Below are 57,671 nucleotides of genomic sequence, written 5' to 3'. Positions count from 1 at the left end.
CTTTCCACAATTGTTGTTAGAAGTTCAGTAGTATAATATTGAAGCCTCGATGAAATTCCGAAACGGGCTCGCATTGGTGCTGTTAGCAATCCTGATCGTGTTGTGGCTCCTATTAAAGTAAAAGGATTCAGATTGATTTGAACTGTTCTAGCATTTGGGCCAGATTCTATCATAATATCAATTTTGAAATCTTCCATAGCTGAATAAAGATATTCTTCTACTATAGGACTTAAACGGTGAATTTCATCAATAAACAAAACATCTCTTTCATCAAGATTGGTTAGCAAACCTGCAAGATCACCTGGTTTATCTAAAACTGGTCCTGATGTGATTTTGATTCCGACCTCAAGTTCATTTGCTAAGATATTAGCCAAAGTCGTTTTTCCCAGTCCCGGAGGTCCGTGAAATAAAGTATGGTCAAGTGCTTCTCCACGTTGATTAGCAGCTGCAACAAAAACTTTTAAATTCTCCAATACCTGATCCTGTCCTGCAAAATCATCAAATGATAATGGACGTAATTTTTTTTCGAGATCTAATTCTTCCGGGTTGTATCCTTTTGTAGTAGGATCTAGGTTTTCATTCATCCTACAAAGATATAGAAACTAATTAGTTTGCAAAACAAGATTTTATATGGAACTGAACTAAACAAAAAAAGACTGTCGTTTCTGACAGTCTTTTTAAATATTTTTTAGTGATGTAAAATTTCTTCACCTTCTTTCATTGGTACATTTTGCGGAACAAAATCTACGTCATGATTTGGATTACTATAGTCATATGGCCAACGGTATACGTGAGGGATTTCACCTGGCCAGTTACCGTGTATATGTTCTATCGGAGCTGTCCATTCTAATGTTGTTGATTTCCATGGATTTTGAACTGCTTTTTTACCGTAGAAAATACTACTAAAGAAATTGTACAGGAATACCAATTGGAAAGCTCCACCAACAAGAGCAAATGTTGTAATTAAAACATTCACATTTTGTAAGTCATCAAATAATGGAAAGTTTGTATTTGTATAATAACGTCTTGGTAAACCTGCTAGTCCGATGAAATGCATTGGGAAGAATACTCCATAAGCACAAACAGCAGTTACCCAAAAGTGAATATATCCTAAGTTTTTATTCAACATTCTTCCGTACATTCTAGGGAACCAGTGATAAATACCAGCAAACATTCCGTAAAGTGCTGAGATACCCATTACTAAGTGAAAGTGAGCAATTACAAAGTAAGTATCATGAACGTTAATATCTAAAGTACTGTCTCCTAAAATGATTCCGGTTAAACCTCCGGTGATGAAAGTAGAAACCATTCCTATAGAGAATAACATTGCCGGGTTAAATTGTAAGTTACCTTTCCATAGAGTTGTAATCCAGTTAAAAGCTTTTACAGCAGATGGAATTGCAATCAATAAAGTTGTAAAGGTAAATACAGATCCTAAGAAAGGATTCATACCTGAAATAAACATATGGTGCCCCCAAACAATTGTAGATAAAAATGCAATTGCAAGAACTGACATGATCATCGCTCTGTATCCGAAGATTGGTTTACGAGAATTCGTAGCCATGATCTCAGAGACAAGACCCATTGCCGGTAAGATTACAATATAAACTTCAGGGTGACCCAAGAACCAGAATAAGTGCTCAAACAATACTGGAGAACCACCTTGATAATGTAAAACCTCTCCTGCAATATAAATATCAGACAAGAAGAATGAAGTACCAAAACTTCTATCAAAAATCAATAATAAAGCAGCAGATAATAATACTGGAAACGAAATAACACCAATAATAGCCGTTACGAAAAATGTCCAGATTGTAAGAGGAAGTCTGGTCATAGACATTCCCTTTGTTCTTAAATTGATTACAGTTACAATGTAATTTAAAGATCCCATTAAAGAAGATGCAATAAAGATAGCCATCGAAACTAACCATAAAGTCATACCTGCTCCTGAACCTGGAATTGCTTGTGGCAATGCACTTAATGGCGGGTAAATTGTCCAACCTGCAGATGCTGGTCCGGCTTCAACAAATAATGAAGATAACATTATTACAGCTGATAAGAAAAACAACCAGTATGAAATCATATTCATAAAACCGGAAGCCATATCTCTGGCTCCAATTTGGAGTGGAATAAGCAAATTACTAAAAGTTCCGCTCAAACCTGCCGTTAGTACAAAGAATACCATTATGGTACCATGAATTGTAACTAAAGCTAAATAAATATCATTTGCCATTACACCGTCTGGTGCAAATTTATCTCCTAATAAAACATTAAAGATTTTGAAAGACTCTTCAGGCCACGCCAATTGCATTCTGAAAAGCAAGGACATTGCAACACCAATTACTCCCATTATAATACCTGTAATCAAGTATTGCTTAGCAATCATTTTGTGATCAATACTAAATATATATTTAGTAATGAAAGTGTCTTTATGGTGATGTTCGTGCTCGTGATCGTGATCGTGTCCGTGATCGTGTTCTGCTGACATATATGTATACTTTAAATTTCTTAATAAATATTATTTCATTGCAACTTTAGCTACAACTGCTTTAACAGTATCTATAACTGCTTTAACAGTGTCTTTAGCTGTGCTGTCTGTAGTAGAAGCTTTAACTTCTTCAGCTGGTTTCTCAGCAGCAGCTGCAGCTTTAATATCCTGAGCTAAAGTAGTTTTTTCGCTTAACCATTTTTTGTAATCAGCCGGTGAATCAACAACCACTTTCATTTGCATATTGTAATGAGATGCTCCACAAATTTTATTACATAATAATAAATAATCAAATGTATAAGGATCCAAAGCTGTACCGCCTTTAGCAACTAATTCAGCACTTTTAACAGCTCTGATTTTATTGATATTTGATACTTTTTCAACCATAAAAGGCAACTCTCTATATTCAGCAGTTGTATAAGTTGGAATAAAAGCAAATTCAGTAACCATACCGGGAACACAGTTCATTTGTGCTCTAAAGTGAGGCATATAAGCTGAGTGAAGTACATCCTGAGAACGCATCTTGAAATGTATTTTTTTACCTTTAGGAATATGTAATTCTGTAACTACAATATCATCTTGAGCATTAGGGTCAGACATATCAACACCTAAAGTATTTACTCCTTCAATTAAACGTACATTAGCTTTTCCTAAAGTATTATCCTGACCTGCATATCTAGCAGTCCATTTAAATTGTTGTGCGTATAATTCGATTTCAATAACGTCTTCATCTTTATCAACAAACATGATATTGTTCCATGCATACAATCCATAAAGAATTAAAACTGCCAAAACAACAGATGGAATAATACTCCAGATTGCCTCTAATTTATTACTATCTGCAAAGAATAATGCTTTTCTATCTTTATTTCCTCTATTTTTAAAAGAAAACCAGTATAATAATCCTTGTGTAATAACCTGAACTGCAAAAATTAAAACCCAAGTAATATTCATCAAACTATCTACTAAAATTCCGTGCTCGGAAGCAGGTGTATGAAGTGCTAAATGACCCCATTTTAGTAAACCATAAATAGTAAATATATAAATGAAAGCCAAAAAGCCAAACATAATATATCCCTGAATATTATTATCATTATCTGATGCAACTTGCGAATCGTCCGAAGAAGATCCTACTTGAGTAAGATCAAAAATCTTGGTCAATTGCCACAATGCAACTGCTAATAAAACTAAAACTATAATTACCAACAAACTTGTCATCTGTTTATTTCTTTAAATATTAATAATGAAAATGTTTACTTTCTTCAATGAAAGGATTTCTTTTTGCCAATAAAGGAGCTTTAGTCAATGCAGTAAATACTACAAAAATGAATAATCCTAGGAAGAAAAGAATAGATGCAATTTCAGGAACTCCAATAAACCATTTATCTCCTACCGTACCTGGCATAATCATATTAAAGAAGTCAACATAATGCCCTAATAAAATTACTATACCAGCCATTACAATAACCCAGCTAAGACGTTTAAAATCTGTATTGATTAATATCAATAATGGGAAAACAAAATTCATAACTACGGCACCAAAGAAAGGCAAGTTGTATAATTGAATTCTTGTTATAAAATAAGTTACCTCTTCAGGAATATTAGCATACCAAATCAACATGAATTGAGAGAACCATAAATAGGTCCAAAAAATACTGATACCGAACATGAATTTAGCTAAATCATGAATATGACTTGTATTTACATATTCTAAATATCCTTTAGATTTTAAGTATACTGTAATCAATGCTATAGTAGTAATACCACTTACAAAGAAAGAAGCAAATACATACCAGCCAAACAATGTACTAAACCAGTGTGGATCAAATGACATAATCCAATCCCAAGACATAATAGATTCAGATACAATAAAGAACACTAAAAATCCGGCAGATTGTTTAAAATTCTTTTTGTAATTTAAATCATCATTAGCTTCATCTTGAGCCAAACAGTTTTTTCTGGAATAATAACGATATAAATTCCAACCTAATAAAAAGATTCCAGCTCTGGCAATCCAGAAAGGAAAGTTTAAATAACCAGCTTTACCGGCAATAATTTCATCATAATTAGGATTACCTTCAATTGTAACGCCTTTTTCCAACCAAACAAAAATATGGTTAAAATGTAATCCGCAAAGAACCAATATAATAAAGAAAATTACAGAAGCAACGGGCAAATATGCTGTTATTCCCTGCATAACTCTAAACAAAACAGGAGACCAACCTGCCTGAGCAACTTGTTGTATAGCATAAAATGCTAAAACTCCCATAGAAAGCAGTAAAAAGAAAATACAAGCAACATATAATGCAGACCAAGGCTTGTTTTGTAATTGGTGCAATACATGGTTTAAATGTTTTTCATGCTCATTAGAAGCACCAACTTTTTCATGCTCTCCACCATTATGTGATTCATGTGAAGCTTCAGCAGCTTCATGGTGTCCAGCTTCTTTGTGAGAAGCCTCAGTAGTAGCTTCATGTTCCGCACCATGAGAACCATGTGCATCTGCAGCTAGTATTTTTTCAACTTCTTGAATATCTTTAGGAGCACTTAAAAAACCATACCCAATACCTAATATACCAATGGCCATTAGGATGATAGAAAAAGTTTTTAATTTACTTGAAAATGTATACATATCTATTACGATCAGTTTGTTCAACAATTATAATTGGCTTTTTAGTTTCAGAACATAGTCAGCAACCAACCAACGTTCATGGGCACTTAATTGATTTGCATGTGAACCCATTGCATTTAAACCATAAGTCTCTACGTGAAAGATACTTCCTTCAGTAATTACTCTGTCTTTATAGCTAGGTACTCCAAGAAATTTTTCTCTTTCAACCAATTTACCTTTACCGTTACCAGCTGCACCATGGCAACTAATACAATAAATTTCGAAAAGTTCTTTTCCTTTACCAGAATTTCTTTCGATAGAATCCAAAGGAGATTTTAAATTAGCTTTAGCCAATTCATAACCTGCAGTCGAATTTTCATATTCATAAGGTTCAAAACCTCTGTTAATAGTTCCTTTTACAGGAAGCTGTCCTTCTTTTCCTCCTTTAAATACAGAAGCTTCGGAATATGTTTCATATCCTACAGATTCATACATATTAGGGAAATACTGATAGTTTGGTGCCGAATTATTGTGGCAAGATGAAACTAAAATAGTTATACCAACTAAAAGTGTTATTTTATATATCCTTTTCATAGCTACAATTAATTCTTTTCAATTACTTTAACTTCAACTGCTCCCGTACCTTCGAAAAAAGAAACTAGTTCTGCTTCGTTATTGTTTACAGCAACCTCCATTAAAAAATGGTCATCTGTTGTTCTTACATCAGGATTTTCAGCATCTTTAAATGGCCATAATCTACTTCTCATATAAAAAGTAATTACCATTAAGTGAGCAGCAAAAAATACGGTCATCTCAAACATAATTGGCACGAAAGCCGGCATATTCTGAATGAAACTAAAACTTGGTTTTCCACCAATATCCTGTGGCCAGTCATGAATCATAATATAACTCATCATTGTTGTTGCAACAGAAATACCAACACATCCATATAAAAAAGAACAAATTGCTAATCTTGTTGGCGCTAAACCCATAGCTTTATCCAATCCGTGAACTGGGAATGGAGTAAAAACTTCTTCAATATGATGATGTGCAGCTCTGGTTTTCTTTACTGCATCCATCAAAATATCATCGTCATTATAAATGGCGTATATTACTTTATTACTCATGATGTGAATCTTTATTTGCTCTTTCTCTAATGTAATTATCTCCTGTTCCTTTCAAAATTGTTTTTACCTCTGCCTGAGCAATAACAGGGAATGTTCTGGAGTACAATAAAAACAATACAAAAAAGAAACCTATCGTTCCGATGAAAATTCCAATATCAACAAATGTTGGCGAAAACATTGTCCAAGAAGATGGAAGGTAATCTCTATGTAAAGAAGTAACAATAATTACGAATCTTTCAAACCACATTCCGATGTTTACTACAATCGAAATAATAAATGAAAACATGATACTTGTTCTTAATTTTTTGAACCACATAAATTGCGGAGAGAAAACGTTACAAGTCATCATTGACCAATATGCCCACCAGTAAGGTCCGGTAGCTCTGTTTAAGAATGCATATTGCTCATATTCTACACCTGAATACCAAGCTACAAATAACTCAGTGATGTAAGCTACACCAACAATAGAACCTGTAATCATGATAATGATATTCATTAATTCAATATGCTGTACTGTAATATAAGCTTCAAGGTTAGAAACCTTTCTCATAATAATCAACAATGTGTTTACCATTGCAAATCCTGAGAATACCGCTCCCGCAACGAAGTACGGAGGGAAAATTGTTGTATGCCATCCCGGAATTACAGAAGTAGCAAAGTCCATCGATACAATTGTGTGTACAGAAAGTACAAGAGGAGTTGCTAAACCTGCAAGTACTAAAGAGACTTCTTCAAAACGCTGCCAGTCTTTAGCTCTACCACTCCATCCAAAACTTAAAATAGAATAAACTCTTTTTGTAAAAGGAGTTACCGCTCTATCACGCAGCATTGCAAAGTCAGGCAATAAACCAGTCCACCAGAAAACTAATGATACCGAAAGATATGTTGAAATTGCGAACACATCCCAAAGCAATGGTGAGTTAAAGTTTACCCATAAAGATCCAAATTGATTTGGAATAGGTAAAACCCAGTATGCTAACCATGGACGTCCCATGTGAATAATCGGAAATAAACCTGCCTGAACTACTGAGAAGATAGTCATTGCTTCTGCAGAACGGTTAATAGCCATTCTCCAACGTTGACGGAAAAGTAATAATACCGCAGAAATTAATGTTCCAGCGTGACCAATACCAACCCACCAAACGAAGTTTGTGATATCCCAAGCCCAACCAACTGTTTTATTTAATCCCCATGTTCCGATACCGGTAGATACGGTGTAAATTATACAGCCTAATCCCCAAAGGAAAGCTGTTAATGCGATTGAAAATACAATCCACCAATGTTTATTTGCTGGACCTTCAACAGGTGCAGCTACATCTACTGTTACATCGTGATAAGATTTATCACCTATAACTAAAGGTTTTCTAATGGGTGCTTCGTAATGAGACGACATAATCCTTTATATTGTTTCTTAATTAATAATTTTTTGTACTACGTATTTCTAACTTTAACATGGTAAACCACATTAGGTTTTGTTCCAACATGCTCTAATAAGTGATATGATCTTTCATCAGCTGCTAATTTAGCAACTTTACTTTCAGTATCATTAACATCACCAAATATCATTGCTCCAGAAGAACAAGCGTTAGAACAAGCTGTTTGAAATTCGCCATCAGCAACTGGACGACCTTCGTTTTTAGCTTTTAATTTAGTAGCTTGTGTCATTTGAATACACATCGAACATTTTTCCATAACACCACGAGAACGAACGTTTACGTCTGGATTTAATACCATACGTCCTAAATCGTCATTCATATGATAATCGAATTCACTGTTTTTGTTATACAAGAACCAGTTAAAACGACGTACTTTATATGGACAGTTGTTAGCACAATAACGAGTACCAACACATCTGTTGTATGCCATGTGATTTTGACCTTCACGACCATGAGATGTTGCAGCAACCGGACAAACTGTCTCACATGGTGCATGATTACAGTGCTGACACATAACTGGCTGGAATGAAACTTGTGGATTATCTCCAGCTTTTTCCATTTCATTAAATGTAGATAATGAACTGGACAAACCTGCAATATTTTCTTTTCTTTCGTTATCACCTTCAAAAGTACTTTCAGAAGAATAATATCTGTCAATACGCAACCAGTGCATATCACGACTTCTTCTTACCTCTGCTTTACCTACAACCGGAACGTTGTTCTCAGCATGACAAGCAATAACACATGCTCCACATCCTGTACAAGCATTTAAGTCGATAGAAAGGTTAAAGTGATGTCCTGTAGAACGATCAAATGACTCCCATAAATCAACTGTTGTAGCTTCAACTTCCTGGTGATCCAAAGATACCATTGGTTTTTCATTCCAATGTTCTGCATCTCTAGTATTAAATATTTCAAGAGTAGTTTCTTTAATAATATCTCCTCTACCCATTAATGTTTTCTGTCCCTGAACACAAGCAAACTCATGAACTCCATTTGCTTTTGCAATAGAAACAGATTGAACACTATTAAAGTTTTTATATAAAGTGTAAGCATTTAAACCTACAACCATTTCTTCTTTCAAAGCCGCTTTACGACCATAACCAACAGCTAAACCAACTGTTCCAACAGCTTGTCCAGGCTGAACAATAACCGGTACATTATCTAGTTTTAACCCATCAGCAGTAGTAATTGTAGCATAACTTCCGTTTAAACCTCCGTTAGCAACAATTTCATTTGTCAAGCCTAATTTTTTAGCATCTGCATTCGAAACAGTAACATAGTTATCCCAGGAAACTCTTGTAATTGGATCCGGAAACTCTTGCAACCAAGGATTGTTTGCTTGTTGTCCGTCACCCAAACCTGTTTTAGTATACAATACTAATTCAAATCCACCAGCAGCTTTCGATTTTGAAACCGCATTTGCAGCAGCAGCATAATCAACAGAACCACCAGATAATGCAGCAGAACCAATTACAAAAACACCATCATGTAAAACTTTATTCCAGGAAGAACCTGCAATAATCCCAGCTGAATTAGCTTTAAGATAATCGTAGAAAGTTCCAGCAACCCCGCTTAATGACAATAAAATATCTTGAAATTGTTTTGTATTAAATATAGGACGAATAGTTGGTTGAGTTAAACTATAAGTTCCTTTTGTAATCATAACATCTCCCCAAGATTCTAAGTAATGAGGTGCCGGAGCAGCGATTGTAGTAATTGAAGCAGTTTCGTCTTCTTTTAAAGAAAAAGCAACTGAAGTTTTTACTTTTTTCAATCCAGATACAAAAGAAGCTGAATCAGCTAATGTATAAACCGGATTAATACCACTCATGATTAAAGTATGAACACTACCTGCATTCATATCTTTTATTAATTGAGATACAATTGCATTAGAACCTTTTCTAATTTGTCTTGTACCAGCTGTATTAAAAGCTTCACTAACCAATACCTGATTGATAGCCAATACTAATAATTGAGCATTTTTATCTTCAATTCCAGACACTAAAACTCCTTTAGAACCAGCAGCTTTCAACTGTTGAGCAGCTTTAGTAACTTCTGTCTTAAATTTAGCATCTAAAGAAACCGGAACAGAAGCACCTGCAATAATATTATAAACTAAAACTAAAGCTTGTTTTTGATCAGCCGGAGTCATCGGAACACGTTTGTCAGCAGCAGCTCCAGATAATGTCATATTTGATTCAAACTGAAAATGACGAGACATTTTACCGTTTTGAGGAATACGTCCTTTAGCATATCCGGCATCATAACTACCCCCTTGCCAATCTCCTAAGAAATCAGCTCCAACAGAAACAATTAAAGAAGCTTTTGAAAAATCGTAATCAACAAGAGCTCTTTCTCCGTAAACTGTTTCAAATGCATCTAAAGCTTCAGAAGAAGAAACAGCGTCATAAACAACATGTTTTACATTTGGGTTTTTAGCAATAAACTCACCTATTAATTTCTCAGTAGATGGACTCGCTAAAGTATTTGTCAACAATACCACTTGCCCGCCTTTTGCTTTTGCATCAGCCAAGCTTGATTTAATTTTTAAATCAACAGCAGACCAGCTACTATTTTTTCCTTCCAATTTAGGTTCTTTCAAACGCATGCTATCATATAAAGATAAGATAGATGCATGAATTCTAGCATTGGCTGAAAACTTAGCTCCAGAAATAGTATTGTTATCAATTTTAATTGGACGACCTTCACGAGTTTTCACTAAAAGGTTAGCAAAATCAAAACCATCAAAAACAGTTGTTGCATAGTAATCAGCAACACCAGGAATGATTTGTTCCGGTTGTAACACATAAGGGATAGACTTGTGAACAGGACCTTCGCAAGCAGCAAGCGTAACCGCTGCAGTACTAAACCCTACGTACTTTAAAAAGTCACGACGTGAAGTTCCAGATGACGCTAAAGCATCTGCATTTCCTAAGAATTCATCTGTAGGAATTTCTTCAACAAATTCGTTATTTCTAAGCGCCTCAACAATAGAACTATTTTCTAGTTCTTCAACACTTTTCCAGTATTTTTTGTTTGATGACATTGTATATAAATATTAAAATCTTAATAATTCGATTAATAGTGGCATTTACCGCATTCTAAACCTCCCATTTGCGCTGCAGTTAATTTATCTACACCGTATTTTTTAGAAAGTTCAGCATGAATTTTATCATAGTAAGCATTACCTTCCATCTTAACATCAGTTTTTCTATGGCAATCAACACACCATCCCATTGTTAACTTAGAATATTGCTTCATGATTTCAAATTCCTGCACTGGCCCGTGACAAGTTTGACATTCAACCCCTGCAACAGTAACGTGTTGTGAGTGATTAAAATAAACAAAATCAGGCAAATTATGAATACGAACCCACTTTACAGGTTGTGTTTTTCCTGTATAAGCCTGCTTAGTTTTATCCCAACCTACAGCATCATATAATTTTTGAATTTGAGCATCGTAAAAAGCTTTACTGTACTCTGGAGTAGCAGTAGTCTCAGCAACTTCAGAAATATTCTTATGACAGTTCATACAAACATTCAAAGAAGGGATACCCGCATTTTTACTCACACGAGCAGCAGAGTGACAATATTTACAATTGATCTCGTTATCTCCAGCGTGAATTTTATGAGAATAATGAATTGGTTGAATTGGCTCATAATTCTGATCAACACCAACTTGCATTAAAAAGCCATATACAAAATAACTACTTGCCAAAAGCAAGAATATAGAAGTTACCAATACTAAAAATTGATTTTTAGCAAAAGCTTTCCAGATTGGAATTCTAGTCTCTTTTGGCGCAACCTCGATTCCATTGTTTTTTGCAACTTTAGCCAATACCTTGTTTACCATAAACAACATAACAACCAAAATAACCATTACAAGGGCAAGGGCAGTTAAAATAATATTATTAGAAACACCACCATCTTCAACTTTAGTTCCCGGAGGAGTCGCAGAACCAGGTGTACCAGCAGCAGGCTCAGCTTTTACTTCAGAAGTATAAGCGATAATATTATCAATATCCGCTTCTGCTAATTGAGGAAAAGCAGTCATTACAGACTTGTTGTTTTCTTCAAAAAGTTTAACTGCAACAGCATCACCTGACTTAATAACTTCAGAGCTATTATGAACCCATTTATAGATCCAAGCCATTTCATGCTTAGCAGCAACTCCTCTTAAGGCAGGACCTGTTGACTTAGCATCTAATTTGTGACATGCAGCACAATTTGCATTAAAAAGTTCTTTCCCTTTTACCGGATCACCACCTTGAGTTACAGCAGGCGCAGCAGCTTCAGGTGCAGCCGGAGCAGCAGGATCTTGAGCAAATGAAGTTAGGGAGAAAATTAACGTTAGCGATAAGCTAAATAATAATTTTCTTGAGATCGAATTATGGTTACCCACCTTTTTCATATAGTATAAAATTATCTACTAATTTTTGGTATGATTTTTTCTGTAATTAATTAGTCAAAATCGAACACCTTTTTTTAAAACTTGCACAAAAATACAATTTAAGTACTATTCTCAAAACCTTAAAATAGTCTTAAATATCAATTTATATCAATTCTAAATAATAACAACATTTCACATATAAAGTTTAAATACTACTTTTGCATAAAAACCATCACATTATGAGAATTTTAACCCCGTCAAAAACAATTTTACTGTCACTATCAATGTTTGCTTTAACATGCAATATTAATGCTCAAGAACAAAACATTAGTTTAAATCAAGACCCAAAATTTGAACAATTATTGAACGACAAGCGTAAAATTAACACGTCAATTAGTACCAACGACACTTACAAAATTCAAATCTTTAGCGGAAAAAGCGATGAAGCAAAAAAAACTTTATCGGGCTTTAAAAGAGAATTTAACACAATCGACGGCACTATAATTTTCAACACTCCTAATTATAAAGTTATCGTTGGAAATTTTAAAACGAGAATAGAAGCTGAAAGAAATCTAGAAGAAATTAAAAAAAAATATAAAAGTGTTTTCCTTGTTAAACCGAGCAAATAAAAGCATCTGTTTTCAATCAAAAGGACCACTTCTAAGTGGCCCTTTTGATAACTTATTCACTCTTTAAATAACTTTATAAATAATATTTTATTTGCTCCTTAGCTATCTTTAATTACCTTTTTCAGATCCTAATTAAAAAACTCTCTTTTGATTGTCAGGTTTCATCCAAAAAATAATAGTTTCAGTATATCATTTTACTACTGAAAATTAAATAAACAGGCTAAACTATTTTCTTTTATTATAAAATATTTTTCACATTCCGATTGATTCTTTAAAAGACAAAATGACATATATATAATTAATTTCATAGAGTTTTTCCAGATATATTCATACAATTCAACTTTATAAAATACTGAATTAATATATTACATTATTTTCAAATACTTAAAATAGTTTTTAACTCTTTACACTATAAAACTCACAAAATAAAACTGCTTTTCAATCTCCTTATTATAAATAAAAAAGTCCCAATTTTCATTGGGACTTTTTTATATTGTATTGAATTTTATTTCAATTTCTTTTTGATAGCAACTTCATGGTACGCTTCAATAACATCTCTCTCTTCAATGTCATTATATCCTTTAATCTGAATACCGCAATCATAACCTTTAGAGACTTCCTTAACATCATCTTTAAAACGTTTAAGGGCTACAAGCTCGCCTGTATGAACCACTACTCCATCTCTGATAACTCTAATTTTAGAAGTTCTCATGATTTTACCATCCATAACCATACATCCTGCAATAGAACCTACTTTAGAGATTTTGAAAATCTCACGAATCTCAGCAGTTCCAAGAATTTCCTCTTTCATCTCAGGAGCTAACATTCCTTCCATTGCATCTTTTAAGTCATCGATAGCTGCGTAGATAATAGAGTAGTAACGGATATCGATTTCTTCTTTATCAGCAAGCTGTCTCGCATTTCCGGCAGGACGAACATTAAATCCGATAATAATCGCATCAGAAGCAGAAGCCAACATAACGTCAGTTTCTGTAATTGCTCCAACACCTTTATGTATAATATTAATTTGAATTTCTTCTGTCGAAAGTTTAGAGAACGAATCTGATAATGCTTCAACAGATCCATCAACGTCTCCTTTAAGGATTACGTTTAATTCTTTAAACTGACCAAGAGCAATACGACGGCCAATTTCGTCAAGCGTAATATGTCTTTGTGTACGTACTGATTGTTCACGCATTAATTGAGAACGTTTAGATGCAATTTGTTTTGCTTCTTTTTCGTCTTCAAAAACATTAAACTTATCACCTGCCGTTGCTGCTCCATCTAAACCTAAAACTGAAACCGGTGTCGAAGGGCCTGCCTGTAAAACAATATGTCCTCTTTCATCATGCATGGCTTTAATTTTTCCATGATGCTTTCCAGCTAACATATAATCTCCAACTTTTAAAGTTCCATGTTGAACCAGGATTGTAGAAACATATCCTTTTCCTTTATCCAGAAAAGCTTCAACAACTGTTCCCTGAGCTGCTTTATTTGGATTAGACTTTAAATCTAATATTTCTGCTTCCAATAAAACTTTTTCCAATAATTCTTTTACACCTGTTCCAACTTTTGCAGAAATATCATGTGATTGAATTTTTCCACCCCAATCTTCAACAAGTAAATTCATACTAGCCAAACGCTCTTTAATTTTCTCAACATTAGCATTTGGTTTATCAATTTTATTGATTGCAAATATAATTGGTACTCCTGCAGCTTGTGCATGAGAAATTGCTTCTTTTGTTTGTGGCATGATATCATCATCCGCAGCCACAACAATAATTGCAATATCCGTTACCTGAGCTCCACGTGCACGCATTGCAGTAAACGCCTCGTGACCTGGCGTATCTAAAAATGCGATTTTTTGACCGTTATCTAAAGTTACTCCGTAAGCTCCAATATGTTGTGTAATACCTCCCGACTCACCAGCAATAACATTTTCTTTACGAATATAATCCAGTAAAGATGTCTTACCGTGATCGACGTGACCCATTACAGTAACAATCGGTGCTCTGGTAACTAAATCTTCTTCTTTATCCTCAACAACTTCAATAGCTTCTTCAATATCAACTGTGATAAACTCAACTTCGTAACCAAATTCATCAGCAACGATAGTTAAAGTTTCAGCATCTAAACGCTGGTTCATGGTTACCATGATTCCAAGTGACATACAGGTTCCAATTACTTTCGTAATCGGCACATCCATCATGATTGCAATTTCACCAACTGTAACAAATTCAGTAACCTTAATAGTTTTACTTCCTTCGTCAATTGCTCTTTGTTCTTCATCAGATTTCTGACGGTGTGTATCCCTTTTGTCTCTTCTATATTTAGCTGCTTTTGATTTACCTCCTTTACCTTGAAGTTTTTCAAGAGTCTCTCTAATTTGGTTTTTTACTTCCTCTTCCGTAGGCTCAACTTTAGCAACAATAGCTGGACGGTTTCCTTTTACGAAACCAGGTCTTGCACTTCTGTTAGCATTAAAACCTCCACCACCACCAGTATTTGGTGTAATTTTATTCGGATTTGGTGTTCCTGGCGCATTGCTTGTTGCAGGTTTTGGCGCACCCGGAGCTCCTGGCTTAGGAGCAATTCTTTTACGCTTATTTTTGTTAGCGTTATTTCCAGCGCCTGGGGCTCCCGGCTTATTAGGTGTTATCTTTGGATCCTCTTTCTTTTTCTTAGGCTTGTTAAATTGAGATAAATCAATTGTTTGACCAGTAAGAGTTGTTCCTGATAATTTTTGATATTGTGTAGTGATTGTCTCTTCAGCAGTTTCAGGATCAGTTGCTACAACTGGTTCTTGTGCTACTTTAGTAGTCTTTTCAGCTTTTACTTCTTTTTTCTCAGCAACAATAGGTTTTTCAACTTTTTCTTCAGAAGCTTTTGGCTCTACCGCCTTTGGAGTTTCTTTTTGAATAGGTTTTTCTGATTGAGTAATAACAACTTTAGGTTCATCAGCTTTAACTGGCTCCTCTGAAGGTGTCGAAACAACTGTAGGTTTCTTAGGATTCAAGTCAATTTTACCAACCTGAACAGGTCCGGTCACAACAGCTTTCGCTTTGATAATCTCTTGTTGCTTTTGACGTTCTTCGTCTTGCCTGCGTTTATCTTCTACTTCTTTTTCACGTTCTACACGCAAAGCTTCTTTCTCTTTTCTCTTCTCTTCTCCTACCTCTTTAGAAGCTTCCTTATTCCCCTTATCGCCCGCAAATTGGCTTTGTAGGATATTAAATTCGCTATCAGAAATTTTTGCATTCGGATTTGCGTCAATAGCAATTCCCTTATCTTTTAGATAATCAACAGCTCTTTCTAACGAAATATTTAATTCCCTTAAAACCTTGTTTATTCTTATTACTCTCTCTTCAGACATATAACCTTTTTATTATTACCTTTTTCGTTGTGTTGTTAGAGCAGATAACTAGCTATCAAACTCTTCTTTTAGTATTCTCATAACATCAAGAATTGTTTCCTCTTCTAAATCTGTTCTTCTTACTAAATCTTCTACTTCTTGTTTTAAAATACTTTTTGCAGTATCTAAACCTATTTTAGCAAATTCTTCAATTACCCAGTCTTCAATTTCATCTGAAAATTCTGTTAATTCAACATCATCTTCATCTGCAGTTGCACCAGCAACATCCCCTTCACGAATAACATCTAATTCGTAACCTGTTAACTGACCGGCCAATTTAATATTGTGACCTCCTCTACCAATTGCTTTAGAAACTTCTTCTAATTTCAAGAAAACTTCAGCTCTTTTGTTTTCTTCGTCAATTTTGATAGAAGAAACTTTCGCAGGGCTTAATGCTCTTGTAATAAACAATTGAATATTACTTGTATAATTAATCACATCGATATTTTCGTTTCCTAACTCACGAACAATTCCGTGAATACGAGATCCTTTCATACCAACACAAGCTCCAACAGGGTCAATTCTATCATCATAAGAATCTACTGCTACTTTTGCTTTTTCACCAGGAATACGAACTACATTTTTAACTGTAATTAAACCATCAAATACTTCTGGAATCTCCTGTTCAAATAATTTTTCCAAAAACTTCTCTGAAGTTCTCGACATAATAATTTGAGGTTTATTTCCTTTTAATTCAACGCTTTCAATAATTCCACGAACATTATCTCCTTTACGGAAAAAGTCAGATGGAATTTGTTTTTCCTTTGGAAGTACAATCTCATTTCCTTCATCATCAACCAGGATAACAACTCTTGGACGTACGTGATGTACTTCTGCGGTGTAAATATCGCCAATAATATCCTTAAATTGTTTATAAAGATTTGTATTATCGTGTTCGTGAATTTTAGATATTAAGTTTTGACGTAAAGCCAAAATAGCTCTTCTTCCTAAATCAATCAATTTAACTTCTTCAGAAACTTCTTCACCAATTTCAAAATCCGCTTCAATCATTCTAGCTTCAGTCAAGGTAATTTCTTCGTTCTCAAAATCAAGATCTTCATCAGCAACGATTACTCTTCTTCTCCAAATCTCCATATCTCCTTTATCAGGATTAATGATAATATCGAAGTTATCATCAGAACCGTATTTTTTCTTCAATGCATTTCTAAACACGTCCTCTAAAATTGCCATAAGCGTTACACGATCAATAAGTTTATTATCTTTAAACTCTGAGAATGAATCGATTAATGCTAAATTTTCCATGCGAATTCTTTAATTAAAATGTTACTGTAACAATTGCCTCTTTAATTTCTGTATAAGGTATTTGTTGCTCTTTTTGAACTGTTTCTTTTCCTTTTCCTACTTTTTTTGGTTCTCTTGCTTTCCAAGACAAAATTATAAAAACATCGTTAGCTTCTAACAATTCTGCTTCAATTTTTTCAGTATTTGTAGTAACAATCAACGTTCTACCAATATTTTTTATGTATTGTCTTGTAAATTTCAATGGCGAACCTACTCCAACCGACGCTACTTCAAGAGAAAAATCCTGCTCTTCACGATCCAGATTATTTTCGATTGCACGACTGATATCAATACAATCCTGAAGTGCCACTCCATTATCCCCATCTAAACCTACACTAATTTTAAAAGAGTCAGAAATACTCAAATCAATCAAAAAGATTGAAGGCTTTTCTAAAAGGGCCTCTGTAATTAATGCGTTTACTTTTTCTTTAAATGTCATAATTTTATAAAAAGAGGGGACACTTAGTCCCCTCATTATTTAGATTTTAATAAATAACGGTGCAAATATAGTGTTTTTTTTATAAATCAAAATAATTAGATTGCTGTAATAATATTTCTTATCTTTATTGAAGCATTAAAATAACGAATTATTCATTTTTTAACCAAAAAAATTATGAAACGAATTTTAGTACCCACCGACTTCTCTGAACATGCGGAAGACGCCTTAAAAGTCGCCGCACAAATTGCCAAAAAAACCGATTCTGAAATTATTATTTTACACATGCTCGAATTACCTCACCAGACAAACGATGCAATATTTGGAGGAGCAAGTATTCCGGAAACGATGCTCTTCATGAAAAAAGCCAATGAAATGCTGGACAAAATTTCAGAAAAGCCTTATCTTGACAACATTCCGGTTACAGAAATTGTAAAAATGGATAAACCAATACATGGAATTACTCAAATCAGTAAAGACCAGGAGATTGATTTAATCATAATGGGATCACATGGATCTTCAGGAATTGAAGAACTATTAATTGGATCTAATACTGAAAAAGTGGTAAGACATTCCGAAATTCCGGTTCTTATTATCAAAAAAGACATTTCAAATTTCAATATAGAAAATATTGTTTTTGCATCAGACTTTACAGAAGAAGCTAAAAAACCATTTGAAAAACTTTTAAACTTCACCAAATTATTTGATGCAAAAATTCATTTGGTTAGAATTTGCACTCCCAATAGCTTCAAACCAAGTCATATTGCTGAGAAAGCAATGAACGATTTTGTAACCGAATTTAATCTGACAAATTATTCAACACATATTTACAACGACGCCAATATCGAAAAAGGAATTATTAATTTCTCAAACAGTATCAATGCTGATATTATCGGAATGTGTACGCATGGAAGAACCGGATTCGCACACTTTTTTAATGGCAGCATTAGCGAAGGTCTGGTAAACCATGCCGTAAGACCCGTTATAACATTCAAAATTTAAACACACATTCTAATAATACTAAAAAACCACCAGTATCACTGATGGTTTTTTTTTAATTTATACTTTTCTAGTCGACTCTTGTTCTTATATTTCCGTTTTTACCAATCATTTAACCTCTTCATTAACAAGAAAACATTTTTAAAACAGCCTTCTTTTTGAATGTTAATTTTAGGAGTTGAAAAAAAACAACCGAAAGGGACATTAATAAGATTTAATTTTTATCTTTAGCCATGTAAATACCATAAATACAATGCCCCTTGGAGACTTTAAAAACCATATTGTATTTCTCCATTTTCCGACATCCTTTAAAATTGGAGGAAATACACAGTTATACAAACTACAATAATGTGGCAGATACAGCCAAAGAATTAAATGATTTAATTGAAAAAGGAATCCTGTTCAAGGTAGACGAATTCTTTGTTTATGGAAACGATTTGGATAGTGTAACCAAAAGATTAAGAGGAAATCTACAGGCTCCAAATGCAATGATAAAAGCCAAAAAAAGAGCTGATTTAATTTCGAAATTTCCATATGTGGAAGCTGTGGCCATCTCTGGTTCTCTTTCAAAAGGATATCATGATCAAGACAGTGATATTGATTTTTTTGTAATCACAAAACCAGGTAGATTGTGGATTTGCCGAACACTATTGATGTTATTTAAAAAAATATTTTTGCTAAACTCACGAAAATATTTCTGCATTAATTACTTCATTTCAACTTCAAACCTTGAAATCGAAGAAAAAAACAGATTTACAGCCACCGAGTTAAAAACCTTGATTCCAGTTATGGGTAAAGAAATTTTTGAAAAGTTTTATGCAACAAATATTTGGGTCAATAATTACTTTCCAAAATTTGAGCCCAATTTATTGCCTGTTAAAAATTTAAAAAAACCATTTTTTACTAAAACAGCAGAATTTACCCTAAACAATACCATTGGCGGATTTGTCGATTCTGGTTTTAAAAAAATCACTATAGCAAAATGGAAATCGAAATTTAAAAATATTGCATCGGAAGATTTTAAAATAGCACTCAAATCAACCCAAAACATCTCAAAGCATCATCCTTCAAATTTTCAGAAAAAAGTAATCTTGACTTTGAACGAAAAATACAGAGAATTTCAAAAAATCCATAACATCGAACTATCCGAAGAACATGCTTGACATCCTTTTTTCGCATTCATATTACTATAATCTAGACCCTAAGCAATGGAAAAACAAAACACCTTTTCCTCCTTTGGGAACTTTGTATGCGGCTTCATTAATGCGCGAAAATAACTATTTGGTGGATTTATTTGATGTAAATTTATTAGAAAATCCTCTTTCAATTCAATCAGTTTTAGAAGAAAAAAAGCCAAAATATTTGGTGATTTATGATGACGGTTTTAATTATCTCACTAAAATGTGTCTTACCAAAATGCGTGAAGCTTGTTTTGAAATGATTGCATTTGGCAAAAAAGAAAACTGTATCGTAATTGTTTGTAGTTCAGATGCGACGGATCATTATAAAGAATATCTTGAAAAAGGTGCAGATTATATCATCCAAGGAGAGGGTGAATTAACCTTATTAGAACTCATAAACACTATCGAAAAAGGAAATAAAATCGAAATCGTTAATGGAATTGTATTTCAAACTAAAGGAATTATCACCATTAATTCAAAACGTGCAGTTCTCGAAAATTTAGATGAATTGCCTTTACCCGCTTGGGATTTGGTTGACATAGATGCATACAAAAATATTTGGGTTAAAAGCAAGCAATCATTCACGTTGAATTTAGCAACCACCCGAGGCTGTCCTTTCAAATGCAATTGGTGTGCAAAACCCATTTATGGGAATAGATACAATGCTCATTCGCCAGAATATATTGTCAAAGAAATAGCTATTTTACAAGAAAAATTTGGTGTAAATCGTTTTTGGATGTGTGATGACATATTTGGATTGAAACCCAATTGGGTTCAAGAATTCAATGCCGAATTACAGAAAAAAGACCTAAAAATCAGTTATTACATTCAAAGTCGCGTAGATTTATTGTTAAAAGAAGACACAATAGATGTTTTGGCAAAATCAGGATGTGAAGAAGTTTGGGTAGGTGCCGAAAGCGCTTCGCAAAAAATTCTGGATGCGATGGATAAAGGCACAAAAGTAGCAGAAATTTATGAAGCCACGAGATTATTGAAAGCACATAAAATTAGGATTGCCTTTTTTCTTCAATTTGGATATTTAACTGAAATCAAGGAAGATATTCGAAAAACCATTGCAATGGTAAAAGAATTGCTACCGGACAATATTGGAATTTCGATTTCGTATCCTTTGCCGGGAACACCTTTTTACGAAAAAGTAAAAGAAGATTTGAAATTAAAATCCAATTGGACAGATTCAGACGATTTTGAAATGATGTTCAACGGAAGTTTCGATTCTAATTTTTATCGAAAACTGCAACGATTTGTCCACAAAGAATATAGAAAAAGCCAGGGTATTTACACCTTGAGAACCTTTATAAAACATCCGCTGAATTTAAATTTTCAGAAAATAAAATCAATTGCAAAACTCGGATACTATATTCCGAGTGCTTTTGCTGACCGTTTGATTTTAAAATTATCAAAAAATGAAAGCTGATTTTGATAATGCAGCCACAAATTATGACTCCACTTTTACCAATTCTGCTATTGGAAAAGCGCAGCGCGAGGTCGTTTATTTACATTTATCGAAATTTCTAAAAAATAATATTCCCAAAACCATTCTCGAAATCAATTGCGGCACTGGCGAAGACGCTATTTGGCTGGCAAAACAAAACTTTCAGGTTGTCGCAACTGACATTTCGGAAAAGATGATTTTAATTGCAAAAAGCAAAGAAAAATTGCCAAACCTAACTTTTGAAGGGTTAAGTATCAATGAAATCGGCAAACCTTTTGGAGATAAAAAATTTGATTTGATCTTTTCTAATTTTGGCGGTTTAAACTGTTTATCTAAAGAAGAATTAAAGTTATTTTTTGAAAACGTATCAAATTTAGTTTCAGAAAAAGGCCATTTGGTTTTGGTGATTATGCCTAAAAATACCCTCTGGGAATCCTTTTATTTTTTGGCAAAAGCAAAATTCTCTTTGGCTTTTAGAAGAAAAAAAGAAAGTGTAATTGCCAATGTTGACGGAGAAAAAGTAAACACTTTTTATTATAATCCAAAAGATATTGTAAATTTATCGGGAAATGATTTTGAAATTATTTCCATTAAACCAATTGGTTTTTTTATTCCGCCATCATATTTAGAAACATTTTTTAAAAATAAATTGAAACTGTTGTCGATTTTAAAAAATTTGGATACGGCAATTAAAAACTGCTCATTTCTATCAAAATATGCTGATCATTATTTAATAGTTTTTCAAAAAAAATGAGTATTCTATTTACACACGCCTATTATCTTTCTGGAGATTTGAAGGAACAAAAGATAATGAAGCCCTATCCACCATTAGGGCTGTTGTATGTTTCAGCATATTTGATAAGCAAAGACATCCCGAATAATGTCTACGACACTACTTTTTATTCCCAAAAAGATCAACTTAACTATATATTAGAGAAAAAACCAAAAGTCATTTCTATTTACACCAATTTAATGACAAAAATAGAAGTTGTAAAACTCATAAAAATTCTAAAAACCGAATCATATAGTTTTCCGAAAATTATTCTTGGTGGTCCGGATATAACTTATAATATAGAAAACTATTTAAAATCCGGAGCCGATTTTCTTATTATTGGTGAAGGCGAAGAAACTACTTATGAATTGTATAATGCCATCATCAATAAGAGTGATTTTAACCAAATAAACGGAATAGCTTTTTTTGAAAACAACAGCGTCATTCAAACACAGGCGAGAACCAAATTTAGGGAATTGGATGAATTGCCATTGCCAAACCGCGATGCAATACCAATCGGGAAATATCTTGAAACCTGGAAGAAAAATCATGGTGAAAGTTCAATGACCATTTCCACGCAACGGGGTTGTCCTTATACTTGCAAATGGTGTAGTACCGCAGTTTATGGGCAAAGTTACCGCCGAAGACCGGCACATTTGGTTGCCCAAGAAATGAAAATGCTTAAAGACAAATACAATCCTGACGCAATATGGTTTGTAGATGACGTGTTCACAATTAGCCACAAATGGCTCATTGCTTTTCATGAAGAAGTTGTCAGGCAAAATGCCCAAATCCGCTTTGAATGCATTACCAGAGCAGAGCGACTTAATGAAGAAATTCTGCAACTTTTGAAAGAAGCCGGATGTTTTAGAATTTGGATTGGTGCCGAAAGTGGCTCTCAAAAAATTATCGATTTGATGGATCGTCGTGTCGATGTAAATCATGTAAAAAAAATTATTCAAGAGACGAATGCTTTAGGAATCGAGACCGGAACATTCATAATGCTTGGATATCCGGGTGAAACTGAAGAAGACATTTCTACTACAATTCAGTACTTAAAAGAGGCAAATCCTACACATTATACTATAACAATTGCTTATCCGATAAAAGGAACTTCGTTATATAATGAAATTGAAAACAACATTACTATTCAACCAAATTGGGAAACTTCAACCGACAGGGAAATTGATTTCAAAAGAAGTTATAGTCGAAAATATTACGATTATGCAGTAAAAAAAGTAGTAAATGAGGTTGAATTTTCCCGTTTGAAAAATAAAAGCAGTATCAAAGGATTAAAACTTAAAATCAAATCGATTTTGGCTGGCGGATTGATGAAAATTAGCAAATGAGACTTATGAAAAAACTTCTTTCTATCTCGATTTTACTCTTATTTGTGTCCTGTGAAAGTGATACTTATTATGAATTGCAAAATCACGATGATGCTCTTCATTTAAAATGGAACAAAGCTTATCCGGATGATACAATTGATAAATCTTTGATTGGCCTCAAATGGGGATTGTCCTATGTTGGTGCGATATTACCGACTTCATTAAACGGAATTTCAACTTCAAATAATATTATTTCAATAAATATAAACAAACTCGGCTTTTCAGAAAGCGCCATTGAAAAATTATCAAAACTGAATTTGAAAATTAAGGAATCACAAGAATATCGAACTACAAATGCTATAGATTTAGGAAGATATATAACTTTATTGTTGGGCGCTTCCGAGCATTATTATGAAATCATCGGAACACCTAAAACTCTAACAGAAGTCCTGAATCGATATACACTGCTTCCACAAAAAGGATACGTAGATAATTCGAGTGTTTCGTTTGAAAACAGAATCATTAAGTTTTCAGAGCAAAATGGTTTCAATCAGATTTTTCTATCTGAAGAAGTAAATCCTGTTTCGGGTGAAATTTTTGAGTACGAAACTATTGAAGTATTGCCAAACGGCCAATTACGCTTTGGCATTTTTGATGTTAACGGCAACCGAAAAAACAATGCCGATCCCTCCCATTCTAATGCCGGAAAACCAGGAAAATGTATGTGGTGTCACGAATCAACCATCAATCAAATGTTTAGTACTCAAAATAATTATGCCGGTTACCTGACATATAACGAATTTCAAAATACTTTAATCAGTTACCGCGAAAGCAACCGAAAGCAAAAATTAGCCCTGACTGATGGTGTTGATTTTTCACAAACACAACAACACACCTTGACCGAATTGTTATACATTTCGTTTATGGAACCTTCGGCAGAACGCCTGAGTCTGGAATGGAAAATGCCTTTAACGCAAGTTCAAGGTCAGTTGTCAAATTTACCAACTCATATTTATACCGAATTCCCTTTCCTGGGCAATTTATATTATAGAAAAGATATCGAAAGTTTGGCTCCATTTCAAGGGTTGCCAGTTTCTTCAAGTGTTCGGGAACAATCTGAAATTGAAGTTAATCATTTGAATTGATGATAAATAACAAAACAATAATCGTTGTTCTACCCGCCTACAATGCGGCCAAAACACTTCAAAAAACCTTTGAAGAAATTCCGTTTGATGTTGTTGATGAAATAATTATTACCGATGATTTCAGTCAGGACGATACGATTGCCGTCGCTAAAGAAATTGGCATCAAACATATCATCGTTCACGATAAAAACAAAGGCTATGGTGCCAATCAAAAATCGTGTTATAAAAAAGCGTTACAACTCAACGCCGACATTATCGTGATGTTGCATCCCGATTACCAATACACACCAAAACTCATTCCGGCGATGTGTACGTTAGTCGCCAATGATTTGTACGATGTTGTTTTGGGTTCTCGTATTTTGAGTAAAGGTGCCTTAAAAGGCGGCATGCCGCTGTATAAATATATTTCCAATAGGATTTTGACTTTCGTCCAAAATGTTTTGATGAATCAAAAACTTTCCGAATATCATACCGGTTATCGCTGTTTTAATACTCAATTGTTGCAGAAAATTGATTTCGAAAACAATTCGGATGATTTTGTCTTTGACAATGAAATCCTGGCGCAATGTTGCTATAAAAAGGCCCGAATTGGTGAGATTTCATGTCCCGCAAATTATTTTGAAGAAGCGAGTTCCATTAATTTCAAAAGAAGTATCACTTATGGATTGGGTGTTTTAAGAGTTTCGATATCCTACTTTTTGCAAAAGACTAAACTGTTTTCATTTTCACTTTTTTCAAAATTGTGAAAGGCTTTTTAGAAAAATATTACGGATTAATTCCACTGGTTTTACTTTGTGCTTTTTACATATACAAAGCAATTAATTTCCCTGTTCACGATTTTTCAAATTACTACTTTGGCGGCAAATTTTTAGCCGATAGCAAATTTAATTCGAGCATCTATCTTCCTTATGAATTCAATAAAGCCATTTTGAATCTTGGATATTCCGGGTTATTTACAAGTTATGCTCCAAACACTCCTTTATTAGCGTTGTTTTTTTACCCAATATCTTTTTTGCCATTGGCCACAGCCAAAGTCGTTTTCAACAGCATAAGTGTATTATTTTTTATATACAGTTTGAATAGATTGGTTTTGTTTTATAAAATAAATCCAAACCATGTTTTACTTGTTCCAATATTATTTTTTGTACCCATAAAAAACGAATTACTGTTTGGACAAGTTTATTTTTTACTTTTCTTTTTATTAAGTGAATTTTGGTTGGCCTACGAAAAAGAGCAGCCTAAAAAAATGGCGTTTTTTTTAAGTTTGGCAATATTTCTTAAAGTGTTTCCAATACTTTTAATTTTTGTATTTGTATTTAAAAAACAATTCAAACCCGTGATTTATATTGCGATTTCTTGTTCGCTGCTGTTTTTAATTTCAGTGCTTTTTACAGGATTTGACATTTGGATTTTTTATTTTAAAAATGTTTTGACAAAAGCTTTCAATGGAGAAATTGCCGGAGCCTTTGTTGACAATTACCAGTCTGTTTTTATGTTTTTAAAACGATTAATGATTTTTGACGAAATTGAAAATCCGGATGCTTTCCTTAATTCTCCCTTTTTATTTTTCGCATTAACTTCTGCCTTAAAAATTGGATTAATAATCACGGGGTATTTCGTTTGCAAGAGAGTTTCAAATTCCCTTTTTGTCTTCTCTTATTGGATTTTGACCACAATTTTAATTTCGCCTTATGGAAGCACATATACTTTCATTTTACTATTGTTCCCGTTTTTCGTTTTGGCAAAAAGTGATATTTCAAAAGTTAAAAAAGTCATTTTTCTTTCTCTTTTATTGCTGATAAATAATTTGCCACTAGTCATTTTTAATGCAAATAGATTTCCGTTCTCTTACCTTAGATTGTTTGCTTTGGTATTGTTTTTTATTCTCTTTTTATCATTAATTTACCGAAAAGTAAATTGGAAAATTATTACACTTAGCACAATTCTTCCCTGCCTTTTAATAGCTTTATTTAAAAAGTCAGAAATTGTAAATTCAACTTATTTTCTTCATAAAAATGCTCCAATTTTGGTTTATGATTACAAAATTTTAAATAACCAATTAACTTATTTTTATTGGACAGAAAAGGGCGGAAAAACAGCATCTATTGCACTGAAAACACAAACCGTAATTAAGGTTGAATTAAAAAATAATCAAATTTTTTATAACAAAAAACAGTTTACATTTGACAAAAGCAATAAGCTAAAGCCAATGCTAATAAACAATAAAAAACTTATTTATCTTTCGGATTACGATAGGGGAATTGGGTTTTATGCCTTGAGAGAATTAAATTTGAACCTTGAAAAGTAATTTAAAAAAAGTAAAGCATTGTCAATTTATAGGATAATATTGCTTAAAAAATCTTACAAGTTCAAAATCAACATCATTTTGTTTAGTTGTTAACCTTTGCTTCTAGTGCCTGCATCCTTTTTTCCTGAGCCTTTAATTGCTGGTTTAACTTAATAATATATAGGGTTAATTCTTCAATTTTTTCTTGTTGAATGCGTGTCATTTCTCCCACTTCAAAACCATTTTCTTTTACTTCTGTTGCAGAAGGCATATTTATTAAATGCCCTTTTTCCTGAATTTGCTTTTCTACCTCCTCAAGTGTTGGCAATTTATAATCATTTCTAAAAACATAATCTGGCCATGGTGCACTTTGCAACTGTACTTTTAATTCTTCGGCAATAATTTTTCCACCTACTGCAAGTTTATAATCAGCTGGATTTAAGTCAGTTCCTATAGCTATATTGCCGTTTGTCTGAATTTTCATAGCATTTATTGCACCAATTGAAAAATTGAATGGAAAATTATTTGGTAATAAAAAACTATTGCCAAAGGGACTATTATATAATTGTATTGCATAGGATCCTGTTTTCAATGTTATCATTGAAAATGTTGGCGAGTAGACCTCTAAACCTCTATCATCAACACCTTGATATCCTGCAATTTGTGTAGATGAGCCAATTGTTACAGCTTTTGGACTTGAATAGAGAATGTTTTGACTACCATAATTGTATTGTGCAAAAGCTGAATTTACAGCAAATAATCCCAATAATACTAATTTTTTCATAAGTTTGTTCTTTATCTTAATTTTAACAAAAATACACAAACTATTGAAATATAATTTAAAAACTCTTAAACTGGTTTTTAAAATCAGTTTTATATCTAAGTTTAAAAAAAGAAGATTTTATAAAAAATTAATAAACAAAAATGATATATGCTTTGATATTGGTGCGAATATTGGCTCTAAAAGTAAATTATTCTTATCTATAGGCGCAAAAGTCATTGCTTTTGAACCACAAAGTAGTTGTTTAAATGAATTATCAAAAATTAAAAACCGTACATTTAATTTTTACCCTTTTGCAGTAGGTGCCAAAAATGAGGAAAAGGAATTACATTTATCAAATATTAGTGAAGTTGCAACACTTTCTAATGAATTCATTGATTATTTTTGTTGTGACACAGTTTTTTGGGACAAAAAAGAAATTGTAACAGTAAAATCTCTTGATTATCTAATAGAGAAATACGGTTTGCCTAAGTACTGTAAAATTGATGTTGAAGGATATGAGTTGGAAATTTTATCATCTCTAACATATGAAATTCCAATTATTGAATTTGAATTTACTGGAGGTTTTGTAGAAGATACTATAAAAATCATTCAAAAATTAAGCAAAACTAGTACTCATTTTAATTATGTTTTAAATGAAAATTTGAAATTTAAATTAAAAAACTGGGTCTCTGCCGATGAAATGATCACAATAATTAAATCATTTTCGAGAGACCGCTTACATGGTAATATTTTTGTGAAAAATTTAATTTGAATAAGATTGTTTTGTAAAAAACTTTATGACAAAAAATCATATAATTTTAATATATGAGGCATTTTTTTTCGTATTACTTTAAAAAAATTAAATTTAGTATAGCTTCTTTATTTAATCAATTTTTAGATTTTATTTCAATTATAGCATTTGTCCCTATTTTTGTAGTTTTTTTGAATCTTAATAAGGCAAACGCTAATGTTTCGTAAAAAAAGCAATAAATTATTCTTAAGAAGTTTTTTAGCTTTTTCTAATGTCGGAAGAGGTCTTTTGACTAGTTTTTTCGGATTGCTTTTGAATTATATTTTAATTCATTTTAATTCAAAAGAAGTGCTGAATTCTTATGTTTATTTCATCAGCATTTTTGGGCTGTTTTTCAATTTTTCCAATTGGGGCGGAAAGTTTTTTAACACCAAAGAAATCAGTAAAAGTCCTCAAATGAGCAAAAGACTGATTTCAAATTTAATTTCAAGTAAAGTCATTTTATTATTCATCGCTTGTTTTGTCGTGGTTTTCATACCGATACAACTTGAATTAAAGTTTTTGTTAGTAGCACTCCTTTTCCTAAAATCACTCGTCCCTATATTTGACAGCTTGATTCTTCTTAGAAAAAAAAGTCAGACTGTTTTTGCTTGCGAAATACTACTGTCTGCTGGTTTTCTTTTTTTAGTGTTTGACAATAGCAATAAACTTGGCTCTGTGACTTTTTTAGTTTGCTTTATTGGGTTTGAGCTGGTAAAATTTTTATACTATTTAATCCTGTTTTGGGATGAAATTTCATTTTCCTTTTCTGCAAAAGAAGCTTATAAAATTTTAAAAAAATCATTCTCTTTTTTTTGTGTTTCGTTAGCTGGTTTCATCGCTTCTAAGTCTGATTTGTATATAATTGGCATACTTATAAACAAAGAAGTTATGAGCCATTATTTCATTATTTCGAGTCTATCAAGCATCTGTATGGTGGTTTATGCCACTTTAATTAATACATTCGAAACCAGTATTTTTAGGTTTAACCATAAAGTGTTTCAAAAATTAGAAACCTTTTTAAAATCTTTCGGACTTGTATTTTCGTTGCTGTCAGCAATTGGATTTTATATAGTAGCCAATTTATTTTATACCATTCCGATAGACTATAAATTTACCATATTGTTTTTTGCCAATATTTTTCTTTTTACTTTGCTAAACTTTGAAATGTACCGATTCACTAAGCTTGAGAAACAAAATATTGTTTTACTTTTCCTTATTATTTCGGGCATAATCAATTGTGTTTTTTCATTTTTGTTCATCAAACAACTGTTATTATTTGGAGCCTTTTTAGCAAATACCTTGGGAGTTTTAATTAACTATCTTTTAATGCGATTTTATATTTTCAAAAAAACCACTTATGAAATTTAGCATTATCACCATAACCTTTAACCGAGCCGATTTGATTGGAGAAACCATTCAAAGTGTGCTAAATCAAACCTATCAAAATTTTGAATATATCATTATTGATGACGGCTCAACTGATGAAACCAAAACTGTTGTTAAAAGTTTTAATGATAATCGAATCAAGTACTTTAAATATCAACATACCGGGAATATCAGCAAATTGCTTAATCTCGGATTAAAAAACGCAAGTGGAGAAATAATTGCTATTTTAGACTCGGATGATTTATGGGCAAAAAGCAAATTACAAACCGCTGTTTCCGTTTTTGAAAATAATAGTGATGTAAAATTGATTACCCATAACATCAGTTACTTTGAAGATATAAATGCCATTGGAAAACCTTACTATAAATTTGAACATGATTTTTATGAAAATGCGATTGAAAAAGTTTTAAAATTTAAAATCCTGCCCTTTGCTGTAATCGTTTTCAAAAAAGAAATTTTAAGAAACAATAGTCCTTTTAATGAAAATCTCTTTGATGCTCATCAGGATTTTTTGTTTTCCATTTCAGCAAAACACAAATTGTGGTATCGAGCAGAAGTGTTAACATTTATAAGAATTCATCATGGTAACACCCACAAGAAAAAGAAAATGGTTTTATACTTTTTCCTAAACTATTATAAAACTGTTTTGACATTGTTTTTTAATAAAAAAATTCGATTCAAGCTATTAATAGAAGGCTATTTTTTGAATACCAAAAATCTGATAATCTTTTTACTAAAGAAAAAATAATGAATACTTCAATAATGCTATCCAGAAATCCCGGCTTGGACGTTTTGCGTTCCATATGTTTGTTTTTGGTCGTTTTACAGCACACTTTTTTAGTTACCGATTTGTTTTTTCCGCAATTCCGAATGTTATGGTTTGTCAGCCATTCCGCTTTGGATTTGTTTTTTATCCTGAGTGGGTTTTTAATTGGCGGCATTATCGAAAAAAAATATAATGAGAAAAACAGCATTTCATTTAAAGATATCTTCAAATTTTACAAAAGACGCTGGTTTAAAACCTTGCCCATGTATTTCTTAATAATATCAATTTGTTTGATATTATCACATTTTGATATTTATTATGCTAAAGATTTTTCATGGAAATTTATAGTCTTTCTTCAGAATTTAACCATTGCCAGTTTTAACTTTTTACCACATACCTATTCACTTACCGTTGAAGAATGGTTTTACATCTTGTTTCCGATGGGTTTATTGGGTATTTTGAAATTAAAATTAAAAACCAATCCCTTTTACGTGCTCTTTTTCATATGGATTGTAATAGCAATAAGCTTCCGGATCATAAAATACCTAAATGGAATTGACAATTGGGACTCCGAAATAAGAAAAGCTATCCTAACCCGTATGGACGCTACCATTTATGGCGTTATATTATATTTTATCCATCTTAAAAATTCGGGTTTACTAAAGAAATTCCGGGTATTATTTTTAATCCTTGGGATAGTGCTCTATTCGATTTGCACCGTCATTTTAAAAAGTAATATTTCCTTGTTTTATAACGATGTTATCTATTATTCTATTATTCCATTTATTATCAGCTTCATACTTCCTTTTTTTATTTATCTTAGATTGCCTTTGTTTTTAGAAAAACTATTTACATTTCAAAGTTTAGCTTCCTATTCCATTTATTTAATCCATCTGCCAATTATATACATTACTTTCAAATATATAATCCCTCATTCTGCTAATGAATCTTTGGTTTTGATTTCAGCATTGCTTATTTTTACTTATTCATTGGGAAGTTTTTTTTACAAATGGATTGAGAAGCCAATAATGGATCTAAGAGATAACTAAATATGTCAACAAACAAAATCATCCTATTCAATCCGCGAAGTGCCAATGGCAAACACCGAATTCCCAATTCGATCCTCCAAGTTGGCGCATCTGTTCATGGCAAATATGAATACGTTTTTATAGACGGAAACTTGGAGCAAAATCCCTGGCAAACTATTGAAAATTATTTAAAAACAGGCGAATTCAAATATTTTGGATCCACCGTTATGCCCGGGCCCCAATTAAGGCAAGCCATTCCGTTCACCAAAAAAATCAAGGAAACCTATCCAAATGTGATTACTGTTTGGGGTGGTTACTTTGCTTCAAATCAATATAAGGTTGCACTAAATTCTGGTTGTGTAGATTATGTAATTAATGGCCCCGGCGACAATACTTTTCCGGAATTGGTTAACGCATTGGAAGCGAATGAAAATTTAAGCTTTATTAAAAACCTGATCTATAAAGACAATGCAAATCAAATCGTAAAAACAGCAGTCGAAGCTTTACTGGATCAGGATACTTTACCCAAATTCCCGTATGACTATTTAAATTCGTTTTATCCGGTTCAGGATTATTTGGCTAAGACCTTTATGGGAAATAAAACCTTGTCCTACCATTCGAGTATGGGCTGCCCTTTTTCCTGTTCATTTTGCGCCATTGTTCCTATTTTTAATGCCAAATGGAAAGGCATGTCGGCTTCCCGAATTTATGAAGATGTCAAATATTTCAAAGAAAAATACAACATTGATGCGATTGAATTTCACGACAATAATTTCTTTACTTCAAAGAAACGTGTACTGGAATTTTCAGAACTCATTATGAACGATGGTATCAGTTATTGGGGTGAAGGTCGTATTGACACCATCAATATGTATAGTGACGACGAATTAAAACTGATGCGAAAAGCCGGTTGTAAAATGATTTTCCTTGGCGCCGAAACAGGTAATGATGCAGTACTAAAACAAATGAACAAAGGCGGAACACAAACTGGACAAATGATTAAAGATTTTGTGCTCCGAATGAAAAATGCCGATATTATTCCTGAACTGTCTTTTGTTTTAGGTATGCCGGCCAAAACCGAAAAAGAAGTCTACGATCAAATTCTTTGGGATATTAATTTCATCAAGGAAATCAAAACCATCAACCCGAACTCGGAAATCATTATTTATCTTTTCAGTCCTGTGCCAACAGAAGGTTCGGAACTTTATAAACAGATTCTGGATGCCGGTTTTTCATTCCCTGAACAGCTTGAAGAATGGATCTCCCCCTCCTGGGAAAATTTTGATTTGCGAAAAAATCCACTGACTCCCTGGCTTAAGCCATACATGATTGACACAATTAAAAATTTCGAAACAGTTTTGAATGGCTATTATCCCACCGTTTCCGATTTTAGGATTCATGGGTATAAAAAACGATTGTTAAAAATCATTTCCGGTTTCCGATATAAATACAATTTTTATCATTATCCCTATGAAATCAAGGTTTTACATAAAATATGGAAATACCGTCAACCTGAAATCGAAGGATTTTATTCTGAATAATAGCTGTAAATTGATGAAAACATTAATAAAAAAAATAATCAGTCCTTTTCTGAAAAAAGCGAGTGCTGTTTACTTGTCGAAACCCAGAAAATATACTTATAAAAAAATTATCGTTTGGGTAGAACCCACGGTTTTTCCACCTTTTATAACTTTCAGTACAAAATTACTTTTGGAATTTCTCGAAACGCTTACATTAAAAGAAAAAAAAGTACTTGAATTGGGATGCGGGTGCGGGATTATTTCAATTTTAGCGGCAAAAAAAGAGGCTGTCGTTACCGCAACCGACATCAATACAACAGCATTGGAAGCCTTAGAAAAAAACGCTTTAAATAACAACGTTTCGATAGAAATAATCAAGTCAGATTTATTTGAAAACATTCAAGACAAAACATTTGATTTCATTATAATAAATCCACCTTATTATCCCAAAAACCCAAATACAATTGCTGAAAAAGCTTGGTTTTGCGGTGAAAATTTTGATTATTTTGAACAGCTATTTTTCCAACTGCCTGATTTTATAACTTCTGAAAACAGCATTTTCATGATTCTTTCCGAAGATTGTGAACTAGAAAAAATAAAAGCTATAGCATTAAAAAATGAAATAGCTTTTGAATTATTATTGGAGAAAAAAAATATCGCAGAGAAAAATTATATTTTCAGTTTACAAAAATTACAACTTCCTGGTTGATTCTCTTTCTTTTAGTTTTGTTTTAATAACAATAGTTTCATAGTCAGAGGTTTCGCCTTCTTTTTCTTCCAATCGTGCAATTAATCGTTTAGCAGCAACTTCTCCAATCTCAATTCCGTGTTGACTAACAGTAGTTAAACTTGGCGACAAACGTCTTGAAGCCAAAATTCCATCAGCAAAACCAATAATAGATATATCTTCCGGAACTTTGTATCCTTTTTTCAAACTTACGCGTAAAGCGGCAACTGAATCATTTTCATCCAAAGCAAAAATAGCATCAACTTTATTGTCAAAAATGGCGTCGATTTTACTTTTCATATCATCTTCGGAATCAGTACGAAGGATAATTTTTTCGTTTACCGGAATATTATTGTCTTTTAAAGCTTTAAGATAACCATCGGCTCTTAATTTTCCAACACTTAGATTATTTACTGAAGAAATCAATGCAATATTTTTACATCCCAAATTAATCAAATGCTGTGTAGAGTTTAAGGCCGAATCAAAATCATCTACCACAACTTTGTCACATTCTACCTCATCAGCAATTCGATCAAACATAACAATTGGTGTACCATCATTTATAATTGCCGAAAAATGACTGTAATCCTGCAACTTCTGAGCTTCTTGAGAAACAGACAAAATAAACCCGTCAATAGTTCCGTTACTTAACATCTCAAGTGTATGAATTTCTTTCTCTAAAGATTCATTCGAAATACATGTAATAACATTATATCCTTTTTTATCAGCTACTTTTTCGATACCACTAAAAACTTTTGCAAAAAACGAGTTTAATATATTAGGTATAATAACTCCAATTGTTTTCGTTTTACGATTCTTCAAATTCAAGCCAATAACGTTCGGCTTGTAATTTTTTAATTTAGCATACTCTTTAATTTTAATTTTAGTTTGCTCACTAATTTCAGGGCTATCATTAAGCGCTTTAGAAACTGTTGATACAGAAACATTGAGTTCTTTCGCGATTTGTTTTAAAGTTGCTTTAGCTTTCATTCTATCATAATTTATGGAATTAATACAAATATAGTAGAATTACTGAAATTACAATAAAAACGAGACAACACTACATTAAAATTTTATTATGTCGCTCTCTATTTAACTGGATTATAAAAAGAATAAAAATTAACACTGGATTATAAGACTGCTTTTTACAAAACCTCGTAAATCAACAGAATCAAAAGCTTATAACGAATTACTTAACAAACAACAAGTTGCAGAAACAGTCAATATATTATAGTGTAATTTATTTATTTTTATCAGCCTGCTTAAACCATCTTTGCTAAAGTAAGTAAAGATGCTTTTTTTACTGTTTCAGATAAAAAAATAACTCCTGATTTTCAGCAGTTAAAATAATCTTTTAAGGTATTTGGTTTTAAAATAATTAATTGTACTTTTGCATCCCCTTTATTGGGGATGGAATGTTTAATTAAAATAATATTATGGACGCATTAAGCTACAAGACAATTTCAGCTAGCAAAGCCACTGTAACGAAAGAGTGGATTGTTGTTGACGCTGAAGGTCATAACTTAGGACGTCTTGCTTCAAAGGTTGCAATGATCTTAAGAGGTAAGTACAAGCCAAGTTACACACCGCACGTTGACTGTGGAGATAACGTAATTGTTATCAACTCAGAAAAAATTAACCTTACAGGTACAAAAATGAATGACAAAATTTACATGCGTCATACAGGTTACCCAGGAGGACAAAGAACTTTAACTGCTAAAGTATTGCAATCTAAAAACCCTGCATTATTAGTAGAGAAAGCTGTAAAAGGAATGTTACCTAAAAACAAATTAGGAGCTGAACTTTTTAGAAATCTAAATGTTGTTGTAGGATCTGAGCACAAACAAGGAGCTCAAAAACCTAGAACTGTTAACCTAAACGATCTTAAGTAATGGGAGTTATTCACAAAATCGGTAGAAGAAAAACCGCTGTTGCACGTGTATATGTTTCTGAAGGAACAGGAAAAATCACTGTAAACAAAAAAGAATTCGCAACTTACTTTCCAACTGCAACTTTACAATACAAAGTTTTACAACCAATGTCTATGACAGAAAATGTAAACAACTTTGATGTAAAAGTAAACGTTTACGGAGGTGGTTCAACTGGTCAGGCAGAAGCTGTAAGAATGGCATTAGCACGCGTTATGTGTGAAGTAAATGCTGAAAACAGAGCTATCCTTAAACCAGAAGGTTTATTAACAAGAGATCCAAGAATGGTTGAACGTAAGAAATTCGGTCAGAAGAAAGCTCGTAAGAGATTCCAATTCTCTAAACGTTAATATTACCTGTCTTGTTCAAATGGGACAAGACATTATCAATTATTTATTGAAATTAAAAAAACAGTTATTGTTGCTCTCCTACCGAGGTAGGAAATAGTTTAGCATCTAAATGTATAAAGCCTGGGAAACCGCCATTTATACATTGCTAATCAACAGAACGTAAACTAGTACAAAAATGGCAAACAAAATAGAAGTAAAAGACTTACTAGAAGCAGGTGTTCACTTTGGACACATGACTAGAAAATGGGATCCAAACATGGCTCCTTACATTTATATGGAGCGTAATGGTATTCACATTATCAATCTATATAAAACTGCAGCAAAAATTGAAGAAGCTAACGAAGCTTTGAAAAAAATCGCTGCATCAGGTAGAAAAATTTTATTCGTAGCTACCAAAAAACAAGCAAAAGACATCGTTGCTGAAAAAGCAAAGGCTGCAAACATGCCTTACATCACTGAAAGATGGCCTGGTGGAATGCTAACTAACTTCGTAACTATCAGAAAGGCAGTTAAAAAAATGTCTTCTATTGATAAAATGAAGAAAGATGGTACTTTCATGACACTTTCTAAAAAAGAGCGTTTGCAAGTTGATCGTCTACGTGCTAAATTAGAGAAAAACTTAGGTTCAATCGCTGACATGTCAAGACTACCAGCTGCATTGTTCGTAGTAGATATCAAAGCTGAACATATCGCAATAAAAGAAGCTCAAAAATTAAACATTCCAGTTTTCGCAATGGTTGATACGAATTCTGACCCAAGAGAGGTTGATTACGTTATTCCTGCAAATGATGATGCTTCTAAATCAATTGACAAAATTTTATCTTTAGTTACTGCTGCTGTAATAGATGGTCTTTCTGACAGAGGTTCGGACAAAGAAGCTGAAGTTTTCACAGAAGAAACTGCTACTACTGAAGCTGCTGCTCCTGCTGTAGAAGATGCTCCAGCTGTTGAGGCTGCTGCTCCTGCAACTGAAGAATAAATCAAATTTTAAATTCCAAATTTTAAATTCTAAAATCCAAACACAAATTAAAAACGTTATGTTGATAATTTAATAAAATTGGAGTTTAGAATTTAAAAGATGGAATTTTTACTTTTAACATTAAAATTCAAAATATTATGGCAACAATTACTGCTGCAGACGTAAATAAATTAAGACAAACTACAGGTGCCGGAATGATGGACTGTAAAAAAGCTTTAGTTGAAGCTGATGGAGATTTCGATAAAGCTATACAAAACCTTAGAGAAAAAGGACAAAAAGTTGCTGCTAACCGTTCTGACCGTGAGTCTTCTGAAGGAGCTGCTGTTTCTTTTGTTAATGCTGACAAAACTAAAGGAGCTATCATAACTTTAAACTGCGAAACAGATTTCGTAGGTAAAAATGAAGCTTTCGTAACTTTAGCTAAAGAATTAGTAGAAAGAGCTATCAACTTCTCTTCTAAAGAAGAATTCTTAGCTTCAGATTTCAATGGAATTACTGTTGCTGAAAAATTAATCGAGCAAACTGGTGTTATCGGTGAAAAAATCGAAATCGGTGGTTTTGAAATCTTAGAAGGCGCTTTCGTTGGATCTTATGTTCACGTTAACAAAATTGCTGCATTAACTGCAATTTCTGCACCAATTGCTAATGGTGACGTTTTAACTAAAGACATCTCTATGCAAGTTGCTTCTATGGGAGCTGATACATTATCTTACAAAGATTTTGATCCAGCTTTCGTTGCTTCTGAACTTGCTGCTCGTATTGCTGTAATCGAAAAAGAAAATGAAGAAGCAAAACGTTTAGGAAAAACTTTAAAAAATGTTCCTAAATATATTTCTTTCTCTCAATTGACTGAAGAAGTTTTAAAACAAGCTGAAGAAGATGCTAAAGCAGAATTAAAAGCTGAAGGTAAACCAGAGCAAATTTGGGATAAAATTATTCCGGGAAAAGTTCAACGTTTCATCTCTGACAATACTACTTTAGATCAGGAGAAAGCTTTATTAGATCAAAACTTCATCAAAGATGATAGTAAAAAAGTTAGTGATTATGTTAAAGGATTCAATGTTGAAATTACAGGTTTCAAAAGAGTTACTTTAGGTTAATATATTATTTCAATATTAAAGCCCGAATATTAATTTATTCGGGCTTTTTTATTTTTCATTATCTTGATTTTATCAAATCAGAGATATTCAGCTCATAATAATAGTAATTTGCTAAGAAATATTTCCTTTCAAAATACAAGGATTGATATAGGTTTTGTGCCGATAGATTATCAACGCCAGCATTCAGGCTCAGGAATTCTACATTTGTAAAGCAGGCATACTCTATGGTTTTTTCCATTAATCGATAAGCGATTTTTTGTCGCCGGAATTCGTTTTTAACATAGAGATAAGAGACATGCCAGTTGTATTTCACAAAAGAATACGGATTTATTTTGGCTACCAAAATCACAAAAGCTATATAGTCATTTACTTCGTTTTGGCATGCAAAAATTTTGACCTTGTTCCTGTCTAATTTATTTTTTATAAACCCAATAGCCTGATTAATGCTTAACAAGTCATCTATTAATTGTGATTTACGTATAAGTCCTTCGATTGAATTAAATTGACCAGGTTTAATTTCAACAATACTAAAACTGCTATTGACTGATTGATTCAAGTAATACATTTTAAGAAGCTTTGAAGATAGAGTTAACAATATCTTCTTTTGTTTTTATAAGGTTATTTTTTACCTCCTTGTATAAATAAAACGACAACAAAACACCCACCATTGCCAATCCAAAATTGAATAGCCAATTGGCTTTAAAACCATATAAATCTACAATTGTCAAACCAGTTTTTGCACTAAAAACATGAGCAAAACCATAACTCATTTGAAACATTGACATGAACAAGCCTTCTTGATTTTTGAAACTTCTGCCAGAAACAAAATTGCTTGCAAACGAAAAGGTTAACATACTACCCAAACCCATAAAAAAAGTCGAAACAATCAAAACTATTGGCATATTTATTAGTGCAAGTAATAAATAACTAAATCCTATACAAGCCAATCCTACTAATATAATCAGTGTTTTTTTATACTTCCTATTCTCAACAAAACTTACAACCGGTAACTCAAATAACAACAATAGCACACCATAAAAACTCAAAAGCAAACCACTTTGAAACTCGCTCAATCCAAATTGCTCTTTATGATAAATGGGCAAGACTGTGAAAACTTGAAAAAATAAAACGGCTGTAATCATAGTTATTACCCAGTGAATCAAGAACGATTTATCCTTTAGCGGAGCCAATTTATCAACCTCTAAATGTTGGAATTTAAGTTTATACAAAACTTGTTTTTCTGTCACCAAATAGGCAAAAATTAATATAGAAATAACACAACTCAAACCGTCAACTATAAACAATACATTGTAGTTCCAAATAGAAATCAACAAACCTCCAAGCAGCGGGCCAAACACAAAACCAACATTTGTCGCAGATCGCACCAGGGCAAGTGCCTTTATCCTGTTTTTTTTTGTTACATAATTGTTGATTGTTATCATCATTGCAGGTCGAAACATATCAGCAATTGAGGTTAGCAAAAATATTGAGAAACACAAAACCTCAAAGCTGCTAACAAACTGTAATCCTATAAAAATGAGTCCGCTGGTAAACAAACTAAAAACCATTACTTTGTAGGCACTGTATTTATCTGCCAGTTTGCCACTTACAAAAGTCCCTACAAGTGAACCTACCCCGAAACAGACCATTACCCAGCCCACTTGTGCATACGAAAACCCCAGAGATTCTTTCATGTATTTCGACAAAAACGGCACTACCATTGTTCCGGCTCTGTTTATAAAACTAATTATAGTAATTACCCAAATTTCTCTGGGAAAATTTTTATAGTTTTCTAAGTATCTTTTTATCATTGTATCGTTATAATAATTTAAAATTATAATTGCACTCAAAAAACTTTTTTAAAGCATTCATATCTCTTTTTTTTACCAAAAAACAAACTGATTCTACAAAACACTTTGCATAAATAAATTAATCAGCTCCACATTGTTGTCTATTTCTAACTTATCGAATGCTCTTTTTCGCAAAGTAGAAATTGTATTTTCTTTAAGATCGAGTTTATTTACCATTTCTTTATTGCCATAGCCGTTTATAATTAATTTCACGATTTCCAGCTCTCGACTCGACAGCAAATCTACTTTATCAAAAAAAAGTTGATGATAATTATTGATATAAGAAGTATCTTCGAACAACACCTTTTGTACACAATTAATTATAGCCGCTTGTGAGCTTTGCTTAGAAAGTATTGCATCGACATGATCCTTGATTTCTAAATAATCAAAATAAGTGATAGAGGATGACATTACAATTATTTTGGCATCATTAGAAATTGATTTAATTTTTAAAATTGATTTTTTTAGTGCTCCGTCGGTATAAAAAAAATCTAAAAGAAGCAAATGACAACTCTTTTTTTCTAACGTAGAAAATATCTCGCTAATTCTACCAGCCTGATCAAAATGTAAATCAGAAAAATGATTTTCCATAATCGAAATCATACCTTTTCTAACAATCCAATGGTCATCAGCAATAAGACAATTCATAAATAAATCTTGGTTATTTTGTTTTCAAAGTGTTTAAAAAAACAGTCAAATCAATCGAAAAAACCACTTTTAGACCTGATGAACCTGAGTTACTAACCACTATGGTTCCATTGAACTTTTCGATTATTCTTTTGCATAAATACAATCCAAGCCCCATACTCAAGGTATCTGGTCTCAGGGCTTTCTTACCCTGATAGTTTAAATCGAAGATATGATTCAAATCTTCTTCTTCAACACCACTCCCGTCGTCTAAAATCTCAAAAAATATAGTTTGATTGTTTTTTTTAACGCTAATGTCAATTTTAGTATTAGCAAATTTTAATGCATTTCCTATTACATTACAAAGCAATTCGTATAGCCGTACCCTGTCGTAGTTAACCATAAAGGATTCATCTATATTCGTGTGTAATATTAAATCAATATTTATGGAATGAGCTATTACTTGAAGTGATTTAATGATTTCTTTGATTTCAAAGCCAATATCAAATTCAGTAATGTCAAGTATCAATTCTTCATAATTTCCTAATTTCACAACCTCCAAAGCCTGGTTTGCAATTAGAGTCAAGGCATTGGAGGTGTATTTTATAGAGTTAAATATCTCTTTGACTTCTGGATCTTGTATTTTCTCTGAAACCAAACAACTCGACATTCTAATTACATTTACAGGCGTTTTGATTTCATGAGTCAAAAGTGATATTATTTTATTTTTTAGCATCAAATCTTCTTGAATTTGATCATTGGCCTCTTTTAGTTTTTTCTCCAAACGAAATATTTCGTAGATGTACCTAAACAGAAGCAACAAAAGAAGTAACATCAAAAAAGCAACAAAACAAATAAAGACATTCCTTGTTTTGGTATCCTTGATTTGCTGATCCAAAAGCTTTTGGTTTGTCCTGATTGTAAATTTACTTACTACGCTTTCAAACTGACTTAACAAATCAGTTAATAGTGTTGCAATTTTTTGGTTTTTTGCTATAAGTTTTCCTTCAGCAATGTTAATATCCTCAAGGCTCCCCTTCATTTTACTAAACTGGCTATTGTAATGTTTTTGGGATGCTAATAGCACATTTTCAAACTGTTCAGATATGGTACCGGTAATTACTTGTTTACCAAATCGAAGTTTTAAGATAGAGTTAGTGGCTTCTTTTTGCAAGTCGGCCCTGTCTTTAAGGTCACTTTCAATTCTGGAAAACAAGTTTTTCTTTTTTACAGTATCAGCTTGTTTGTCAGTTTCGAGCTCAATGCTTTGCAAAACATCTCTATAGTCAAAAGACGCTGGACTGGATTGAATCTTTGATGATTGCTGCAATTCCCTGGAATTTTCATCAAAACTCAACAAAAGTGAGTCAGTTTTTGTTTTTAAAGCTATTCGTTTTTTAATTAGCAATTCGTTTTTTAGAATTTCACTATAAATAATGGTGTTTTTATATCTATTTTGAACCTGACTTAAATCAGAAGCAATGGTAGCAATAATGGAGTTGTAGTTTTTCAAATCCTTTGCCTCCTGGCTACTTATGTATTGACTAAAAACAATTTGACTAGTTTTTATTTTGTCTTTTAACAGTGTAAGATCTGTTAAAACTGTGTGGTTTTGATTGTCGGCACCAATGTATATTTTTAGTTTATTACTGTTGTTCAATTGAACATAAATTAAATAAATCAAAACAATTTTTAGCCAGAAGAGTAAAGCAATAATTAAAATAGATTTAGATTTTAAATTCATTCTGGTATATGTTTTTCTTTTTATGTATTGTATCTCAATAGTTTTTTTATCCTTTTTTTGCAAAAGCATGACAGCTACTTCAATTTCTTAAAAAAAACTTCACCTTGTGTAATTTTGGTTTTGTATTTTGATTTTTTTGTTGCAAAAATCAATTAAGCGAAATGAATTTCATAACCTATTCCAGTTAATTTAACAGTTATTATGCAAAGGTAGCAAAGATATCCTTCTTGATTTTGCGGAATTAATAGTATTTTGTCAAAGTTTAACAACTCTATAACTCTACAACGATTGAAATAATTATTTAGAACCTGAATTAAAACCAAAAAATAAAATTATTCCTAAAAAAAATAAAATGTAGATTTCTATCTACAAGAATCTTCTCCGAAAATCCAACAAACCAAAGTAAATTTGCCCAAGAAAAAATCAACAAATAAAAAACCACAATTATGTCAGATTATTTAAAACTATTCGGAGAAGAACTTAAAAAAAATGTACCAGGATACATCGCTGTTGCCGTAACCGAAATCAAAAGTGGAATTTCATATTATTCCAATTCAGCTATTGCGGATTTTGACCCGGAATTAGCATCTGCTTTTAATCTTGAAGTTGTAAAAGCAAAACTTAACGCAATCAATGCACTAGGTTTAAACGAAACTATTGATGATATTATGATTTCTTTATCATCTCAAATACACATTATTGATGTAGCAGACAATAACGAATATTTCATCTACCTGGCTGTTGATTCTACTAAAGCAAATTTGGGGATGACCAAGGCATTACTTAACAAATACAAAAAAGAGATTACTAAAAAACTATAATTTAAAGTAGCAATTCAATAAAAAACATTAAACATTAAATTTAATATTTAATGTTTTTTTTGCTTAAAAACACCCCCTTTATTGACAAATATTTAACCGGGAATTAACTCTGATTTACATCTGATTTTCATTAACCGAACATTTCAAAATATCAAATTCCAAAAATTTCATTTCCAAACAATCATTAAAAATATCCAAAAAAATATTTGCTTTTTTTGAATCTCAAACTTTAATTATTACCCTCTTTAGTTATGAAAAATATTTTAAGCAACAAAAACTGCTTGTTTTTATTTCTACTTTTAATATCCTTCACTGTAAACTCTCAAACTCTTTATGGAGGAATTGAAATAGGGAGCAAAGGTATTAAGATGACAATTATTAATGTAAAAAATGCAAAAAAGGGTCTATATGAAATAAAAGAGTCTTGGACGGAAAACGCAGGTATTGCTACAGGAATATCTATTAATGGAAACCTTGCTCAATCCGATATGGAAATCGCAACAGATATAGTTTTAAAAAACTATAAAATAATGTTAGAGCATTCTAAAATCAAAAATGAAAATATTTTTATCGTTGCTTCCTCGGGTGTTGGCATGGCAAAAAACACAGATGAGCTGGTTGCGATAATAAAAGCAAAAACCGACAAAGACTTACCTATTATAACATCACAGCAAGAAGGGAAAATGCTATTAGAAGGATGCATCCCTCCAAAAAAATATTTAAATTCAATGATTTTAGATATCGGCTCCGGTAATACAAAAGGAGGTTATGTAAATGCTTTTAATGGCGGTAACAATATTTTTTTTCCATTATCTTTAAACATTGGAACAGTAACCTTAACGGAAAAAATAAATAAAAAAGAAAAAAAAATATCTATTACGGAATTCAATGAACGCTCTTTTGAATACCTTCCAGTTTTGAGAAATGATTTTGCAAAAATGTATGCAGGCGGAGCAGAGTCTTTAAAAAAAGAAAATGTATATTTATCAGGAGGGGCGGTCTGGGCATTCTACACTCTTTTTAATGAGGGCAAACCCCCTTTAGAGAATTTTACGCTGATTAATTTTGAAGACATCATCACAAATAAAAATGTGATTGAGAATAATTTTAGTAAAATTAAAGCTTTATCTATTACTAATACAGAGGTAAAAAAAGTAATTGAAGTTTACACCCAAGAACAGCTTATTTCAGCAAATAATATTTTGATATCCTTGTTAGAAAACATTCCAAACATACAAAATAAAAAAATTTATTTTGCAAAACAAGGACAAGTCGCCTGGTTAATATCTTATATAACAAACAAAGCTAAAGTTGCAAAACCAATCTATTAACTAAAATAAAACGGTTACACAACAAATTTTCAGAAGAGTATTTAAAAATGGTACACAGAGATTATATTAATACATAATCTAAAAGCCCAAATAAATTAATTTATTTGGGCTTTTTTTATTTCCGGAACTTTATCTTTTTACTTTTTATCTGTAATCGGGAAATTCCTGGCTCTCATTAAAGCATCAGATTTGGGGGCTCTTCCTCTGAAATTTTCATACCCCTTTTCATTGTCGATTGTATTCCCAACACTAAAAACTGTATCATAAAGTTTTTTTGCTACTTCTTTATCATAAGGTCCGTTTCCTTCAATAAAAGCTTCGTATGCATCTGCATTGATTACATCCGCCCATAAATAACTATAATATCCGGCAGCATAACCATCACCAGAAAAAATATGTGCAAATTGTGGAATTCTGTGACGCATTACAATTTCTGAAGGCATGTTTAGCTTTTCTAATGTTTCTTTTTCGAATTTAACCGGATCTATGGTTTCAGTTGTTAAGTGAAGTTTCATATCAACAAAAGAACTGGATATTGTTTCTACAGTTGTAAAACCTTCATTAAAATTTGCAGCTTCCTCTATTCTGTCAACCATTGATTTCGGTAATGGTTCATTGGTTTTATAATGTAATGCAAACTTATTCAACACTTCAGGCGTAGTAAGCCAATGCTCTAATAACTGCGAAGGAAATTCAACATAATCTCTTGCAACAGCTGTTCCCGACAAACCAGGATAGGTAACATTAGAACATAAACCATGAAGCGCATGCCCAAATTCATGAAATAAAGTTGTAGCATCATCCCAGGATATCAAAACAGGTTCGTTTGCATTTCCTTTAATAAAATTGCAATTATTTGATACGATTGGAAGTACATTACTTAACTTTTGCTGATCACGATAAGAACTCATCCATGCTCCGGAACGTTTTCCTGATCTTGCATATGGGTCAAAATACCACAATCCAATAATTTTCCCTGTCACTTTATTACTTACTTCCCAAACACGCACATCTGAATGAAATACAGGGATATCATTAATTTGTTTAAAACTTAAATCAAACAATTCGCCCGCTACCCAAAACATGCTTTCACGTAAATTTTCTAATTGCAAATATTGCTTTACTTCATTCTGGTCTAAATCATACTTAGATTTCCTGACTTTTTCAGCATAATATCTATAATCCCAAGGTTGAATTTTAAAATTACCCCCATCAGCATCAACAATTTTTTGCATGTCAGCAACATCCTGATGTACCTTTTCTACGGCAGGTTTCCATACTGATTCCATCAATTCTAATGTTTCTTTGGGGCTTTTTGCCATCTTGTTCGACAGACTCCAGTCTGCAAAAGAAGAATACCCTAATAATGTTGCCTTTTCACCACGCAACTTCAAAATAGAAACCAGTATCGCATTATTGTCATTTTCATTACCATTATCTCCTCGTTTTACAAAAATATCAAATGCTTTTTGTCTTAAATCCCTACGATTAGAAAATGTCAAAAACGGCTCAATAGAGGAACGTGTATTTGCAACACAGCCTAAAGCATCAATTTTTCTCACTTTAGCTTCAGCAATAACAGCATTTTTTATTTCATCCGGCAAACCGTCAAAATCATTTTCTGTTGTTAATTCAATAAACTGATTTTGTTCTTCCGCTAATAAATTCTGGCTAAATCGGGTAAAAAGACTTGCTAATTCCTGATTGATCTCCCCAACTTTTTCTTTGTCTCGTTCATCTAATTTTGCCCCTTCACGAACAAAATTGGTATAATACCACCAAACCAGGCGTTGTTGTTCACTATCTAAATTCTTATACTCTTCTGACTTATATATAGTTTCTATTCTCGAAAAAAGCTTTTTATTTTGATACATTTTATCATTCAACTCAGATAATTTTGGAGACATTTCAGTTTCTACAATTCCAAATTCCGGAGTAAAAATATTTGAACTGTAAATTTCATATATTTCGTGAATCCTTTTTATCGTTTTACCAGAAAGCTCCAGGGCAACAATAGTATTATCAAAAGAAGGTATTTCAATATTATTTGCAATCGTGTCTAACTCATGTAAATTTTCCTCAATTGCAAATTCAATTGCTGGCTTAAAATCCGAAACTTTATATTCATCAAAAGAAGGAACTCCTCCATATGGCCCTGTCCATTTTTGAAGTAAGGGATTCTGGCAACCTGATTGAGAATTAAGTGAAGTGTCTGTATTCATAATAAAAAATAATATTTTGGTTCATTTATTCTGTAAAATAATCAAACTCAAATTTACCATTTTATTGCCTTAAAATGCTCCTTTTATTTATGAACTGAATCTGCAACTTAAATATAAATATCTTAAATTTGAAATGTCTTTACCAAAATAAATATGTTTAAAACCAAAAAAGAAATCGTTTTTGTTATCCTTGCAGGAATTTTTATCACTAATGCTGTAGTAGCCGAATTAATCGGAGGGAAATTAATTCAGATTGGTCCATTTGTAATGAGTATTGGAATTTTGCCCTGGCCAATTGTTTTTCTGACTACAGATTTAATCAATGAATATTTTGGAGAAAAAGGAGTTAAAAAACTTTCTTTTATAACAGCTTGCCTGATCGCTTACGCATTCCTGATATTATTCATGGCAATAGTAATTCCGGCCGCAAAAGGAATTAGCCCTGTAAATGACGAACAATTTCAGGCAGTTTTCGGTCAGAGTATGTGGATTATTGTTGGAAGCATTATAGCTTTTATAATCTCACAATTAATCGATGTCTGGATATTTTGGTTCTTCAGAAACAGAACAGGAAATAAAAAAATATGGCTCAGAACAACTGGTTCAACAGTAATTTCACAATTATTTGATTCTTTTATTGTTCTTGGAATCGCTTTTTGGCTGCCTGGTAAAATTGATTTCGACACTTATATTTCTTCAGGATTAACGGGTTATGTTTTCAAACTTTCTGTTGCGGTTTTATTAACTCCGTTAATTTATCTCGGACATCATTTGATTAAGAAATATCTGGAAGAAGACGAAAACAAAAAAGATCAAAATTAAAAACAATGACAACACAAGATCCTGTAAGATGCGGTTGGTGCTCTGCCAGCGATTTATATAAAAAATACCATGACGAAGAATGGGGAGTTCCTGTTTATGATGACCCTTCTTTATTCGAATTCTTAATTCTCGAAACCTTTCAGGCGGGTTTAAGCTGGATTACTATTTTAAACAAAAGAGAAAATTTCAGAACAGCTTTTGATTATTTTGATTATAAAAAAATAGCCAATTATACTGAAGATAAAATTGAATCTTTACTAGAGGACACAGGAATCATACGTAACAAGCTCAAAATCAGATCCGCAGTATCAAACGCACAGGCTTTTATGAAAGTACAGGAAGAATTTGGCAGTTTTTCCAATTACATCTGGAAATTCACTAACGGAAAACCCATCAATAATAATCCGAAAACCTTAAAAGATGTTCCCGCTACTACTCCACTTTCAGACGAAATCAGTAAAGATTTAAAAAAACGAGGCTTTAAATTCGTAGGTTCCACGGTAATTTATGCTCACATGCAAGCCACCGGAATGGTCAACGACCATATTGCAGATTGCTGGACGAGACACAAGTAAACAGTCTTTAGTCACGACCGCAGTTTTAAGTATCAGTTACTTAAAATCACAAAAAGTAATTAAAAGCTGAAACTTTCAAACAAATTTTTCATTACATTTGCTTCACACTTTAGGGGTGTCTGCATTGCGCAGGCTGAGATTTTACCCTCTGAACCTGATCTAGTTCATACTAGCGTAGGGAAAAGTAAGATGACTTCTGACCGCATTTTTATGCGTAATTGTAGCCATTCCTAAGGTAGAGATTCAACACAGTGAATCTTTAAACCTAAAAAACCCAGAAGGAATGGAACTAAAAATCAACCATCAAATTAAACAATTCAGTGCCGATACGCTTAGCGTTCAATCATTGCTTGATCTCGAAATTCCAAACAAACAAAACGGAATCGCCGTTGCCATTAACAATACTGTTGTTCCAAAAACAAATTGGAGCCAGCATTTTGTATCCGAAACTGACGAAATTTTAATTATTTCAGCTACACAAGGAGGGTAATCTGGCTGCACGAACGGGCTATCCGTTTCAAGTCCGCAGTCGTCAACCACAAAACATAGTCACAGTAAAGCTTCCTCTGGTCGCTTTTCTATTCCTTGTTTTTCTACGGTTTTCTCCTTTACGGGCTTTACACTTCTATCCCTGGCAGAATCGGTTATGAGACATTTCAAATTTCAATCAAAATAACAATAGCAATTTCAATTCTAAAATCTAAAATCAGCAATGACAAACGAAGAACAAATATCGAGAACACCATTTACAAACTCCAGAAAAATATATGTAAACGGCGAAATTCACCCAATTAAGGTAGCCATGCGCGAGGTAATTTTAAGTGATACCAAACTTTCTAACGGAGGAATTGAAAAAAACCCACCTGTAACCGTTTATGATACTTCAGGTGCTTATACAGATCCTAACATCGAAATTAACATCCGAAAAGGACTTCCTCGACTAAGAGAAGAATGGATTTTAAATAGAAACGATGTCGAAATCCTAACCGAGATCAGTTCAGATTATGGTCAGACACGTTTAAAAGATGAAAGCTTAAATCATCTTCGGTTTGAATATTTACATCAGCCAAAAAGAGCAAAAAAAGGGGCAAATGTCACACAATTGTATTACGCCAAACAAGGGATTATAACTCCCGAAATGGAATATATTGCTATTCGCGAAAACCAGCGCATTGAACTAATAAACGAGCAAACAAAAGCTATGCAATGCCAGCACTCGGGACACAGTTTTGGTGCTAACACTCCAAAAAGCAAAATCACAGCCGAATTCGTCCGAAGCGAAGTAGCATGCGGAAGAGCGATCATTCCAAATAACATTAATCATCCTGAGAGCGAACCAATGATTGTTGGCCGTAATTTCTTAGTGAAAATAAACGCCAATATTGGGAACAGTGCTGTAACTTCCAGTATTGAAGAAGAAGTAGAAAAAGCCGTTTGGGCATGCCGCTGGGGAGCTGACACCATCATGGATTTATCTACAGGAAAAAATATCCATGAAACCAGAGAATGGATTATTCGTAATTCGCCGGTTCCAATTGGTACCGTTCCGATATATCAGGCTTTAGAAAAAGTAAAAGGAGTTGCCGAGGATTTAACCTGGGAAGTTTTCCGCGATACTTTGATCGAACAGGCAGAACAAGGCGTTTCGTATTTCACAATCCATGCCGGTGTTTTATTGCGCTACATTCATCTTACTGCTGATCGCGTTACCGGAATCGTTTCGCGTGGCGGATCGATCATGGCAAAATGGTGTTTATTTCATCATAAAGAAAACTTTTTATACACACATTTCGAAGAAATCTGCGAAATCATGAAACAATATGATGTTGCATTTTCATTAGGTGATGGTTTACGTCCGGGTTCAATTGCAGATGCCAATGATGCTGCTCAATTTGCTGAATTAGAAACATTAGGCGAACTAACAAAAATTGCCTGGAAACATGATGTCCAGGTATTTATTGAAGGCCCGGGACACGTACCAATGCACATGATTAAAGAGAATATGGACAAACAATTAGAACATTGCCATGAAGCTCCATTTTACACTCTTGGACCATTAACAACTGATATTGCACCGGGTTACGACCATATCACTTCGGCAATTGGAGCTGCTATGATTGGCTGGTACGGTTGTGCGATGTTATGTTATGTTACACCAAAAGAGCATCTTGGATTACCCAACAAAAAAGACGTTAAAGACGGTGTTATCACCTATAAAATTTCCGCCCATGCTGCTGATTTGGCCAAAGGCCATCCGGGAGCACAATATCGCGACAATGCGTTAAGCAAAGCACGTTTTGAATTCCGTTGGGAAGATCAGTTCAATCTATCATTAGACCCGGATACAGCCAGAGAATTTCATGATGAAACTCTTCCGGCTGATGGTGCAAAAGTGGCGCATTTTTGTTCTATGTGCGGACCAAAATTCTGCTCAATGAAAATATCTCAGGAAATTCGTGACGTAGCTGCAGCCGAAAAAGGAATGCAGGAAAAATCAGAGGAGTTTATTGAGCAGGGGAAAGAAATTTATATTTAAGAAAGAGTATAGAACAAAGAGTAAAGACTATGGTCGTAATTACAAATCCTTCTTCAGTTGCAAATGAAATCAGCATTATTGATTCTTTATTTGAAGAAGGATTGTCTTTGCTTCACATCCGGAAACCTGATTTTTCTGAACTGGAAACAGCACAATTTATTCATCAGATAAAACTGGAATTTCGATCTAAATTAGTTTTACACAATCATCATCAATTGGCAGATGATTTTGGGATTAGCCGAATTCATTTTTCAGAGAAAGAAAGAAAAAATAGTTCTGATTTTCTTGCGAGGTTTTCAAAATCTTACAGGTATAAATCAACAGCAACACATTCTATCGAAGATTTTAATTCCTTAGAAAATAGCTTTGATTACGCCTTTTTAAGTCCTGTTTTTACAAGTATTTCTAAAGAAGATTATCATCCAAAAGCAAACCTTTTTGAAGCTTTAAAATCGAGAACAAATTTCAATACGAAAGTTATTGCCTTAGGCGGAATTGATTCTGAAAATATCAAAAAAACACTTGAAAATGGTTTTGATGATGTAGCTCTTTTAGGCACAATCTGGAATACTCATAACCCAATTAAAAAATTTAAACTATGTCAAAAAATCGCCCCTTCGTTCTAAGCATAGCAGGTTTTGATCCTTCAGGAGGTGCCGGAATTTTAGCTGATACTAAAACTTTTGAACAGCATCAGGTACAAGGATTAGCCATAAATACCGCAAATACAATTCAAACCGATTGTAAATTCTATGAAATTGAATGGACTTCGCTCGATTTTGTATTGCGATCTATAAAAACGTTGTTTAAAACCTATCCAATAAAAGCAGTTAAAATTGGGATTGTGCCTTCATTTTTTTATTTAAATAAAATTATTTCGCTAATAAAAAAGTTAGATTCAAAGACAGTTATCGTTTGGGATACTGTTTTAAAATCATCAACAAAATTTGAATTTTTAACCATTAAAACAAAAACGGATTTAGAAAAGACATTATCAAAAATAGATTTAATAACTCCAAATTATGAAGAAATTCTTCAGCTCTATCCAAATTTTATTTCAGAAAAACTTTGGGTAAAAAATGAACTTCCAACATCTATTTTGCTAAAAGGCGGCCATAATTGTACTGCATTGGGCACCGATTATTTATTTCTGAAAAGTAACATTATAGAACTTTTACCCACAAACATCAGTTTCAAACCCAAACATGGATCTGGCTGTGTTCTATCTGCAGCAATTACAGCAAATATAGCTTTAGGATATGATTTAAAATCTGCCTGTTTAGAAGCTAAATTGTATATCGAAAAATACTTAAGTTCATCATCATCATTAATTGGCCATCATCATGTTTAACAAATTACAATATATTTCACAAGGCGAAACTGTCGAAAAACAACTCTACAATATCCATCAGGTTCTGGATTCCGGCTGTGATTGGATACAAATGCGGTTCAAAAATCAAACCTCTGAAAAAAGGTTTGTTTTAGCAGAAGCAATAAAAATTTTATGCGAAGAATATTTGGCCAATTTCATTGTAAACGACGATGTTCTACTCGCTCAGCAAATTACCGCAGATGGTGTTCATTTAGGTTTAACCGACATGAGTATTCCGGAAGCACGGGCTATTTTAGGAGACACTAAAATTATTGGTGCAACTGCAAATACTTTTGAAGATATTGTTTTTCAATCTAAAAATGGTTGTGATTATATAGGTCTGGGGCCTTTTCAATTTACTGAAACTAAAGAAAAATTAAGTCCTGTTTTAGGACTCGAAGGCTATGCTTCTATTTTAAATAAAATGAAAATTGAAAACATTTCAGCTCCTGTTTATGCCATTGGCGGAATCACTTTAGACAACATAGAAAGCCTTGTAGAAACCGGAATTCATGGTATTGCAGTTTCAGGAATGATTACAAAAAGCCAGCAAAAAGAAAAACTCATTCAACAACTTAATGAAAAATTATATGCAAACGCCATTATTTAAAATCGGAGATAAAACACTAACCTCCAGACTATTCCTGGGAACAGGTAAATTTGGCTCAAACCAGCAAATGGAAGAAGCTATTTTAGCTTCGGGAAGTGAATTGGTAACGGTTGCCTTAAAACGCATCGATCTTGAGACAGAAACTGATGCAATTTTATCACATTTAAAACATCCAAATATCAATTTATTACCCAATACATCGGGCGCACGAAATGCAAAAGAAGCTGTTTTTGCAGCTCAACTGGCGAGGGAAGCACTTGAAACCAATTGGGTAAAACTCGAAATTCATCCCGATCCAAAATATCTAATGCCGGATCCAATCGAGACTTTAAAAGCAACTGAGGAACTTGCCAAACTTGGTTTTTTTGTTCTGCCTTATATTCATGCTGATCCTGTTTTGTGCAAACATTTGGAAAATGCAGGAACAGCAGCAGTGATGCCTTTAGGTTCACCAATTGGAAGTAACAAAGGATTAAAGACAATTGATTTTCTGGAAATTATTATAGAACAAAGTAATGTTCCGGTTATTGTAGATGCCGGAATTGGTGCTCCATCTGACGCTGCAAAAGCCATGGAAATTGGTGCTGATGCAGTTTTAGTTAATACAGCAATTGCAGTTGCAGGAAATCCGAAATTGATGGCGGAGGCTTTTAAAGAAGCCGTAATCGCTGGCCGTAAAGCATTCGAAGCCAAAATTGCAAATCAGCAAAATCACGCGGTTGCTTCCAGTCCTTTGACGGCTTTTTTGTATGAATAGTTTAATTTCACGCAGATTTTGGAGATTGAGCAGATTTATTTTAATAAAATATCCATAGCTAAAAAATATTAATCTGTATTATCTGCTAAATCTGCGTGAGAAACATTCTGACAAAGTAAGAAATTTCACTTAAATTTGATTGTTAAATAACTCAAATTACAATTATGTCAGAAAATGAAATTTCATATAAAATAAGAGGTTCAATTTTTAAAGTCTATAATAATTTAGGCCCGGGATTATTAGAATCAGTTTACGAAAGTGCTTTGTATTATCAATTACAAAAAGACAACTTGAAAGTTCATAAACAAGTTGAAATACCAGTAAAATATGATGATACATTTCTTGACATTACTTTTAAACTTGACTTATTAGTTGAAGATAAGGTTATCATAGAATTAAAATCGGTTGAGGAATTAAAGGCAATTCATTACAAACAACTAACAACTTACTTAAAGTTAACTAATAAAAAGTTAGGATTATTAGTCAATTTTAATTGTACAAATATTCTAGACAATATCACCAGAGTTGTCAATAAAATATAAAATGATATTCAAATTTTACAGATTCAACTAGAAAATAAAATTTAAATAAAAATCAGCTTAATCTGCAAAATCTGCGTGAAACAAAACACAATCTAATGAAAACATTCAAATCGGTTTTTGAGCAATATGACTGGAATTCAATTCAAACCAAAATATACCAAACTTCAGTTCGCGAAGTCGAACAGGTATTGGCTAAAAACAAACTGGATATGGGTGACTTTCTGATATTGATTTCACCTGCTGCAAAGCCATATTTAGAACAAATGGCCCAAAAATGCCATGAAATTACTAAAAAGCGTTTTGGCAAAACCATTCAAATGTATGCACCACTTTATTTAAGCAATGAATGTCAAAATATCTGTACCTATTGTGGTTTTAGTTTAGATAATAAAATCAAACGAAAAACACTTTCAGATTCTGAGATTAAACTAGAAGTTGAAGCATTAAAACAAACTGGTTTTGATCATGTTTTATTGGTAACTGGCGAAGCAAATTATACGGTAAATATCAATTATTTCCTGAATGCAATTAATTTAATAAGAGAGCAATTTTCTATCATTTCAGTAGAAGTTCAGCCGCTTTCTACCGAAGAATACCAACGTTTGCATGAAGCAGGAGTTTATTCTGTTTTGGTATATCAGGAAACGTATCATCAGGAAGTTTACAAAAAATACCACACGAAAGGCAAAAAATCAAATTTCGATTTTAGATTGGAAACCCCGGACAGAATTGGAGCTGCCGGAATTCATAAAATTGGATTGGGTGTTTTATTGGGTTTGGAAGACTGGCGTACAGATAGTTTTTTTAATGCTTTACATCTGGATTATCTTCAGAAGAAATATTGGCAGACCAAATATTCGGTTTCTTTTCCAAGATTACGCCCGGCTGAAGGCATTATCGAACCCAATTTTATTATGGATGATAAAGATCTGACACAGCTTATTTGTGCTTATCGTTTATGGAATGAAGATCTCGAAATTTCAATTTCTACCCGTGAAAACGAAAAATTTAGAAACAATATTATTCCGATAGGTGTAACGAGCATGAGCGCAGGTTCTAAAACCAATCCAGGTGGTTATGTTGTTGATCCACAATCATTGGAGCAATTTGAAATCAGTGATGAACGTTCAGCAGGAGAAATTGCCGAAATCATTATCAAAAAAGGTTATGAGCCCGTTTGGAAGGATTGGGACAGAACCTTTAGTCATCAATTCTAACATTTCCACGTTGAATATATCATCCCTTAATATATCAAATCGAGCGGAGTCGAGATTTTCCCAGTATTAAGGGTTTCGACTCCGCTCAACCTGACATCATAAACTCTTTAATTTCTAATATTTACAATGAGCATTATACAAGAATTTTTACGTTATAACCGACAAACTATCCTCCCTGAAATTGGAGATGAGGGTCAGGAAAAACTCAAAAAAGCAAGAGTTTTAGTAATTGGAGCCGGAGGTTTAGGATGTCCTGTTCTACAATATATTGCTACCGCTGGCGTAGGTTTTATTGGAATAATGGATTTTGACACTATTGAAATTCATAATTTACATCGCCAAATTTTATATACTGAAAACGAAATTGGTCAGGAAAAAGCAATTGTAGCCAAAAATGTTGTTTCGAAACTTAATCCCTTGATAACAGTTGAAGCAATTCGTGAAAAGTTAACACCTGAAAATGCATCGAAAATTATTCAGCAATATGATATTGTTGTGGATGGTTCAGATAATTTTACGACTCGTTATTTGGTAAACGATACTTGTGTTAACCTTCAAAAACCTTTAATTTACGGAAGTATTTTAAAATTTGAAGGACAAGTTGCTGTTTTTAATCATAACGGAAGTAAAAATCTACGTGATTTATTTCCTGAAATGCCCGATCCAAAAGATGTTCCAAATTGTAATTTAAATGGTGTTTTAGGGACTCTTCCGGGAATTATTGGAACAATGATGGCACATGAAACGCTTAAACTAATTTTGGAATTACCGGCTTTAAAAAACGAGTTGGTAATTTTTAATACCCTGAATTGGAGTTTTACAAAGTTAAATTTTTAGAAAACAACTGCATCACCAACACTAATAATTCCCGAATTTAAACTAACAATATTAGTTCCGAATAAAACTGAATTATCAACTTTTCGATATGTGCTTAATGTTTTTAGAGGCTCTTTTTTTATAATCCCTTTTTGTGGATCATTATTCACCATAATACATCTTCCACATGGTTTTATGTTTTTAAACTGAACTTCTCCAATGGTAAAAGTGTCAAAATGATCTTCTTCATGAGGGTTTGCACTATTTACAACAATATTCGGGCGAAATCTCAAAACGGTAATTTTATCCACTAGTTTTTCGTTTAAAAAATCCAGGCTTTTGGTCCCCACTAATAAATACGGATAACCATCGGCAAGGCTTACATTGAAAGTTTCTTTTAATCTGGAGCTTTCATGTTTTCGATCGCCAATTTTCATGATTTTTACCAGTTTACATTCAAAACCCAAATGTTTGCTAAACCATTTTGAAGATTCTTTATTTACTTCAAAAACCTCACTTTTATCTTCCCAGACTTTTGTATCAATTGGCTGATTTATATATTCATCAACTGAAAATTCATGTTTATAATCTTCAAAAGTAATACTGATTTTTCCTTCTGAAATTTGAGGATAAAACTGACTCAAAATTGGATATTCTCTTTGTGTTATATGCAAATTTTCAGTATCAATCAACATCCAGCGGCGGTCATTTTCGAAGCCCATTTCTTCAGCAAAAGCTTGTTGACAGCTAATCCCGGCCAAACTTTTAATTGGATAAATATAAATTTCTTTTACAATATGAATTTTACTCATCTTACTCACTTTTTAAAATTGATATAAATTCTTCACGATCAATTTCACGACAACCCAAACTTTCTAAATGAGGATTATAAACCTGACAGTCTAAAAGCTTGTAATTGCCTCTTTTTAAATATTCAACCAAAGCTATAAAAGCAACTTTTGATGCATTTGATACTTTTGAAAACATACTTTCTCCACAAAAAACATGACCTAAATCAATTCCGTACAAACCTCCAACCAAAACCTCATCCTGCCAAACCTCAACAGATTTTGCAACGCCAATTTCATGAAGGTTACAATAAGCATCGATCATTTCGTTTGAAATCCAGGTTCCGCTTTGCCCATCTCGTTTTATTTTCTGGCAATTTGAAATAACAGCTGCAAAATTTTTATTAAAAGTAATTTTAAACTGATTTCGATTTAAAATATTCCGCATACTTTTAGATACAATTAATTCATCCAAAAACAGAACCATTCTTGGATCGGGTGACCACCAAAGAATAGGTTCTCCTTCATTAAACCAGGGAAAAATTCCGCTTTTATAAGCTAATTGTAACCTTTCTGAACTTAAATCACCCCCAATAGCAAGAATTCCTTCTTCATCGGCTTCATTAACTGGAGGGAAAAACAAATCTTTGAATATATAGTACATTCTTTAAAGTAATCAATTTAAAAAATTCAAATTCCAACT

The 57,671-nt window shown here is 32.8% G+C and carries 52 protein-coding genes and 1 riboswitch (1 of these 53 running past the window's edge); of the genes, 31 read left to right on the top strand and 21 right to left on the bottom strand.

The features are described 5' to 3' along the window. From ruvB to PMI10_RS13860, 9 genes are all read right to left on the bottom strand, one after another. Window positions 1-584: the 5' portion of a Holliday junction branch migration DNA helicase RuvB gene (gene ruvB, locus PMI10_RS13900; RefSeq protein WP_007808973.1), read on the bottom strand. 439 nt of this gene lie to the left of the window's left edge; 584 of the gene's 1,023 nt are visible here — the first part of the coding sequence; its start codon is at window positions 582-584; its stop codon lies off the left edge, out of view. A gap of 104 nt (window positions 585-688) precedes the next feature. Continuing rightward, a complete protein-coding gene (locus tag PMI10_RS13895) occupies window positions 689-2,488 on the bottom strand; it encodes a cytochrome c oxidase subunit I (protein ID WP_007808971.1) in 1,800 nt (599 codons plus the stop codon). Window positions 2,489-2,518: 30 nt separating this feature from the next. Beyond that, window positions 2,519-3,706: a cytochrome c oxidase subunit II gene (locus PMI10_RS13890; protein ID WP_007808969.1), complete on the bottom strand. Its 1,188-nt coding sequence runs from the start codon at window positions 3,704-3,706 to the stop codon at window positions 2,519-2,521. A gap of 19 nt (window positions 3,707-3,725) precedes the next feature. Continuing rightward, entirely contained in the window at window positions 3,726-5,120 is a 1,395-nt protein-coding gene (locus PMI10_RS13885) for a hypothetical protein (RefSeq protein ID WP_007808967.1), read from the bottom strand. A gap of 27 nt (window positions 5,121-5,147) precedes the next feature. Next, entirely contained in the window at window positions 5,148-5,693 is a 546-nt protein-coding gene (locus PMI10_RS13880; RefSeq protein ID WP_007808965.1) for a c-type cytochrome, read from the bottom strand. 8 nt (window positions 5,694-5,701) lie between these two features. Then, the gene (locus PMI10_RS13875; protein ID WP_007808962.1) at window positions 5,702-6,226 is read right to left on the bottom strand and encodes a DUF3341 domain-containing protein; all 525 of its coding nucleotides are present in this window, start codon (window positions 6,224-6,226) and stop codon (window positions 5,702-5,704) included. Beyond that, the gene (gene nrfD / locus PMI10_RS13870) at window positions 6,219-7,619 is read right to left on the bottom strand and encodes an NrfD/PsrC family molybdoenzyme membrane anchor subunit (RefSeq protein WP_007808961.1); all 1,401 of its coding nucleotides are present in this window, start codon (window positions 7,617-7,619) and stop codon (window positions 6,219-6,221) included. Before nrfD ends, PMI10_RS13875 begins: the two co-directional genes overlap by 8 nt. A 38-nt stretch (window positions 7,620-7,657) precedes the next feature. Beyond that, on the bottom strand, window positions 7,658-10,711 hold the full coding sequence (locus PMI10_RS13865) for a TAT-variant-translocated molybdopterin oxidoreductase (RefSeq protein WP_007808958.1): 3,054 nt from the start codon (window positions 10,709-10,711) through the stop codon (window positions 7,658-7,660). A 32-nt stretch (window positions 10,712-10,743) separates the two neighbouring features. Then, window positions 10,744-12,075 carry a c-type cytochrome gene (locus PMI10_RS13860; RefSeq protein WP_007808956.1) on the bottom strand — a complete coding sequence of 444 codons (1,332 nt, stop codon included), beginning with the start codon at window positions 12,073-12,075 and terminating at the stop codon, window positions 10,744-10,746. A 218-nt stretch (window positions 12,076-12,293) separates the two neighbouring features. Between PMI10_RS13860 and PMI10_RS13855 the strand changes: the two genes are divergently transcribed. Then, window positions 12,294-12,683: an SPOR domain-containing protein gene (locus PMI10_RS13855; protein ID WP_007808955.1), complete on the top strand. Its 390-nt coding sequence runs from the start codon at window positions 12,294-12,296 to the stop codon at window positions 12,681-12,683. A 505-nt stretch (window positions 12,684-13,188) separates the two neighbouring features. Here PMI10_RS13855 and infB read toward each other — a convergent pair. Genes infB through rimP form a run of 3 tightly spaced genes read right to left on the bottom strand, consistent with a single transcriptional unit; the run spans window position 13,189 to window position 17,836 of the window. Continuing rightward, window positions 13,189-16,056 (bottom strand): translation initiation factor IF-2, encoded by a 2,868-nt coding sequence (gene infB / locus PMI10_RS13850; RefSeq protein ID WP_007808953.1) that lies wholly within the window; start codon window positions 16,054-16,056, stop codon window positions 13,189-13,191. 48 nt (window positions 16,057-16,104) lie between these two features. Further along, on the bottom strand, window positions 16,105-17,358 hold the full coding sequence (gene nusA, locus PMI10_RS13845; RefSeq protein ID WP_007808951.1) for a transcription termination factor NusA: 1,254 nt from the start codon (window positions 17,356-17,358) through the stop codon (window positions 16,105-16,107). Between the two features lie 13 nt (window positions 17,359-17,371). Beyond that, window positions 17,372-17,836, bottom strand: coding sequence for a ribosome assembly cofactor RimP (gene rimP, locus PMI10_RS13840; protein ID WP_035631899.1), 465 nt, complete (start codon window positions 17,834-17,836; stop codon window positions 17,372-17,374). Between the two features lie 174 nt (window positions 17,837-18,010). On the opposite strand from rimP, the gene PMI10_RS13835 reads away from it, so the two are divergent. The 8 genes from PMI10_RS13835 to PMI10_RS13800 all read left to right on the top strand — a co-directional run bounded on the left by PMI10_RS13835 (window position 18,011) and on the right by PMI10_RS13800 (window position 27,019). Next, window positions 18,011-18,835 (top strand): universal stress protein, encoded by an 825-nt coding sequence (locus PMI10_RS13835; protein ID WP_007808948.1) that lies wholly within the window; start codon window positions 18,011-18,013, stop codon window positions 18,833-18,835. Window positions 18,836-19,146: 311 nt separating this feature from the next. Beyond that, window positions 19,147-19,995 carry a nucleotidyltransferase domain-containing protein gene (locus tag PMI10_RS13830; RefSeq protein WP_238539474.1) on the top strand — a complete coding sequence of 283 codons (849 nt, stop codon included), beginning with the start codon at window positions 19,147-19,149 and terminating at the stop codon, window positions 19,993-19,995. Next, a complete protein-coding gene (locus tag PMI10_RS13825) occupies window positions 19,988-21,448 on the top strand; it encodes a B12-binding domain-containing radical SAM protein (protein WP_007808944.1) in 1,461 nt (486 codons plus the stop codon). The genes PMI10_RS13830 and PMI10_RS13825 overlap by 8 nt, the downstream gene beginning before the upstream one ends. Continuing rightward, window positions 21,438-22,220 (top strand): class I SAM-dependent methyltransferase, encoded by a 783-nt coding sequence (locus PMI10_RS13820; protein ID WP_007808941.1) that lies wholly within the window; start codon window positions 21,438-21,440, stop codon window positions 22,218-22,220. The genes PMI10_RS13825 and PMI10_RS13820 overlap by 11 nt, the downstream gene beginning before the upstream one ends. Continuing rightward, entirely contained in the window at window positions 22,217-23,587 is a 1,371-nt protein-coding gene (locus PMI10_RS13815; protein WP_007808938.1) for a B12-binding domain-containing radical SAM protein, read from the top strand. Before PMI10_RS13820 ends, PMI10_RS13815 begins: the two co-directional genes overlap by 4 nt. Window positions 23,588-23,592: 5 nt before the next feature. Then, entirely contained in the window at window positions 23,593-24,711 is a 1,119-nt protein-coding gene (locus tag PMI10_RS13810) for a hypothetical protein (RefSeq protein WP_157489849.1), read from the top strand. Further along, window positions 24,711-25,457: a glycosyltransferase family 2 protein gene (locus PMI10_RS13805; RefSeq protein ID WP_007808933.1), complete on the top strand. Its 747-nt coding sequence runs from the start codon at window positions 24,711-24,713 to the stop codon at window positions 25,455-25,457. Before PMI10_RS13810 ends, PMI10_RS13805 begins: the two co-directional genes overlap by 1 nt. Continuing rightward, complete coding sequence (locus PMI10_RS13800; RefSeq protein WP_007808931.1) at window positions 25,454-27,019, top strand: glycosyltransferase family 87 protein; 1,566 nt, start codon at window positions 25,454-25,456, stop codon at window positions 27,017-27,019. Before PMI10_RS13805 ends, PMI10_RS13800 begins: the two co-directional genes overlap by 4 nt. An 82-nt stretch (window positions 27,020-27,101) precedes the next feature. Here the strand turns inward: PMI10_RS13800 and PMI10_RS13795 are convergent, their stop codons facing one another. Then, window positions 27,102-27,782, bottom strand: coding sequence for a tail fiber protein (locus tag PMI10_RS13795; protein WP_007808928.1), 681 nt, complete (start codon window positions 27,780-27,782; stop codon window positions 27,102-27,104). 43 nt (window positions 27,783-27,825) lie between these two features. Here PMI10_RS13795 and PMI10_RS13790 point away from each other — a divergent pair, with 43 nt between their 5' ends. The 5 genes from PMI10_RS13790 to PMI10_RS21725 all read left to right on the top strand — a co-directional run bounded on the left by PMI10_RS13790 (window position 27,826) and on the right by PMI10_RS21725 (window position 33,963). After that, window positions 27,826-28,533, top strand: coding sequence for an FkbM family methyltransferase (locus PMI10_RS13790; RefSeq protein ID WP_007808926.1), 708 nt, complete (start codon window positions 27,826-27,828; stop codon window positions 28,531-28,533). A gap of 1,378 nt (window positions 28,534-29,911) precedes the next feature. After that, complete coding sequence (locus PMI10_RS21730) at window positions 29,912-30,688, top strand: glycosyltransferase family 2 protein (protein ID WP_007808920.1); 777 nt, start codon at window positions 29,912-29,914, stop codon at window positions 30,686-30,688. After that, a complete protein-coding gene (locus PMI10_RS13775; protein ID WP_007808918.1) occupies window positions 30,688-31,755 on the top strand; it encodes an acyltransferase family protein in 1,068 nt (355 codons plus the stop codon). The genes PMI10_RS21730 and PMI10_RS13775 overlap by 1 nt, the downstream gene beginning before the upstream one ends. A 2-nt stretch (window positions 31,756-31,757) precedes the next feature. Further along, complete coding sequence (locus PMI10_RS13770; RefSeq protein WP_007808917.1) at window positions 31,758-33,275, top strand: B12-binding domain-containing radical SAM protein; 1,518 nt, start codon at window positions 31,758-31,760, stop codon at window positions 33,273-33,275. Window positions 33,276-33,288: 13 nt separating this feature from the next. Continuing rightward, window positions 33,289-33,963 carry a methyltransferase gene (locus PMI10_RS21725; protein ID WP_007808914.1) on the top strand — a complete coding sequence of 225 codons (675 nt, stop codon included), beginning with the start codon at window positions 33,289-33,291 and terminating at the stop codon, window positions 33,961-33,963. On the opposite strand, the gene PMI10_RS13760 is transcribed toward PMI10_RS21725, so the two are convergent. Beyond that, window positions 33,946-34,971 carry a LacI family DNA-binding transcriptional regulator gene (locus PMI10_RS13760; protein WP_007808913.1) on the bottom strand — a complete coding sequence of 342 codons (1,026 nt, stop codon included), beginning with the start codon at window positions 34,969-34,971 and terminating at the stop codon, window positions 33,946-33,948. The two genes, PMI10_RS21725 and PMI10_RS13760, sit on opposite strands and share 18 nt — an antisense overlap. Window positions 34,972-35,417: 446 nt before the next feature. Between PMI10_RS13760 and rplM the strand changes: the two genes are divergently transcribed. The 4 genes from rplM to tsf all read left to right on the top strand — a co-directional run bounded on the left by rplM (window position 35,418) and on the right by tsf (window position 38,338). Beyond that, entirely contained in the window at window positions 35,418-35,873 is a 456-nt protein-coding gene (gene rplM / locus PMI10_RS13755) for a 50S ribosomal protein L13 (RefSeq protein WP_007808911.1), read from the top strand. Beyond that, window positions 35,873-36,259, top strand: a complete 387-nt coding sequence (gene rpsI / locus PMI10_RS13750) for a 30S ribosomal protein S9 (RefSeq protein ID WP_007808909.1) — start codon at window positions 35,873-35,875, stop codon at window positions 36,257-36,259. Before rplM ends, rpsI begins: the two co-directional genes overlap by 1 nt. A 175-nt stretch (window positions 36,260-36,434) precedes the next feature. After that, window positions 36,435-37,238 (top strand): 30S ribosomal protein S2, encoded by an 804-nt coding sequence (gene rpsB / locus PMI10_RS13745; RefSeq protein WP_007808907.1) that lies wholly within the window; start codon window positions 36,435-36,437, stop codon window positions 37,236-37,238. 137 nt (window positions 37,239-37,375) lie between these two features. Then, entirely contained in the window at window positions 37,376-38,338 is a 963-nt protein-coding gene (gene tsf / locus PMI10_RS13740) for a translation elongation factor Ts (RefSeq protein WP_007808904.1), read from the top strand. 58 nt (window positions 38,339-38,396) lie between these two features. Here the strand turns inward: tsf and PMI10_RS13735 are convergent, their stop codons facing one another. Genes PMI10_RS13735 through PMI10_RS13720 form a run of 4 tightly spaced genes read right to left on the bottom strand, consistent with a single transcriptional unit; the run spans window position 38,397 to window position 42,559 of the window. Beyond that, window positions 38,397-38,903, bottom strand: coding sequence for a GNAT family N-acetyltransferase (locus PMI10_RS13735; RefSeq protein WP_007808902.1), 507 nt, complete (start codon window positions 38,901-38,903; stop codon window positions 38,397-38,399). 1 nt (window position 38,904) lies between these two features. Beyond that, window positions 38,905-40,188 carry an MFS transporter gene (locus tag PMI10_RS13730; RefSeq protein ID WP_007808900.1) on the bottom strand — a complete coding sequence of 428 codons (1,284 nt, stop codon included), beginning with the start codon at window positions 40,186-40,188 and terminating at the stop codon, window positions 38,905-38,907. A gap of 54 nt (window positions 40,189-40,242) precedes the next feature. Further along, the gene (locus PMI10_RS13725; RefSeq protein ID WP_007808897.1) at window positions 40,243-40,836 is read right to left on the bottom strand and encodes a helix-turn-helix transcriptional regulator; all 594 of its coding nucleotides are present in this window, start codon (window positions 40,834-40,836) and stop codon (window positions 40,243-40,245) included. 13 nt (window positions 40,837-40,849) lie between these two features. Further along, on the bottom strand, window positions 40,850-42,559 hold the full coding sequence (locus PMI10_RS13720; RefSeq protein ID WP_157489845.1) for a sensor histidine kinase: 1,710 nt from the start codon (window positions 42,557-42,559) through the stop codon (window positions 40,850-40,852). Window positions 42,560-43,005: 446 nt separating this feature from the next. Between PMI10_RS13720 and PMI10_RS13715 the strand changes: the two genes are divergently transcribed. Both PMI10_RS13715 and PMI10_RS13710 read left to right on the top strand, forming a co-directional pair. Then, on the top strand, window positions 43,006-43,380 hold the full coding sequence (locus tag PMI10_RS13715) for a hypothetical protein (protein WP_007808893.1): 375 nt from the start codon (window positions 43,006-43,008) through the stop codon (window positions 43,378-43,380). A gap of 251 nt (window positions 43,381-43,631) precedes the next feature. After that, complete coding sequence (locus tag PMI10_RS13710) at window positions 43,632-44,711, top strand: Ppx/GppA phosphatase family protein (RefSeq protein ID WP_007808891.1); 1,080 nt, start codon at window positions 43,632-43,634, stop codon at window positions 44,709-44,711. A 137-nt stretch (window positions 44,712-44,848) separates the two neighbouring features. On the opposite strand, the gene PMI10_RS13705 is transcribed toward PMI10_RS13710, so the two are convergent. After that, window positions 44,849-46,933, bottom strand: coding sequence for a M3 family metallopeptidase (locus PMI10_RS13705; RefSeq protein ID WP_007808889.1), 2,085 nt, complete (start codon window positions 46,931-46,933; stop codon window positions 44,849-44,851). Window positions 46,934-47,086: 153 nt separating this feature from the next. Between PMI10_RS13705 and PMI10_RS13700 the strand changes: the two genes are divergently transcribed. The 11 genes from PMI10_RS13700 to PMI10_RS13650 all read left to right on the top strand — a co-directional run bounded on the left by PMI10_RS13700 (window position 47,087) and on the right by PMI10_RS13650 (window position 56,201). Next, on the top strand, window positions 47,087-47,755 hold the full coding sequence (locus tag PMI10_RS13700) for a queuosine precursor transporter (protein ID WP_007808887.1): 669 nt from the start codon (window positions 47,087-47,089) through the stop codon (window positions 47,753-47,755). 5 nt (window positions 47,756-47,760) lie between these two features. Continuing rightward, window positions 47,761-48,330, top strand: a complete 570-nt coding sequence (locus PMI10_RS13695) for a DNA-3-methyladenine glycosylase I (protein ID WP_007808884.1) — start codon at window positions 47,761-47,763, stop codon at window positions 48,328-48,330. A gap of 101 nt (window positions 48,331-48,431) precedes the next feature. Beyond that, a riboswitch (TPP riboswitch) is annotated at window positions 48,432-48,528 on the top strand. 85 nt (window positions 48,529-48,613) lie between these two features. Further along, complete coding sequence (gene thiS / locus PMI10_RS13690; RefSeq protein ID WP_007808882.1) at window positions 48,614-48,820, top strand: sulfur carrier protein ThiS; 207 nt, start codon at window positions 48,614-48,616, stop codon at window positions 48,818-48,820. A gap of 222 nt (window positions 48,821-49,042) precedes the next feature. Then, window positions 49,043-50,866 carry a phosphomethylpyrimidine synthase ThiC gene (gene thiC / locus PMI10_RS13685; protein ID WP_007808879.1) on the top strand — a complete coding sequence of 608 codons (1,824 nt, stop codon included), beginning with the start codon at window positions 49,043-49,045 and terminating at the stop codon, window positions 50,864-50,866. Between the two features lie 29 nt (window positions 50,867-50,895). Then, window positions 50,896-51,492, top strand: a complete 597-nt coding sequence (locus tag PMI10_RS13680; RefSeq protein ID WP_007808877.1) for a thiamine phosphate synthase — start codon at window positions 50,896-50,898, stop codon at window positions 51,490-51,492. Beyond that, the gene (locus PMI10_RS13675) at window positions 51,465-52,217 is read left to right on the top strand and encodes a hydroxymethylpyrimidine/phosphomethylpyrimidine kinase (protein ID WP_007808876.1); all 753 of its coding nucleotides are present in this window, start codon (window positions 51,465-51,467) and stop codon (window positions 52,215-52,217) included. The genes PMI10_RS13680 and PMI10_RS13675 overlap by 28 nt, the downstream gene beginning before the upstream one ends. Continuing rightward, on the top strand, window positions 52,210-52,848 hold the full coding sequence (locus PMI10_RS13670; protein ID WP_007808875.1) for a thiamine phosphate synthase: 639 nt from the start codon (window positions 52,210-52,212) through the stop codon (window positions 52,846-52,848). Before PMI10_RS13675 ends, PMI10_RS13670 begins: the two co-directional genes overlap by 8 nt. Further along, window positions 52,829-53,605, top strand: a complete 777-nt coding sequence (locus PMI10_RS13665; RefSeq protein WP_007808874.1) for a thiazole synthase — start codon at window positions 52,829-52,831, stop codon at window positions 53,603-53,605. The genes PMI10_RS13670 and PMI10_RS13665 overlap by 20 nt, the downstream gene beginning before the upstream one ends. A gap of 164 nt (window positions 53,606-53,769) precedes the next feature. Continuing rightward, window positions 53,770-54,147, top strand: coding sequence for a GxxExxY protein (locus PMI10_RS13660; RefSeq protein ID WP_007808873.1), 378 nt, complete (start codon window positions 53,770-53,772; stop codon window positions 54,145-54,147). A 95-nt stretch (window positions 54,148-54,242) separates the two neighbouring features. Beyond that, window positions 54,243-55,364, top strand: coding sequence for a 2-iminoacetate synthase ThiH (gene thiH / locus PMI10_RS13655; RefSeq protein ID WP_007808872.1), 1,122 nt, complete (start codon window positions 54,243-54,245; stop codon window positions 55,362-55,364). A gap of 126 nt (window positions 55,365-55,490) precedes the next feature. Further along, the gene (locus PMI10_RS13650; RefSeq protein ID WP_007808871.1) at window positions 55,491-56,201 is read left to right on the top strand and encodes a HesA/MoeB/ThiF family protein; all 711 of its coding nucleotides are present in this window, start codon (window positions 55,491-55,493) and stop codon (window positions 56,199-56,201) included. Here the strand turns inward: PMI10_RS13650 and PMI10_RS13645 are convergent. Together PMI10_RS13645 and aat are read right to left on the bottom strand one after the other, a co-directional pair. Further along, on the bottom strand, window positions 56,198-56,992 hold the full coding sequence (locus PMI10_RS13645; protein WP_007808870.1) for an MOSC domain-containing protein: 795 nt from the start codon (window positions 56,990-56,992) through the stop codon (window positions 56,198-56,200). The genes PMI10_RS13650 and PMI10_RS13645 overlap by 4 nt on opposite strands. A gap of 1 nt (window position 56,993) precedes the next feature. Continuing rightward, window positions 56,994-57,632, bottom strand: a complete 639-nt coding sequence (aat, locus tag PMI10_RS13640) for a leucyl/phenylalanyl-tRNA--protein transferase (protein ID WP_007808869.1) — start codon at window positions 57,630-57,632, stop codon at window positions 56,994-56,996. Window positions 57,633-57,671: the final 39 nt, after the last annotated feature.

The organism is Flavobacterium sp. CF136, assembly GCF_000282055.1.
GTDB lineage: Bacteria > Bacteroidota > Bacteroidia > Flavobacteriales > Flavobacteriaceae > Flavobacterium.
The sequence above is the reverse complement of the archived record's forward strand: the minus strand, read 5'-3'. Positions and strand labels throughout refer to the sequence as shown.

What these genes read in the sequence shown, in the direction of transcription:
- PMI10_RS13895 (WP_007808971.1), bottom strand. Translation starts at nt 2,488, where the DNA reads ATGTCAGCAGAACACGATCACGGACACGATCACGATCACGAGCACGAA.
- PMI10_RS13890 (WP_007808969.1), bottom strand. Translation starts at nt 3,706, where the DNA reads ATGACAAGTTTGTTGGTAATTATAGTTTTAGTTTTATTAGCAGTTGCA.
- PMI10_RS13885 (WP_007808967.1), bottom strand. Translation starts at nt 5,120, where the DNA reads ATGTATACATTTTCAAGTAAATTAAAAACTTTTTCTATCATCCTAATG.
- PMI10_RS13880 (WP_007808965.1), bottom strand. Translation starts at nt 5,693, where the DNA reads ATGAAAAGGATATATAAAATAACACTTTTAGTTGGTATAACTATTTTA.
- PMI10_RS13875 (WP_007808962.1), bottom strand. Translation starts at nt 6,226, where the DNA reads ATGAGTAATAAAGTAATATACGCCATTTATAATGACGATGATATTTTG.
- nrfD (WP_007808961.1), bottom strand. Translation starts at nt 7,619, where the DNA reads ATGTCGTCTCATTACGAAGCACCCATTAGAAAACCTTTAGTTATAGGT.
- PMI10_RS13865 (WP_007808958.1), bottom strand. Translation starts at nt 10,711, where the DNA reads ATGTCATCAAACAAAAAATACTGGAAAAGTGTTGAAGAACTAGAAAAT.
- PMI10_RS13860 (WP_007808956.1), bottom strand. Translation starts at nt 12,075, where the DNA reads ATGAAAAAGGTGGGTAACCATAATTCGATCTCAAGAAAATTATTATTT.
- PMI10_RS13855 (WP_007808955.1), top strand. Translation starts at nt 12,294, where the DNA reads ATGAGAATTTTAACCCCGTCAAAAACAATTTTACTGTCACTATCAATG.
- infB (WP_007808953.1), bottom strand. Translation starts at nt 16,056, where the DNA reads ATGTCTGAAGAGAGAGTAATAAGAATAAACAAGGTTTTAAGGGAATTA.
- nusA (WP_007808951.1), bottom strand. Translation starts at nt 17,358, where the DNA reads ATGGAAAATTTAGCATTAATCGATTCATTCTCAGAGTTTAAAGATAAT.
- rimP (WP_035631899.1), bottom strand. Translation starts at nt 17,836, where the DNA reads ATGACATTTAAAGAAAAAGTAAACGCATTAATTACAGAGGCCCTTTTA.
- PMI10_RS13835 (WP_007808948.1), top strand. Translation starts at nt 18,011, where the DNA reads ATGAAACGAATTTTAGTACCCACCGACTTCTCTGAACATGCGGAAGAC.
- PMI10_RS13825 (WP_007808944.1), top strand. Translation starts at nt 19,988, where the DNA reads ATGCTTGACATCCTTTTTTCGCATTCATATTACTATAATCTAGACCCT.
- PMI10_RS13820 (WP_007808941.1), top strand. Translation starts at nt 21,438, where the DNA reads ATGAAAGCTGATTTTGATAATGCAGCCACAAATTATGACTCCACTTTT.
- PMI10_RS13815 (WP_007808938.1), top strand. Translation starts at nt 22,217, where the DNA reads ATGAGTATTCTATTTACACACGCCTATTATCTTTCTGGAGATTTGAAG.
- PMI10_RS13810 (WP_157489849.1), top strand. Translation starts at nt 23,593, where the DNA reads ATGAAAAAACTTCTTTCTATCTCGATTTTACTCTTATTTGTGTCCTGT.
- PMI10_RS13805 (WP_007808933.1), top strand. Translation starts at nt 24,711, where the DNA reads ATGATAAATAACAAAACAATAATCGTTGTTCTACCCGCCTACAATGCG.
- PMI10_RS13795 (WP_007808928.1), bottom strand. Translation starts at nt 27,782, where the DNA reads ATGAAAAAATTAGTATTATTGGGATTATTTGCTGTAAATTCAGCTTTT.
- PMI10_RS21730 (WP_007808920.1), top strand. Translation starts at nt 29,912, where the DNA reads ATGAAATTTAGCATTATCACCATAACCTTTAACCGAGCCGATTTGATT.
- PMI10_RS13775 (WP_007808918.1), top strand. Translation starts at nt 30,688, where the DNA reads ATGAATACTTCAATAATGCTATCCAGAAATCCCGGCTTGGACGTTTTG.
- PMI10_RS13770 (WP_007808917.1), top strand. Translation starts at nt 31,758, where the DNA reads ATGTCAACAAACAAAATCATCCTATTCAATCCGCGAAGTGCCAATGGC.
- PMI10_RS21725 (WP_007808914.1), top strand. Translation starts at nt 33,289, where the DNA reads ATGAAAACATTAATAAAAAAAATAATCAGTCCTTTTCTGAAAAAAGCG.
- PMI10_RS13760 (WP_007808913.1), bottom strand. Translation starts at nt 34,971, where the DNA reads ATGAAAGCTAAAGCAACTTTAAAACAAATCGCGAAAGAACTCAATGTT.
- rplM (WP_007808911.1), top strand. Translation starts at nt 35,418, where the DNA reads ATGGACGCATTAAGCTACAAGACAATTTCAGCTAGCAAAGCCACTGTA.
- rpsI (WP_007808909.1), top strand. Translation starts at nt 35,873, where the DNA reads ATGGGAGTTATTCACAAAATCGGTAGAAGAAAAACCGCTGTTGCACGT.
- rpsB (WP_007808907.1), top strand. Translation starts at nt 36,435, where the DNA reads ATGGCAAACAAAATAGAAGTAAAAGACTTACTAGAAGCAGGTGTTCAC.
- tsf (WP_007808904.1), top strand. Translation starts at nt 37,376, where the DNA reads ATGGCAACAATTACTGCTGCAGACGTAAATAAATTAAGACAAACTACA.
- PMI10_RS13735 (WP_007808902.1), bottom strand. Translation starts at nt 38,903, where the DNA reads ATGTATTACTTGAATCAATCAGTCAATAGCAGTTTTAGTATTGTTGAA.
- PMI10_RS13725 (WP_007808897.1), bottom strand. Translation starts at nt 40,836, where the DNA reads ATGAATTGTCTTATTGCTGATGACCATTGGATTGTTAGAAAAGGTATG.
- PMI10_RS13720 (WP_157489845.1), bottom strand. Translation starts at nt 42,559, where the DNA reads ATGAATTTAAAATCTAAATCTATTTTAATTATTGCTTTACTCTTCTGG.
- PMI10_RS13715 (WP_007808893.1), top strand. Translation starts at nt 43,006, where the DNA reads ATGTCAGATTATTTAAAACTATTCGGAGAAGAACTTAAAAAAAATGTA.
- PMI10_RS13710 (WP_007808891.1), top strand. Translation starts at nt 43,632, where the DNA reads ATGAAAAATATTTTAAGCAACAAAAACTGCTTGTTTTTATTTCTACTT.
- PMI10_RS13705 (WP_007808889.1), bottom strand. Translation starts at nt 46,933, where the DNA reads ATGAATACAGACACTTCACTTAATTCTCAATCAGGTTGCCAGAATCCC.
- PMI10_RS13700 (WP_007808887.1), top strand. Translation starts at nt 47,087, where the DNA reads ATGTTTAAAACCAAAAAAGAAATCGTTTTTGTTATCCTTGCAGGAATT.
- PMI10_RS13695 (WP_007808884.1), top strand. Translation starts at nt 47,761, where the DNA reads ATGACAACACAAGATCCTGTAAGATGCGGTTGGTGCTCTGCCAGCGAT.
- thiS (WP_007808882.1), top strand. Translation starts at nt 48,614, where the DNA reads ATGGAACTAAAAATCAACCATCAAATTAAACAATTCAGTGCCGATACG.
- thiC (WP_007808879.1), top strand. Translation starts at nt 49,043, where the DNA reads ATGACAAACGAAGAACAAATATCGAGAACACCATTTACAAACTCCAGA.
- PMI10_RS13680 (WP_007808877.1), top strand. Translation starts at nt 50,896, where the DNA reads ATGGTCGTAATTACAAATCCTTCTTCAGTTGCAAATGAAATCAGCATT.
- PMI10_RS13675 (WP_007808876.1), top strand. Translation starts at nt 51,465, where the DNA reads ATGTCAAAAAATCGCCCCTTCGTTCTAAGCATAGCAGGTTTTGATCCT.
- PMI10_RS13670 (WP_007808875.1), top strand. Translation starts at nt 52,210, where the DNA reads ATGTTTAACAAATTACAATATATTTCACAAGGCGAAACTGTCGAAAAA.
- PMI10_RS13665 (WP_007808874.1), top strand. Translation starts at nt 52,829, where the DNA reads ATGCAAACGCCATTATTTAAAATCGGAGATAAAACACTAACCTCCAGA.
- PMI10_RS13660 (WP_007808873.1), top strand. Translation starts at nt 53,770, where the DNA reads ATGTCAGAAAATGAAATTTCATATAAAATAAGAGGTTCAATTTTTAAA.
- thiH (WP_007808872.1), top strand. Translation starts at nt 54,243, where the DNA reads ATGAAAACATTCAAATCGGTTTTTGAGCAATATGACTGGAATTCAATT.
- PMI10_RS13650 (WP_007808871.1), top strand. Translation starts at nt 55,491, where the DNA reads ATGAGCATTATACAAGAATTTTTACGTTATAACCGACAAACTATCCTC.
- PMI10_RS13645 (WP_007808870.1), bottom strand. Translation starts at nt 56,992, where the DNA reads ATGAGTAAAATTCATATTGTAAAAGAAATTTATATTTATCCAATTAAA.
- aat (WP_007808869.1), bottom strand. Translation starts at nt 57,632, where the DNA reads ATGTACTATATATTCAAAGATTTGTTTTTCCCTCCAGTTAATGAAGCC.